The organism is Haloferax denitrificans ATCC 35960 (genome assembly GCF_000337795.1).
GTDB classification, from domain to species: domain Archaea; phylum Halobacteriota; class Halobacteria; order Halobacteriales; family Haloferacaceae; genus Haloferax; species Haloferax denitrificans.
This window is the reverse complement of the sequence record NZ_AOLP01000002.1, coordinates 1-57,671: the sequence shown is the minus strand read 5'-3', so window position 1 is coordinate 57,671 and position 57,671 is coordinate 1. Positions and strand designations below refer to the sequence as shown.

Annotated in this window: 49 protein-coding genes and 3 pseudogenes (1 of these 52 running past the window's edge); 34 read left to right on the top strand and 18 right to left on the bottom strand. The window is 57.0% G+C overall.

The window, feature by feature from the left end; all coding sequences use genetic code 11:
* Window positions 1-66 carry the end of a molybdenum cofactor guanylyltransferase gene (gene mobA, locus C438_RS18805; protein ID WP_004967649.1) on the top strand. Its footprint begins 552 nt before the window's first position, so 66 of the gene's 618 nt are visible here — the last part of the coding sequence; the start codon falls outside the window, past its left edge; it ends in the stop codon at window positions 64-66.
* 665 nt (window positions 67-731) lie between these two features.
* Here mobA and C438_RS02400 read toward each other — a convergent pair.
* Window positions 732-2,735, bottom strand: a complete 2,004-nt coding sequence (locus C438_RS02400) for a beta-galactosidase (RefSeq protein ID WP_083899918.1) — start codon at window positions 2,733-2,735, stop codon at window positions 732-734.
* A 574-nt stretch (window positions 2,736-3,309) separates the two neighbouring features.
* Between C438_RS02400 and C438_RS02395 the strand changes: the two genes are divergently transcribed.
* Entirely contained in the window at window positions 3,310-3,948 is a 639-nt protein-coding gene (locus tag C438_RS02395) for a bifunctional 4-hydroxy-2-oxoglutarate aldolase/2-dehydro-3-deoxy-phosphogluconate aldolase (RefSeq protein ID WP_004967647.1), read from the top strand.
* Window positions 3,945-4,901 carry a bifunctional 2-dehydro-3-deoxygluconokinase/2-dehydro-3-deoxygalactonokinase gene (gene kdgK1 / locus C438_RS02390; protein WP_004967646.1) on the top strand — a complete coding sequence of 319 codons (957 nt, stop codon included), beginning with the start codon at window positions 3,945-3,947 and terminating at the stop codon, window positions 4,899-4,901. Before C438_RS02395 ends, kdgK1 begins: the two co-directional genes overlap by 4 nt.
* A 22-nt stretch (window positions 4,902-4,923) precedes the next feature.
* Here kdgK1 and C438_RS02385 read toward each other — a convergent pair whose 3' ends face one another.
* The 8 genes from C438_RS02385 to C438_RS02350 form a co-directional block, all read right to left on the bottom strand.
* Window positions 4,924-5,715: an SDR family NAD(P)-dependent oxidoreductase gene (locus C438_RS02385; protein ID WP_004967645.1), complete on the bottom strand. Its 792-nt coding sequence runs from the start codon at window positions 5,713-5,715 to the stop codon at window positions 4,924-4,926.
* The gene (dgoD, locus tag C438_RS02380) at window positions 5,709-6,863 is read right to left on the bottom strand and encodes a galactonate dehydratase (protein ID WP_004967644.1); all 1,155 of its coding nucleotides are present in this window, start codon (window positions 6,861-6,863) and stop codon (window positions 5,709-5,711) included. Before dgoD ends, C438_RS02385 begins: the two co-directional genes overlap by 7 nt.
* A gap of 65 nt (window positions 6,864-6,928) precedes the next feature.
* Window positions 6,929-7,834: a carbohydrate ABC transporter permease gene (locus tag C438_RS02375; protein ID WP_004967643.1), complete on the bottom strand. Its 906-nt coding sequence runs from the start codon at window positions 7,832-7,834 to the stop codon at window positions 6,929-6,931.
* 12 nt (window positions 7,835-7,846) lie between these two features.
* Entirely contained in the window at window positions 7,847-8,677 is an 831-nt protein-coding gene (locus C438_RS02370) for a carbohydrate ABC transporter permease (RefSeq protein ID WP_223174074.1), read from the bottom strand.
* A 96-nt stretch (window positions 8,678-8,773) separates the two neighbouring features.
* Window positions 8,774-10,129: an extracellular solute-binding protein gene (locus C438_RS02365; RefSeq protein ID WP_233194410.1), complete on the bottom strand. Its 1,356-nt coding sequence runs from the start codon at window positions 10,127-10,129 to the stop codon at window positions 8,774-8,776.
* A 215-nt stretch (window positions 10,130-10,344) separates the two neighbouring features.
* Entirely contained in the window at window positions 10,345-11,526 is a 1,182-nt protein-coding gene (locus C438_RS02360; RefSeq protein WP_004967640.1) for an ABC transporter ATP-binding protein, read from the bottom strand.
* A gap of 351 nt (window positions 11,527-11,877) precedes the next feature.
* Entirely contained in the window at window positions 11,878-13,215 is a 1,338-nt protein-coding gene (locus C438_RS02355; protein WP_167321089.1) for a sulfatase-like hydrolase/transferase, read from the bottom strand.
* A 96-nt stretch (window positions 13,216-13,311) separates the two neighbouring features.
* Complete coding sequence (locus C438_RS02350) at window positions 13,312-14,097, bottom strand: IclR family transcriptional regulator (RefSeq protein WP_004967638.1); 786 nt, start codon at window positions 14,095-14,097, stop codon at window positions 13,312-13,314.
* Window positions 14,098-14,438: 341 nt separating this feature from the next.
* Here C438_RS02350 and melA point away from each other — a divergent pair, with 341 nt between their 5' ends.
* Entirely contained in the window at window positions 14,439-15,791 is a 1,353-nt protein-coding gene (melA, locus tag C438_RS02345) for an alpha-galactosidase (RefSeq protein ID WP_004967637.1), read from the top strand.
* Between the two features lie 1,132 nt (window positions 15,792-16,923).
* On the opposite strand, the gene C438_RS02340 is transcribed toward melA, so the two are convergent.
* The 4 genes from C438_RS02340 to C438_RS18795 form a co-directional block, all read right to left on the bottom strand.
* The gene (locus C438_RS02340) at window positions 16,924-18,180 is read right to left on the bottom strand and encodes a Cdc6/Cdc18 family protein (RefSeq protein ID WP_004967636.1); all 1,257 of its coding nucleotides are present in this window, start codon (window positions 18,178-18,180) and stop codon (window positions 16,924-16,926) included.
* A 594-nt stretch (window positions 18,181-18,774) separates the two neighbouring features.
* Window positions 18,775-19,098, bottom strand: a complete 324-nt coding sequence (locus C438_RS18800; protein ID WP_083899916.1) for a hypothetical protein — start codon at window positions 19,096-19,098, stop codon at window positions 18,775-18,777.
* A 406-nt stretch (window positions 19,099-19,504) separates the two neighbouring features.
* Window positions 19,505-19,909 (bottom strand): HVO_A0114 family putative DNA-binding protein, encoded by a 405-nt coding sequence (locus C438_RS02330; RefSeq protein WP_004967633.1) that lies wholly within the window; start codon window positions 19,907-19,909, stop codon window positions 19,505-19,507.
* Between the two features lie 34 nt (window positions 19,910-19,943).
* The gene (locus tag C438_RS18795; protein ID WP_082256344.1) at window positions 19,944-20,231 is read right to left on the bottom strand and encodes a toxin-antitoxin system TumE family protein; all 288 of its coding nucleotides are present in this window, start codon (window positions 20,229-20,231) and stop codon (window positions 19,944-19,946) included.
* 285 nt (window positions 20,232-20,516) lie between these two features.
* Here C438_RS18795 and C438_RS02320 point away from each other — a divergent pair, with 285 nt between their 5' ends.
* From C438_RS02320 to C438_RS02280, 9 genes are all read left to right on the top strand, one after another.
* On the top strand, window positions 20,517-20,765 hold the full coding sequence (locus tag C438_RS02320; RefSeq protein WP_004967632.1) for a hypothetical protein: 249 nt from the start codon (window positions 20,517-20,519) through the stop codon (window positions 20,763-20,765).
* A gap of 4 nt (window positions 20,766-20,769) precedes the next feature.
* Window positions 20,770-21,183 carry a hypothetical protein gene (locus tag C438_RS02315; protein WP_004967631.1) on the top strand — a complete coding sequence of 138 codons (414 nt, stop codon included), beginning with the start codon at window positions 20,770-20,772 and terminating at the stop codon, window positions 21,181-21,183.
* 29 nt (window positions 21,184-21,212) lie between these two features.
* Window positions 21,213-22,949 carry a hypothetical protein gene (locus C438_RS02310; RefSeq protein ID WP_004967630.1) on the top strand — a complete coding sequence of 579 codons (1,737 nt, stop codon included), beginning with the start codon at window positions 21,213-21,215 and terminating at the stop codon, window positions 22,947-22,949.
* Window positions 22,946-23,818, top strand: coding sequence for a hypothetical protein (locus tag C438_RS02305; protein ID WP_004967629.1), 873 nt, complete (start codon window positions 22,946-22,948; stop codon window positions 23,816-23,818). Before C438_RS02310 ends, C438_RS02305 begins: the two co-directional genes overlap by 4 nt.
* The gene (locus C438_RS02300) at window positions 23,811-24,872 is read left to right on the top strand and encodes a hypothetical protein (RefSeq protein ID WP_049904853.1); all 1,062 of its coding nucleotides are present in this window, start codon (window positions 23,811-23,813) and stop codon (window positions 24,870-24,872) included. The genes C438_RS02305 and C438_RS02300 overlap by 8 nt, the downstream gene beginning before the upstream one ends.
* A 2-nt stretch (window positions 24,873-24,874) precedes the next feature.
* Window positions 24,875-25,996 (top strand): hypothetical protein, encoded by a 1,122-nt coding sequence (locus C438_RS02295; protein WP_004967627.1) that lies wholly within the window; start codon window positions 24,875-24,877, stop codon window positions 25,994-25,996.
* Window positions 25,989-28,193 carry a VirB4 family type IV secretion system protein gene (locus C438_RS02290; RefSeq protein WP_004967626.1) on the top strand — a complete coding sequence of 735 codons (2,205 nt, stop codon included), beginning with the start codon at window positions 25,989-25,991 and terminating at the stop codon, window positions 28,191-28,193. Before C438_RS02295 ends, C438_RS02290 begins: the two co-directional genes overlap by 8 nt.
* A complete protein-coding gene (locus tag C438_RS02285) occupies window positions 28,186-32,544 on the top strand; it encodes a type IV secretory system conjugative DNA transfer family protein (RefSeq protein WP_004967625.1) in 4,359 nt (1,452 codons plus the stop codon). Before C438_RS02290 ends, C438_RS02285 begins: the two co-directional genes overlap by 8 nt.
* Window positions 32,545-32,861: 317 nt before the next feature.
* Complete coding sequence (locus tag C438_RS02280; RefSeq protein WP_004967624.1) at window positions 32,862-34,052, top strand: phage NrS-1 polymerase family protein; 1,191 nt, start codon at window positions 32,862-32,864, stop codon at window positions 34,050-34,052.
* 175 nt (window positions 34,053-34,227) lie between these two features.
* Here C438_RS02280 and sugE read toward each other — a convergent pair whose 3' ends face one another.
* Complete coding sequence (gene sugE / locus C438_RS02275) at window positions 34,228-34,551, bottom strand: quaternary ammonium compound efflux SMR transporter SugE (protein ID WP_004967623.1); 324 nt, start codon at window positions 34,549-34,551, stop codon at window positions 34,228-34,230.
* 249 nt (window positions 34,552-34,800) lie between these two features.
* On the opposite strand from sugE, the gene C438_RS02270 reads away from it, so the two are divergent.
* The 9 genes from C438_RS02270 to C438_RS02230 all read left to right on the top strand — a co-directional run bounded on the left by C438_RS02270 (window position 34,801) and on the right by C438_RS02230 (window position 38,624).
* Window positions 34,801-35,223: a hypothetical protein gene (locus C438_RS02270; RefSeq protein ID WP_049917695.1), complete on the top strand. Its 423-nt coding sequence runs from the start codon at window positions 34,801-34,803 to the stop codon at window positions 35,221-35,223.
* A 215-nt stretch (window positions 35,224-35,438) separates the two neighbouring features.
* A complete protein-coding gene (locus tag C438_RS02265) occupies window positions 35,439-35,690 on the top strand; it encodes a ribbon-helix-helix protein, CopG family (protein ID WP_049917668.1) in 252 nt (83 codons plus the stop codon).
* Entirely contained in the window at window positions 35,687-36,151 is a 465-nt protein-coding gene (locus tag C438_RS02260) for a hypothetical protein (protein ID WP_004967620.1), read from the top strand. The genes C438_RS02265 and C438_RS02260 overlap by 4 nt, the downstream gene beginning before the upstream one ends.
* Window positions 36,152-36,310: 159 nt before the next feature.
* Entirely contained in the window at window positions 36,311-36,601 is a 291-nt protein-coding gene (locus tag C438_RS02255) for a hypothetical protein (protein WP_004967619.1), read from the top strand.
* A complete protein-coding gene (locus C438_RS02250) occupies window positions 36,601-36,936 on the top strand; it encodes a DUF7558 family protein (protein ID WP_049917667.1) in 336 nt (111 codons plus the stop codon). Before C438_RS02255 ends, C438_RS02250 begins: the two co-directional genes overlap by 1 nt.
* A 93-nt stretch (window positions 36,937-37,029) precedes the next feature.
* Window positions 37,030-37,386: a MarR family transcriptional regulator gene (locus C438_RS02245; RefSeq protein ID WP_004967618.1), complete on the top strand. Its 357-nt coding sequence runs from the start codon at window positions 37,030-37,032 to the stop codon at window positions 37,384-37,386.
* The gene (locus C438_RS02240; RefSeq protein WP_004967617.1) at window positions 37,386-37,727 is read left to right on the top strand and encodes a hypothetical protein; all 342 of its coding nucleotides are present in this window, start codon (window positions 37,386-37,388) and stop codon (window positions 37,725-37,727) included. The genes C438_RS02245 and C438_RS02240 overlap by 1 nt, the downstream gene beginning before the upstream one ends.
* A gap of 81 nt (window positions 37,728-37,808) precedes the next feature.
* A complete protein-coding gene (locus C438_RS02235; protein WP_004061476.1) occupies window positions 37,809-38,111 on the top strand; it encodes a hypothetical protein in 303 nt (100 codons plus the stop codon).
* On the top strand, window positions 38,112-38,624 hold the full coding sequence (locus tag C438_RS02230; RefSeq protein ID WP_004967616.1) for a hypothetical protein: 513 nt from the start codon (window positions 38,112-38,114) through the stop codon (window positions 38,622-38,624). It abuts the gene before it with no gap.
* A gap of 529 nt (window positions 38,625-39,153) precedes the next feature.
* Here C438_RS02230 and C438_RS02225 read toward each other — a convergent pair.
* Both C438_RS02225 and C438_RS02220 read right to left on the bottom strand, forming a co-directional pair.
* Window positions 39,154-40,217: pseudogene (locus C438_RS02225) on the bottom strand (threonine synthase).
* Window positions 40,218-40,911: 694 nt separating this feature from the next.
* The gene (locus tag C438_RS02220; protein ID WP_083899915.1) at window positions 40,912-42,303 is read right to left on the bottom strand and encodes a PAS domain S-box protein; all 1,392 of its coding nucleotides are present in this window, start codon (window positions 42,301-42,303) and stop codon (window positions 40,912-40,914) included.
* A 139-nt stretch (window positions 42,304-42,442) separates the two neighbouring features.
* On the opposite strand from C438_RS02220, the pseudogene C438_RS20145 reads away from it, so the two are divergent.
* The 4 genes and pseudogenes from C438_RS20145 to gdhB form a co-directional block, all read left to right on the top strand.
* Window positions 42,443-42,847 (top strand): annotated as a pseudogene (locus tag C438_RS20145) (hypothetical protein); the annotation flags it as partial.
* Between the two features lie 200 nt (window positions 42,848-43,047).
* A complete protein-coding gene (locus tag C438_RS02210; protein WP_004967612.1) occupies window positions 43,048-45,927 on the top strand; it encodes a bacterio-opsin activator domain-containing protein in 2,880 nt (959 codons plus the stop codon).
* Between the two features lie 117 nt (window positions 45,928-46,044).
* Window positions 46,045-46,188, top strand: a complete 144-nt coding sequence (locus C438_RS19260) for a rubrerythrin-like domain-containing protein (RefSeq protein ID WP_004967611.1) — start codon at window positions 46,045-46,047, stop codon at window positions 46,186-46,188.
* Window positions 46,185-47,492 (top strand): glutamate dehydrogenase GdhB, encoded by a 1,308-nt coding sequence (gene gdhB, locus C438_RS02205; protein ID WP_152421732.1) that lies wholly within the window; start codon window positions 46,185-46,187, stop codon window positions 47,490-47,492. The genes C438_RS19260 and gdhB overlap by 4 nt, the downstream gene beginning before the upstream one ends.
* Before the next feature lie 991 nt (window positions 47,493-48,483).
* On the opposite strand, the gene C438_RS02195 is transcribed toward gdhB, so the two are convergent.
* Complete coding sequence (locus tag C438_RS02195) at window positions 48,484-48,765, bottom strand: hypothetical protein (protein WP_049917665.1); 282 nt, start codon at window positions 48,763-48,765, stop codon at window positions 48,484-48,486.
* Between the two features lie 310 nt (window positions 48,766-49,075).
* Here C438_RS02195 and C438_RS02190 point away from each other — a divergent pair, with 310 nt between their 5' ends.
* The 5 genes and pseudogenes from C438_RS02190 to C438_RS18770 all read left to right on the top strand — a co-directional run bounded on the left by C438_RS02190 (window position 49,076) and on the right by C438_RS18770 (window position 54,055).
* Complete coding sequence (locus tag C438_RS02190) at window positions 49,076-49,540, top strand: nucleoside deaminase (RefSeq protein ID WP_004967607.1); 465 nt, start codon at window positions 49,076-49,078, stop codon at window positions 49,538-49,540.
* Between the two features lie 537 nt (window positions 49,541-50,077).
* Window positions 50,078-51,103, top strand: a complete 1,026-nt coding sequence (locus tag C438_RS02185) for a two-component system sensor histidine kinase NtrB (protein WP_049917664.1) — start codon at window positions 50,078-50,080, stop codon at window positions 51,101-51,103.
* A gap of 1,183 nt (window positions 51,104-52,286) precedes the next feature.
* Complete coding sequence (locus tag C438_RS02180) at window positions 52,287-53,186, top strand: SOSS complex subunit B family protein (protein WP_004967604.1); 900 nt, start codon at window positions 52,287-52,289, stop codon at window positions 53,184-53,186.
* A 201-nt stretch (window positions 53,187-53,387) separates the two neighbouring features.
* Window positions 53,388-53,576 carry a hypothetical protein gene (locus C438_RS18775; protein ID WP_083899926.1) on the top strand — a complete coding sequence of 63 codons (189 nt, stop codon included), beginning with the start codon at window positions 53,388-53,390 and terminating at the stop codon, window positions 53,574-53,576.
* 101 nt (window positions 53,577-53,677) lie between these two features.
* Window positions 53,678-54,055, top strand: a pseudogene (locus tag C438_RS18770) (hypothetical protein).
* Window positions 54,056-54,766: 711 nt separating this feature from the next.
* Here the strand turns inward: C438_RS18770 and C438_RS02175 are convergent.
* Entirely contained in the window at window positions 54,767-55,051 is a 285-nt protein-coding gene (locus C438_RS02175; RefSeq protein WP_004967603.1) for a PadR family transcriptional regulator, read from the bottom strand.
* Between the two features lie 1,152 nt (window positions 55,052-56,203).
* Here C438_RS02175 and C438_RS02170 point away from each other — a divergent pair.
* The 3 genes from C438_RS02170 to C438_RS02160 all read left to right on the top strand — a co-directional run.
* A complete protein-coding gene (locus C438_RS02170) occupies window positions 56,204-56,695 on the top strand; it encodes a hypothetical protein (protein ID WP_004967602.1) in 492 nt (163 codons plus the stop codon).
* Window positions 56,696-56,713: 18 nt separating this feature from the next.
* On the top strand, window positions 56,714-56,980 hold the full coding sequence (locus C438_RS02165; protein WP_004967601.1) for a hypothetical protein: 267 nt from the start codon (window positions 56,714-56,716) through the stop codon (window positions 56,978-56,980).
* Between the two features lie 331 nt (window positions 56,981-57,311).
* Window positions 57,312-57,671, top strand: a 360-nt coding sequence (locus C438_RS02160) for a DUF7567 family protein (RefSeq protein WP_004967600.1), incomplete at its 3' end; no start/stop codon positions are given.

Here is a 57,671-nt window from a genome sequence, read left to right as displayed (position 1 = left end):
GCGTCGATGACGAACGTGAACACACGAGAAAGACTGGATGCGCTCCGCCAGCGGCCTGAGGATTGAATGCGTGCACAACTTCGGAGAAGGGAGCATGCGACGCGGCTGGCACAAGATAGAGCGGCATATAGTTTATCGAATCCTCATCAGGTGGCCACGAGCCCGCCAAACAACCACGGGGTATGGATGACGGGAATTGAACGACGCTGTTCAATCTGACGACCGGTGGTTCGAGGACGGACCGAACCTGTACGTCGGGGGTCGTTTATTATCCAGAAGACGTGCAGCAGCGCGTGGGCGCGACTTACGATGGACGACTCATCCCACGACGACGCGAGTGCCGACTATCAGATCTGTTCCGTGTTACGTCGGCAAACGCAACCGCGGCGCTCGCCGATGTGGTAACGAAAACAACTGAGTTAATCATGTCCGGACGTGGTTCGAGAGGGTGTTTCTCGACCAAAAGGATGGGCCTCGCTCGACCGGTAGCCCGTTCTAAGAACCGAGGTTTTCGGAGTTGGCGTCGATATGATAGAGAATGACGAATTTTAATTAGCTCATTGTCGCACATAGACAACGAGGATTAGCAATTTGTCGGCCCAAACGGAGAGCAAGTAATAAACCATATTCCGCTATATCCAATCTATTGGTCGGGCGGGCAAGTTTCAGAAGGTGAAGTGTTGTATGCTCCCGATTCAACTCAAGAGTACAATCGTGAGCGTCTTCGGCCACTACGAGGCTTCGTTCGAGATGCTGATCAAGTGTGGAGCGGTGGATACGACGGCCACATCAAACGCACCCAGCGTCTGCCCGCCGGATACAACAGCCCCCATTGGCACATCTAGTTCGAACTGACGACTGGTGAAGTTCGTCACCCATGTCAGGCCGTCTCGTTCGTTGAATCGAACTCCGTCCGGAAGTCGGGAAGTGTGCTTGATTCCGCCGCGAGACAGCAGCTCAGCAACGAGTTCGTCAAGCAGTTCTGACCCCGGCCAGACACCACAGTACGTTACTGAGCCGTCGCCACGGTTCCTCCGGGTGACTGCCGGACGTCCAGCTCCCGGACCGGAAGTGTGCGTCGCTACGACGGTCGTCTGTGGATCGGGGTCGAGCCACTCCGCCCAGATTGTGGCAGCGTACTCATCGCCATCAACTTCCACGGCGAGTGGGACATCTTCCGGGTAACTCTCGTGTTGGTCGACGACGAGACCGGTGAGGTCCGCGAGTGGCCCCGGTGCAAGCGTCTCGTGTAGCTGATTGGCCGGCGTCTTCACGCCAGAGCGCGCCCCCACGAGTAACTGACCACCCTGCTCGACGAATTGAGTAAGGTGGTCCGCAAGTTCGGTATCGACGAGGTGAAGCCCCGGTGCGACGACGGCCTCGTAGTCGTCTAGTGGGGCGTCCGGGTGAACGACGTCAACCTGCACGCCACGGGCTCTGAGTACACGGTAGTAACATCGGAGATGCTCCCAATAGTCGAATTCGGGAGCGTGAGGTTGTACACCGATAGCCCACCAATTGTCGTAGTCATGGAGAAGCGCAACAGAAGCGTCAACGTGGTCAACATCAACTGTGGTGAGTTCTTCGGCTGCAGCCTTCGCCTCGTTGTAGCCGCGGTCCGGCGATCCATCTTGCTTCATGAGCCCAGCGTGGTACTGTTCTTGACCCTCTAGACATCGGCGCCAGCGGAAGTACAGAACGGCGTCGGCACCGTGGCCGACTGCATGGTGTGCCCAGAGTCGCATCGCACCGTCACCCGGTTGTGGGCAGGAGGGTGGCCAGTTGACGTCACCGGGTTGTTGCTCCATCACCCAGAACGGAGCATCATTCGTCGCCCGGCAGAGGTCGTGGTTCAGGCCAACTTGATCTGGGTCGCCCGCTCGGAGTTCATCCATCGATGGGTCGGCGGCCCGGCGGTCCTGAACGAAGCCTGTCGGATACGAGTCCCACGAAACCAAATCCAAATCGTTACTGACCTTGTGCATGTCGAGCGTCTCGAAATCCCCCATGAAGTTGTGCGTCACGAACCAGTCACCATGCTCGCGAATGAGATCGGCATGGATACGGTTGTATTCGATGACGCTATCGGTCGCAAAGCGGTAGTAATCCAAGAGGCGAGAGGGGTGGTGGTCTGCCGGTGTCGGCCGCGGGGGGTCGACAGCTTCGAAAGAGGCGTACTGTTGGCTCCAGAACGTCGTCCCCCACTGCTCGTTCAGGTCGCCGACGTCGTCGTACTTCGCTGCGAGCCACTCGGAAAAGGCGGCCGAACAGTCCTCGCAGTAACAGCGAACGGTCCCGTGACAGCCGAACTCGTTGTCGGTCTGCCAGCCGACGACGGCCGGATGGTCTGCGTAGTGGGCTGCCATCTCCGAAACGATGCGGCGCGTCTCCTCTCGGTATCGGGGCGAGTTGAAACAGTAGTGGCGACGCGAGCCGAAGTGCCGAGGCGTCCCGTCGGGGTCGGCCTGCAGAATCTCCGGGTGTTCGTCGACGAGCCACTTCGGCGGCGTTGCCGTTGGTGTACAGAGGACGACGTTCAGGCCGTGATCAGCTAGTATATCGACCGCCTCGTCAAGCCACGAGAAATCGAGGCCCCCAAGTGTCGGCTCGATGACGCCCCACGAAAACTCAGCCAGACGGACGTATTCGATGCCCGCCTCGGCCATTTGCCGTGCGTCAGATTCCCACTGTTCGCGTGGCCAATGTTCTGGAAAGTAGCAAACACCAATTGACATTGTCTATGATAAGAGATATCGCACCACAATAAAAATCCTCGGTCGGCTAGACCTCGCTCGTTGCCGGCCCGAGGTGTGGAGATACGGCCTATCTAATCCCCGCTATTCTGTATTATTCAGCTTCTCTCATGCTTCACCCCTGAAGCACGATCTCGGCAAGTGTCGCTGTACGTGGGCACCCAACGGATCCATCACTACTGTCCGATAGAATTGAATACTAGTGGTTTGAGTGATTGCGCAGACCGCAACACTAGACCGGCCTACGGAGAGAGTTCGGTGGACTGAGCACGTCAGTCAACCGGGAATCTCTACACGCAAGACTGGTCGATAGTCGCAAGTATTGTTGAGAGAGGTAGTGCTGTGTGTAACAGCACAGTATGATTTGTTGCTTCCTCAGGGAAGCACTGCCGCCGGCCAAGCGTTGCAGTTCCGCTGGGAGTCCACTACAACACTCAGAGGATGCGAACGCTTGGTCAGCATCAACCATTTGTACGACTGGATTTCTTTCTTGAGTCCAAGTGGTGCCACCATCACAAGAAGTTATACTGGTCCACCCGGAGTCGTAGATGTACCTATGAGTGAAGTCTCGGTTCACCAGCGTATCATCGATCCTGGAATCATCGCGATCGTGCGTGGCATCGATTCAGCTGTCGCACCCGACATCGTTCGTGCTATCGCAGCCGGTGGCGTCAACGCGATCGAGATTACAGCCAATACACCGGGCGCGGTGGACATGATTCGAGAGGTCTCCAACAGCGTCGAGGATGTTGCCATCGGTGCGGGGACGGTTCTCGACCCGGAGACTGCACGGGCCGTCCAACTCGCCGGTGCTGAGTTCGTCGTCACCCCGACGGTGAACACGGACGTCATCGAGACCTGCAACCGGTACGACACGCCTATTGCGACGGGCGTGATGACGCCAACCGAGGCGCTCACCGCGACTGAGGCCGGCGCAGACTTCTGTAAACTATTCCCTGCGTCAGCTGTCGGCCCCAAACAAATAAGTGCGATAAACGGGCCACTCCCGCAAGTCCCGCTGATACCGACGGGTGGCGTCTCGACCGACAACGCGGCAGCGTTCTTCGAAGCCGGCGCGGTTGCCCTCGGCGTCGGCAGTTCCATCGTCGACGGTGAGGCCATCGCCGCGGGCGACTTTAGTACGCTGACCGACGCAGCCAGCGAGTTCGTCGCAATCGCCGAGGAGTACCGATGACACCCGACCTCGTCACCTTCGGCGAGACGATGCTTCGGCTGAGTCCACCTGCGGGCGAACGGTTGGAAACTGCGACGGAACTCGACTTCCGAACGGCGGGGGCAGAGAGCAACGTTGCCATTGCGGCGGCACGACTCGGCACCGACGCCTGCTGGCTCTCAAAGCTCCCGGACTCGGCGCTTGGCCGCCGCGTGACGAACGAAATCCAAACCCACGGTGTTGACCCCCGAGTTGCGTGGAGTACGTCGTCACGCCAAGGAACATACTATATCGAGCAGGGAGCAGCACCTCGACCGACAACGGTCATCTACGACCGGGCCGACGCAGCCGTCACCACCGCCGAGTCGGACGAACTCGATCGGGACGCGATTCGTAACGCCAACGTGTTCTACACGAGCGGTATCACTCCCGCACTCTCGGAGACGCTCGAAGCGACGACGGCCGAACTACTCGCTGACGCACAGTCGGCGGGAACGACGACCGCGTTCGACCTCAACTACCGGGGAAAGCTCTGGTCGCCGGCTGAAGCGAAGGCAACGTGTGAGTCATTCTTTTCTGACGTCGATATTCTTGTCGCGGCCGAGCGCGACATCCGCCACGTCCTCGACCGCGAAGGCGACGCTCGAGCACTCGCCGGAGGGCTAGTAGACGACTTCGATTTCGAGACAGTAATCGTCACTCGTGGTGATGAGGGTGCGCTTGCCCTCAACGACGGAACGGTGTACGACCAACCGGCGTTCGAGACGGAGACGGTGGACGCGATTGGCACCGGTGATGCGTTCGTCGGCGCATACCTCTCACGACACATTGCCGGCGACACCGTCGGCGACGCGCTCTGCTACGCCGCGGCGACTGCCGCACTCAAACGAACCATCGAAGGCGACCTCGCAGTCGTGACGCCGGCAGAAGTCGAACGGGTGGTAGAAAACAGAGGAGGCGGTATCGCGCGGTAGGTCAGTTGGGGCGCAGTGACCGCTAGTAACGCTCTTTGTATTCGAGGTAGGTGTGATCCTGCATGACTGCAGTCCGACCGCCGTCAACGAGTAGACTGGTCCCAGTCACAAACGACGCCTCATCGCTGGTCAGAAAGGCCACTGTCGCGGCAACGTCCTCGGGGACGCCGATTCGACCGACTGGGTGGATTGCCTCAACACGCTCACGGTCGTCTGCGCTCAACTCCGCTTGCGTGCGTTCGACCTCGACCCATCCCGGATTGACGGTGTTGACGGTGATTCCGAGAGGACCGAGTTCGAGCGCAAGTGCACGCGTCATCCCGTTGATACCCGCCTTGACAGCATTGTAGGGGAACAGCCCAGGCATCGTCAAGAAGGCATGGTTCGAGGACATGTTGACGATAGAACCCCCGGAAGGCATGTGTTCGGCCGCGTGTTTGGCGCACAGCCAGAACGAACGGAAATCAGTCTCGACGACGAACTCCCAGTCGTCCATCGTCGCCTCGGACGCAGTCGTCTCCGTCTGGACGCCGGCGTTGTTAACAAGCACGTCGAGACGTCCGTAGCGGTCCACAGTCTCTTCGACCAGCGCCTCGATGGCCGCGGGGTCTCGCATGTCGGCCTCAATGAACGTCGCTTCGCCACCGACCTCTCGGATAGTATTGACTGTCTCTTGGCCATCGGTGGCCGAACGGCCGTTGACGACGACGGTTGCACCCTCGCGGGCGAGGCGCTTTGCGACGCCCGCACCGATACCTTTCGTCGACCCCGTTACGATGGCGACCCGCCCCTCGTGTCGTTGTGAGTCTACCATTCGGCAACACTCCCATCGTCGTGTCGCCAGACCGGATTGTGCCAATCGACGTCAATTTCGGCGCGCTCACGAACGTAGTCGATGTCGATGTCGACGCCGAGACCTGGACCGTCTGGGAGGTCAACGTAGCCATCATCGTAGTCGAAGACCGAGGGATCTTCGAGGTAGTCTAGTACGTCGTTGCTCTCGTTGTAGTGGATGTCGAGGCTCTGCTCTTGAATGAGCGCGTTTGGTGCGACGGCGTCTACTTGGAGACATGAGGCGAGCGCAAGCGGACCGAGTGGGCAGTGTGGTGCCATCGCCACATCGTACGCCTCAGCCATTGCTGCGATCTTCTTCACTTCGGTGATGCCGCCAGCGTGTGAGAGGTCTGGCTGGATGACATCGACCGACTGGTCTTCGAAGACATGTTTGTAGTCCCACCGTGAATACATTCGTTCGCCGGTTGCGATGGGTGTCGATGTCTGCGCCGCAATATCCGGGAGTGCGTCGTTGTGCTCAGGGAGAACTGGTTCCTCGATGAAGAATGGCTCGTGCGGTTCGAGCGCCTTCGCCAGTCGCTTGGCCATCGGCTTCGTGACTCGCCCGTGGAAGTCGACGCCAATGTCGACCTCGGGACCGACCGCCTCTCGGACGGTTCGGAGACGGTCGACAGCGTCCGCGACAGCGCTTGGGTTGTCCACTCGTCGAATCTCCGGCGTCGCGTTCATCTTGAGCGCCGTGAACCCAGCGTCAACCTTCTCTGCGGCAGCTTCGCCGACGGCAGCGGGGCGGTCGCCACCGACCCATTGGTAGACACGAACGCGGTCCCGAACCGGGCCACCAAGGAGCTCGTAAACTGGTGCATCGAACTGTTTACCCTTGATGTCCCATAACGCCTGGTCGATACCGGCGATTGCGGACATCAAGATTGGACCACCGCGATAGAAGCCACCGCGGTACATCGTTTGCCAGTGGTCTTCGATTCGACTCGGATCTTCGCCGAGGAGGTACGTTTCCATGAGCTCCTCAACGGCGGCCCGAACGGAGTGTGACCGGCCTTCGACGACTGGTTCTCCCCAGCCGACGATGCCATCGCTCGTCTCAATACGGAGGAATAACCACCGTGGCGGTACCTCGAACAGCTCGTAGTTAGTGATTCGTGTCATGGTGTGTATCTTAGAATATCAGTATGTCTGTGCCTCGTTCCTCGAAAGGGGTGGTGAAAACGGGATTACATCCCTTTCATCCCACCGCTGGCAAGCCCCTCGACGATGTAGCTCTGGACGAAGGCGAACAGGACGACTACAGGGACGATAGTAATCGTCGCTGCCGTCAACAGTAGTTCCCACGCGACCGTGTTCTGCGACTGGAACAGTTGGAGACCGAACGGAAGCGTTCGCGTCGCGGCTGTCTGCGACAGGATCGAGACGAGTAGGTAGTCGTTCCACGAGAGAATAAACGTGTAGAACCCCGCAACAGCGATGCCGGGCAACGACAGCGGGACGATGATACGCCAGAGAATGTCCAAGCGCGAACAGCCGTCCATCTTCGCTGCCTCGTCGAGCGATGTCGGGATATCATCGAAGTACCCTTTCAACAGCCACGTGCCTAGCGGAATCCCACCGACAGAATGCGCGATAACGATGCCGAGATACGAGTCGATGAGATTCAGCGAGAACATCAACAGGAAAAACGGGATGAGGATGAGCACGAGCGGGAGCATCTGCGTCGCGAGGAACGACAGCAGAATCGACTGCCGGCCGGGGAACTCAAATCTACTCAGTGAGTATGCCGCTAGTGTCCCGACAACGAGCGTGAGGGTAGTCGTCGAAACCGCGATGACGACTGAGTTGACGAAGTACCCCTGGAACGCCCCCGTCTGCAGAACAGTGAGGTAGTTCTCGACGGTGAGGTCACCGAGCGACGGGATGAGTTGTGGCGAGTAGAGGAACTCCTGGGATGTGAACGTCACGAGCAGCATGTACCCCACCGGAAGCAGGAGGAAGGCGAAGTACAGGCTGAGGACAGCGTACACTCCGACGAGACGACGCGGCGACATGTCGTCGGATAGCCACGCGTCGAAGCGCTGAATCAGCGAACGGTCCGAAGACGAGTGTGTGGATGAGTCAGTTGCCATTGGTCTGTTCGGTTAGTCGCGAGCCTCCAGTCTCACGTACACGACGGTGAAGGCCATCATGATGATGAGCATCACGAGTGCCATGCTCGCCCCGTATCCGAGGGCGTACTGTTCGAACGCCTGCTTGTAGATGTACGTCGACATCACCTCTGTGTTCCCGAGCGGCCCGCCGCCGGTCGAGAGATAGACGATGTCGAAGTTGTTGAACGTGAAGATGACGTGCAGCACGATCATAATCATCGACACGTACGATATCTGTGGGAGGGTGATGTATCGGAAGGCCTGCAACGGTCCTGCACCGTCAAGTCGGGCAGCCTCGTACTGGGTCTCCGGAATCGACTTCATCGCGGCCATGAGTGCAATGGCGTAGAACGGAACGTTACGCCACACGTGCATCACGACGATAAGCGGGAATGCGACACCGGGACGGCCGAACCAGTACGTCGTCTCCAACCCCAACTTCGCGAGGACGATGTTGGCCGGGCCGAAATCGGGTTGGACGAGAAATCGGAAGATGATAACCATCACGATGCCGGGAAGCACCCAGGTAATCATCGATGCGCTACGGAAGAAGCCAGCTCCAGGCACTTTCTCTTTGAGTGCCAGCGCTAATCCCAACCCGAGGAGGTACTGTAGCGAGACGGCGACGGCCGTCAGCAGAACCGTGTGCCAGAGCGCCGACTTGAACGTCGCGTCCGACAGCATCTGACCGAAGTTGCTGAGTCCGACGAACGTCATCTGCTCGGGGTTCAAAAGTGACACTTCGAAGAACGCCAGTTGGATTCCTCGAAGCGTCGGGTAGACGATGATGGCGCCGAGCATAATCACAGCCGGGAGTACCATCGCATAGCCCAACCAGGTGTCCGAGACGAACCGCTTGAACTCCGCTACGTACGGCGAGAGTGGACTAGACGAGATGTCTTGTGTGGCCATGGTGTTCTACAGTTCGCTTTCGAGTGCGGTCAGTTCCTCGTGGAGTTTCGTACCGGCCTTGTACGGGTCAGTCTTGCCGTAGGAAACCTCCTGCATAAGGCGGTAGAACGGCTCTCGGACGGGGCCCCATCCAACTTTCGCGAGTGCGCGACCAGTCTTGAACACGTCGACGAACGGTTCCCAGTTCTCGTTGTCGATGGTTGATTCCACCTCGTCGTGGACGGGTGTCATCGCGTTTCCGGGAGAGTCCTCACCCATCGCGTTCATCGTGTCTGGACTGGCGAACGTGGCGATTGCATCCCACGCGGCGTCCTTCTGGTCGCTGTGTGAGTTCATCATTATCGGTTTGACTTCGAGGAACGTCCCCTTCGAACCACCGTCACCGTAGGGGAGGTGGCCGACGCCGGTGTTCTCGTTGAGGAGCGTGGCCGTCGCATCGGTATCGTTGATGTTGGTCCCAGTCGTCCAGCCACGGAGCCACGTCCCACACTCGATAAAGGCGAACTGCCCGTTGAGGTACCCGGGGTCGTTGACCTGCCACCCGGTCCCAAGTTGGTCCGGGTTACCGAGTGGTTCGTCGGCCGCCCACACTTGGTAGTACCAGTTGTCGAAAATTTGGCCGAGCGTGTCGGCGTCGATATTCAACGCCCACGCGTCCCCCTCGGGAACGTAGAGCTGGTCCGTATGTTGATAGACGTGCGACATCCACTCTTGGAACGCTCGGACGCTGCCGTCTTTCGTACAGTTGTGGTAGGCCTGGATGCCGTCGACTTCCTTGTTGATGAGCCGACCGATTTCCTGAAACTCCTGAGCGGTCTCCGGCGGCTCCTGGCCCAACTCTTCGAGAACGTCCATCCGGTAGATGAGTGCACGGCCGTTGCCCGTGTACGGAAGCCCGTAGAGCTTCCCTTGGTACCGCATCGCGTCGAGCGCAGAGTCGACGAAGCCGTCGAAGTAATCGAGTTCTTCGACACGATCGTCAAGTGGTTCGAGATGTCCCGCCTTGATATACTCCGTCAGGTGAGCAAGGACACCCTCGATGACATCGGGATCGCCGGTCCGAGCACCCGTGAGAAACTTTTGTCGGAGATCCTCGTATGAGAACCGCCCGATAGTCAACGGTGCGTCGCCCCGAGCGTTGTAGTTCTCTTTGAACGTGTCCTTCCAGATGGGAGGTGAGTCGTCGTTGGGGAAGGTGTACTCCCAGAAGAGCACCTCATCCCCGCTTGCATCACCGCTACTGTTACTCTGGTCGGTAGCGGTGTCCCCATCGCCTCCGCCGAGTTGCCTGTCGCCTCCACTATTACCGCCACCCGTACACCCCGCGAGTGCGACGCCTGCGCCAACACCGAGGCCCTTCACGAGTGAACGCCTGCTCAAACTAGATGAGTTACTCTCTGTCATGGGATGAACCCTACAGCACACATTAGACCACCATTATTTATAATTTACTAATGGGCACATATTCCACAGACATCGGCAACGGCGGTGTTAACTACACTATCGGGAAGAGAAAGTTCGCTCCAAGCGACGACGCTTCGCTAGCAGAGTGATCTACTAGTGACTGTCCCGCAGCATCACTCGGCTCCGACCTCAACGCTGCCGACGTTGTCGAGACCAACGAGTGCGTCGATATCACTAGACTCGGGTGGCTCGCGGTTCCGAAGTGTCTCGCCCGTCTTCCCGTCGAAGAGATGAATCCGGTCCTGCGGGAACTGAACGGTTAGCTGCCTCCCCGGTTCGATGACGATGTCTCCTTCGAGCGTTGCAGTATACTGCTTGCCACCGATTTGAAGGTAGACGTAGGTGACATCGCCCAGTGGTTCAGTTACCTCCACTTCCGGCGACAACGCGTTGTGTGTGCCTGCTGGAACCGCTTTGATATCTTCAGGACGGATACCTAGGGTGAACTGTTGTCCCGAGCTTTCGATATCTGCGTAGACGTCATCGTCCAATTCGTAGCTAAAGGCGTCGTGAACGAGCGTTGGCGTCTCGCCGCTCGTGTCGAGTTCGACATCGAAGAAATTCATCGACGGTGAGCCAATGAAGCCGGCGACGAACTGATTCTCCGGCTGGTGGTAGCATTCCAGCGGAGTCCCAATCTGCTGCAGTTCACCGTCGTTGAGCACGGCGATTCGGTCAGACATGGTCATTGCTTCAGTCTGGTCGTGCGTGACGTAGATAGTCGTCACGTCGAACTTCTGCTGAATTTTCTGGAGTTCCGTCCGCATCGTCGTCCGGAGTTTCGCGTCGAGGTTCGATAGCGGCTCGTCCATCAGAAACACTTCGGGTTCACGGACGATAGCACGACCAAGCGCAACGCGCTGTTGCTGCCCCCCGGAAAGGTCACCCGGCTTCTTACCGAGCAGATCATCGATACCCATCATCTCGGCCGCCTCGTGAACCCGTTTTCGAATCTCGTCCTTCGGGAGGTCAGTCGTCATCTTTAGCCCGAAAGACATGTTTTCTTCTGCAGTCATGTGCGGGTACAACGCGTAGTTCTGGAACACCATCGCCATATTCCGCGCCTTAGGCTTGTTGTCAGTAACTGCCTCGCCGTCAAGTACTAACTCACCAGATGTTGGTGTCTCGAGACCTGCGATACATCGTAGTGTCGTGGATTTCCCACAACCAGAGGGACCGACGAGAACGATGAACTCGCCGTCTTCGATCTCCACGTCGAAGTCGTCGACAGCAACGATATCTCCGCTATTGTCGTGGAACACCTTCTTGAGGTGCTGAACGTCTAGCTTACCCATACCACGTCCAAGATTGTTATTCGTGTTAAATCTTGCTCTCGTAGGAATTTCTCCGGTAAGCCCTCTCGGCAAGACAGAGGGCAAGCTCAGAGCAGTCGGGTGACTTCAGAGATTGACCCCTAAGCTGTAGCAGGCGGACTCAACGGCAGAACTCGCCCCCACAATATTCTATGTTACATGAAACAGCCGCGGTTGGCAACAGTCAACTCATCGGGATGTGCCACCTGTGCCTATCTCTGGCCGATATCGATGGCATTGAGATTTTTATATATCATGAAACTAAATCAAAGACCGTTTCGAAGACAAGCCAATTGGAGGTATCGAGGCGAAAGAACACCCAACAGAAGGGGGTCAGTAGTCCTGATATCCGGGGTTGGAGACCGGATCGATAGTCGGGTCTTCACCTTCGACATCACGGATATACTCAAGCAATCGGTCTCTGAGCCGTTCGAAGACGGCTCTGTACTCAGGCCGACCGACGAGGTTGACCTGTTCGGCGGGGTCACGCGCGAGGTTGTATAGGTATCTCTCGACGTAGTGGTCGCTCGACTTCTCTGCTTTGCCCCCGCGCCATCCGGTCAACGTCGGTGCGGAAACTCCCAGTTTCCAGCGGTCCGTTCGGATTGCTCGGCCGATTTCCGAGCCACTGAGCTGGATGAACGCCTCACCCATTCTGGGGTGGTCGTCGTCGAGTAAGCTGTGGCCGTGCATCGACTCGGGAACGTCATTGCCAGCGGCGTCGAGAATCGTCGGTGCCCAGTCAACAAGGCTGACGGTCCGTTCAACGACGCGTCCAGCGTCGATTCCCGGTCCATGGAGGACAGCTGGGACATGGACTGATGCATCATGGCAGGTGCGCTTATACTCACCGGGGCGACTACGGAAATGGCACCCATGGTCGGATGTGAATGCAACTATCGTCTCGTCACGAACACCTGTGCGTACAAGCGTATCAGTAAGTCGGCCAATACACTCGTCTATACGTTCGACTGCGCCGTAATAGTCCGGCAGTTCGTTGAACCAGTTTCCTGGCCGGTCACGGAGATCCGGCGGAACGTACGGGTTGTTTCTATAGCGTTCTGCGTATCCCTCAGGGGCGACGAACGTCTGCTGGTCGTTCTGGTCGTGTGGCTCCAAGAAGCCGACCATCAAGAAGAACGGTTCCGAAAGCGTCTCGATTGCGTCGATAGCGAAGTCAGCGAAGGCGTCCGCACGGTACTTATCGAACGTCACGGGCTCGCCGTTCTCGTCGAACAGCATCCCTTCCGTAGGCTGAGTCATGAACTCGGGAACATCAGCACCGATCCAGAAGTCCTCGTAGCCACCACGGTGGGACGTTGGCACCGGTTCGTCAAATGTCCCCGCCAGATGCCATGACCCGACGAAACCCGTCTCGTACCCGTTCTCAGCGAAGTAGTGTGCGAGCGTTCGTTCCCCGTCAGCAAGTGGAAGTGAGTGACGCCAAACGCCCGTCTCAGTTGCATATCGACCAGTGTGAATAACCGATTGCGACGAACCACAGACCGGCTGTGGAGTAACTGCATTGTCGAATCGAAGACCCTCGGCGGCGAGTTGATCGATGTTCGGTGTGAGATCCATCGGAGAACCGTGCGCACCAACTGTGTCCCACCGGTGTTGATCGGTCACGATCATGAGGACGTTCGGTCGATCAATCGAATCATCAGCCATACGTCTGCTTTCGTTAGTTGGTATTATATATGTGTGGGCATGGCCAGAATTGTGTTCGGATAGAGATTACAAGCATATGAATGTAATTTTGTCAGACTATCTGAACCGTAGTTTACTCTCGATAGAACTCACCGTACTCCCGAGTAAGTTCTTGAACTCGGACATGTCTGTCGTATCCGCATTAGGGTCGACCGGCTTTTTGATACCTACCGCACAAATAGCTTCGTCGTCATCGTCCGTAACCGGAGCGGCGACCGCATGCCACTCTTCGAACTGCTCACGACGCGAATGGGCGGCCCGTCTGTCCCGCACAGACTGCAGCTCTGACTGGAGTTCCTCTGGGTCCGAAATTGTGAACGGCGTCAGCGACGGAAGCGTCCGGTTTTCCAACCACGACTCGACAGTTTCTGTCGGTTGGTAGGCGAGAATGACTTTTCCCCCAGCGGTAGCGTGGAGGTGTGCTCGCTCACCCTCTTGATGTGGTGGAGTCGTCGCACCCGAGGGGACAATCTGGGTGAGGTAGACACCAAACCCGTGTTCTGGAACCATGAGCGTCGTCACACCTCCAGTCGTCTCGGCTAAGCTTTCGAGTGAATCGTAGGTCTGGTTATAGAGATTTCGCTGGGAGCGGGCAGCAATACCTAGTTCAAGAAACCCCAGGCCGAGACGGTACTCAGATCCATCTTTGTCGACATACTGGATCGACTGAAGCGTGTTGAGATGTTTGTAAACGGTCCCCGAGGCGAGCCCTAACTCTTCGACGAGTTGCTGGACTGTAGCACCGTCGCGGCGTTTTAGAGCCTCAATGATACGGAAACTCGTAACGGTCGTCGTCGCTAGATATCCATCGTCTTGGGCCACGTCAAAGCGGTTGGTTGTCATAGTTCAACTCACGGTATCATCACACATAGATGTTTTCATGATACGTGAAATGGCGTCACGAAAGATGTTACGGGCATTTCACCGCCATCAATCCACAAAGCCCGAAGAGAGCACCATTCTACACCATTTATACTTATTAACTATTTTACGGTTCATGAAATTGATGTTCCCACAACCCGTTGTATCGAGGTAGGGGCCGCACGCTAAGACCCATCGGGACACACTCAGACAGTACGTGTGCTACCTTACACCACACGCGTCCCTAAGACTCGATAAGTTGTAGTAGAACTGAGGGCGGCACGGCGAAATACTTATAACAAACCCAGAGACACGTAGTAGCAATGCCAAAGATTGCCCTGATCGGAGCTGGGAGTATGGTATTTGCAAAGAAACTCATCGGCGACATCCTCTCGTTCGACGAGTTGTCTGACAGCCATATCGCGTTGATGGACATCGACAAACATCGACTCACACAGACGCAACGTGTCGCTGAGGCGATGGTTGAAAACGAAGGACTCGAAACGACTGTCTCGGCGACACTTGACAGACGTGAAGCCCTTGAAGACGCGGACTACGTCCTCAACATGATCAACGTTGGTGGGACTGATCCCTTCGAAAACGAGATCCGGATCCCGGAAAAATACGGAGTGAAGCAAGCAATCGGTGACACGACTGGACCGGGTGGAATCTTCCGTGGCCTTCGGACGATTCCGACAATCCTCGACCTCGCGGACGACATGGAAGAGCTGTGTCCCGATGCTCTTCTACTCAACTATACGAACCCAATGGCCATCCTCTGTAAGGCTGTCTTTGACGCGACTAACATCGAGGTCGTTGGTCTCTGTCACTCCGTCCCGCACACCGCCGAGGCAATAGCAGAATACACGGAAACGCCACAGGACGAACTCGAGTACTGGGTCGCCGGCATCAACCACATGGCTTGGTTCCTCACCTGCGAACACGACGGAGAGAGTCTTTATCCGGCACTCGAAGAGGCCTACGACGACGAAGAGACGTACCGCAAGGACACGGTCCGTTTCGAGATGATGAAGCACTTCGGCGCGTTCCCCACGGAATCGAGCCATCATATGAGTGAGTACCTCCCGTACATCCGAACAGACGATGCACTTATCGAGGAGATGGCCGGGACGAACTTCGCCGAACGGATGCCAACCGCGACGTACCTAGAGGGATGGCTTGCGCGGTCCGAAGAGCGCGACGATCCCGAACTGGACGTCGACCTCAACGAGGTTAGTGTCGAACGTTCCGAGGAATACGCGTCCCGGCTCATCCATTCGTTGGAAACGGGAACTCAACGCCGGTTCAACCTCAACGTGTCCAACGAATCGAACGCCATTGAAAACCTTCCTGCAGACGCTTGTGTGGAAGTTCCGGTCTTCGTCGACGGTACCGGCCTTCACCCAGCCTCGGTTGGAGAGTTGCCGACACAACTTGCCGCTCTGGACCGCCAGCACTCTGCAATCTACGAACTGGCGGTGGAAGGTGCCTTAGAGGGTAACCGCGAGAAAGTCCACCAAGCAGTAAAGCTCGATCCTCTGTCAAGCGCCGCTTGTTCACTAGACGAACTACACGAGATGACCGAAGAACTCATCGAGGCAAACGCAGATTACATCCCGGCCCTGGAGTGGCCGAGTAAACAAAACCCGGAGAGAGCAGTCCCCGCAGATGACTAATCGAAACACAGCGTAACAGCGTGAGTCAGAGGCAGTACACCACTGGGTACAGTATTCCGATCGGTGGTGCGTGTCATCTCCACGCATCGGTTCTGGCTCGGAACCCAGTCCGTTGAAGTGGACCCCGGTCGACAATGTGAATCTCAGTTCGTCGATCGGTCGGTCTGCCTGACTGGCTTCGACAGGTCAACCGCTGCAGGGTGGCCTGCCGAGGCCGATGGAACAACGGATGTGGTGACCCTTTTTGTGAAGGAGGCTACACGTTCGAATATGTTCTACCCTCTCATGAGTCGTGGGAGGATGGTTGGATATCCCCACAGATAGAACTGTATTATATATACAAGATTATGGACATCAGGATCCATTCGAGACATTATCCAGTAGAACTATCTAGGAATCTCAACTAATAGAATAGCCATAGTTAGAAATTATATTGGCTATTGACAATCATGCAGCAACTAGAATGTCTAAATAGCCACTATATTTACATAAAACTCAATTACTGAATTGGGTAAAACTCCAAGAGTTTGTTGCCAAATATTCAACATAATTGTATAATTTATGAAATACACGACACATATCATTCTACGGAAGCTCAACTCACATTAGAATCACACACACAGTCAAGATAACGACACTAAGATTCGAATCGCCGACAATGGAATGGGAATCCTAGACGACGAAAAAGGTCTTGCGTCGGGTATAGATCGAAAACGTACAGTTCCGGTATGTGCCCTCAACGTAACCTCGTCGATACCTTGATTACCACTTGCTACTGCTTGGTCATGAGTTAACCAACATTGATAGGTCACATTACTACTGTTGGTTAATACGGCTACAGAAAACAATCAGCGAGCAAAAATTCCAACAAGTCACGATTTTCCAATCACCCTATCAATTGATCTAAAATATTCAAATCAAATCAGTCATCAGATAATTCGTCAGACACACCACTATTGCCAGTAAAAGCGGCAGACATAGAGAGGATCAAATATACTGGCAATAGTGGTTTAATCAATATCTCACAGATATCAGATACAATAGTAAACTCGACATCGACAGGTGAAACTGGCAACAGTGGACAGGTTATTGGCAATACTGGCAGCGAGGGTCACCCCGCAAGAAAAGGGGGCTAGTCTAACGTCCCGTTCTTTTTCGCAAGTTCACGGATGCCTTCTAAATTCCCAAACTCACTTTCTAGTGCATCCAACGCCGACGACAGCGACACGTCCAAATCGTACTCGTTGTAGTTTCCTCGGCCGCCACTCGAGTCAACCAACTGCAACACACCATGGAGGTTCAGATCCGACAGGTGGTCATGTACGCGCCGACGCTTCAACGGTTCTTGCCCATTTTTCCTCGCAACCTTCTGGTACCGGCGATAGATCGCCTTTGTCCGTTCGGGCGTTTCTCCTCGAGCCGCCAGTTGGCACACCGTCAACAACACATGCTGCCCATGTTGTGTCAACGAGTGCATTCCTTCAACGACCTGCTGGCGCTGAATCTGGAACTCCCCCTCGCGGACGTGTTCCTCTGTTACAAACGCGTCTCCACCGGCCCGCGCTTCTGACTCCGCAATATCGACTGCCTTCCGCAACAGTCGAAGTGCCTGCCGAGCCGATCCAGAGTCTCGTGCTGAAAACGCGGCACACAACGGAATCACATCATCTTCCAACACATCATCATACAACGCAATCTCTGCTCGCTCGCGGAGGATGTTTTGGAGTTCGCCAGCATCGTATGGCGGGAACAAAATCTCCTCCTCGCAAAGTGTGTCTTTAACTTTCGGGGACAGATTATCGCGGAATTTGAAGTCGTTACTGATGCCGATGACGCCCAACTTCACGTCCAGATCCAATTGTGAACGTGCCCGCGGGAGCTCGTACAGAATATCATCGTCCGATCCGATGTTATCAATCTCGTCGAGGACAACCAACACGGTCCCCCCAATATCTTCTAAGTCAGCGTAGAGCTCACGAAACACGCGCTTTTGTTGATAGCCAGTCTCACTGATCGGCATCCGTGAAGACGACACATTTGTTAGTGGGTGATTCGGCTCTCGAATCTCGTTCACGAGGTTCACCGCGACTTGGTACGACGTGTTGCAGCCAGTACAGTTCAATTCGATAATATTCACGTCGACGTCGTCGTACTGGTCAGCTGATTCCTGAAGTTCTTTGAGTAGATCGTGTGTAGCCGCAGTCTTCCCGACACCCGTGACCCCGTACAGAAACACGTTGTTCGGCTGCCATCCTTGAATTACCGGCCGGAGGGCTGCCGCGTATTCGTCGAGTTCAGCGTCTCGTTCCTCAAGAGTCTCAGGCTGGTAATCGTCTCGCAACACGTCGTTGTCTCGAATGATGAATGACTCCCGAGTGAACCGGCCCATGGATTGGACGATGTTGCTATGTGTGATAAAACCACGGGTGCCAGTATGACCAATAACCACACCCCCGTTGCCAGTACCGCCAATATCACGGTAGCTTATAAAAGACACTCTCTCCACTATTGCCAGTATTCTCTCGTAGGTGAGGACCGAAGTCCAAAATGAGGTAATTAACAGAGCTACCGAACTATATCTACAGTTGTACTTTACTGATTATTTCCTAGTAAGGGTTTGGTTTTACTACTATTGACATAAACCTATCGCTTAATCAGTACTGTAACGAGTAGTCTTCTACTCGTTCGAGTGGCTTTACTGGCAAATGTGGTGTGTGTGTGATATTTAAAACAAGTGAATACTGGCAGTACTGGCAACGGGGGTCTCCCGAGAACAAACCTTTAACGAATCTGCCCCTCTGGTCTCGGGAGTTCCCACGCTTATGCCAGGTTTACTGGCAATAGTGGACTGGTTACTGGCAGTACTGGCAACACCGGTATCTCAACCAACCATCATGACGGGCTGGTATGTACAATACGAGAGCGGTACTATCTGCTTAGACCAGTCTAAAACGTGAGCAGATTACAGCCATGGAAGTCCTTCCTACTCATCGGGGTTGACTGGGCCTTTATATTTGGATTTGATTTTGTCACCTTCTCGCCACTGCCAGTAGTAGTAGCGATTATCGTTGATCTCCTTGATCGTAATCGTCGCCTTCGTGGGGACATCGTCTGGAAGGTCGTCCGACCGTTCTTCGAGTTCCCCTTCCGGTGGCTCTTCCTTGAGACGAGCCTCGCGCTCCTTGTGTTCGGCCAACTCTTCGGCATAGCGGGCAACGTTTCGAAGACAGTTCGGTGATGATTTATTGAGGGTGGTGACGACTTCTGTGGGGAGATTCGTCGGCGGTGTCGGTGGTTCGTCAGACATCGGCTGCTGCCTCGTGTTAACCAACAAGAGACGCTAATCAATAATTTTGTTGGTTAAATTGATGATGTCGACTTCCTGCTTCGCGCTAGGTTACAACGTGCTGCGACGCATCGTCCAACATTCGGGCGCAAGCATAGACCTCCTCGTGGACAAGTAGCGCCAGTTCGTCACTCTGGGCGACAACTTCGTCGCATGAATAGTACTCTGCGAACACGCCAGTTGAGCCATCGCTATCCTCAAACTCGATGATTGAGGTATGCCTCAATCTCTTCGCCACAGTCAAGACATCGACCAAGTATCGTCGAATCACTCGTCATAGGGGATTGTGGAGACGCATGTGATACTGTTCTGTTGTAGATAGAGATGAAGCCACTTCACGAAGGAAGTAGAAAGTTGAGTACGTTCTTCACCCTTGTGCAGCGACCTCGGTATCGTCAGTCCCAACGCCAAGGTCGTACTCTACGTGGATATCGCTGTACCAGACGACCGGCCGCTTTGATCGGCCATCCTGCTCAAATTCGACAAGTCCGAGTTCTGCGAGGTCGTTGATAGCGTTCGAGACGTTCTTGATGTCACGATCAACGAGTCGTGCGAGCTCGCGGAGACTCTTCGGTTCTTCGCGGGCAGTAGTCCGGATAAGTTCGAGATTTTTTTCGCTCAGAACACGTGCAAGTGCAGCCTCGTCTGGAAGTGAGACGCCAGTGTGGTCATCAGTCAGTTCACCAGCGTCGGCTTTCGCTGCGGCTTCGAGTGCACGGTCGAAGAACTCGTCGTTCGATTCGACGCGGACGGTGAGTGTGTTTTCGGTCATGGTTTGTTGGTTGGTGTAGATGGCCCCTACTGGTTTATCGGTGTGTTTCAACTTCGTCTTGGAAGCGTCGAAGTAGTGTTTCTACCCCTGGGAATGGGATTTCTTCGACGGTATCTCCCTCGTGTCGTTCGTGTACACCGTGATGGTTGTCGTAACGAACGATAGGATCGTCGCCTCCCTTCCGACCGTAGTGAAGCCCGTATTTGACACCTTCTGGGAATTTCTCCGATTTGGGAACGCTGAGGATACGGATATGAATAATTTTGTTATCAAACTCGCGGGTGTCTTGATACAGAACTTCGACTTCATCGGAGGGTGGCATCTACGAGTGTTGGTATGTATGCCAACATAATAAATATGTTGGTGGCGGAACCAACAGTATCCTTCGAAGTTTGGCATTGAAGAGTGAGTTCTCAGTTTCGGCGGGACAATATCTCAACCAGTATGGATTGACAGCAATAGTCTGGTACCTATCTGCCTTAGGTACTCTAGCACCTAGTTTGGCATGCTACCACACTTCATATCGGCCAGTAAATATATAATATTCCATCAATCTGGTTGACATGTACGCACCGCAAGACAATCGGTGTGGAACGATACCGAACACATGATCTCCCGCTCAGTCACCGTCGAAGACATCGATGAGTTGTTCCTCAGGTGGAACGACCATCTCAACGCATCGGCCCTCTATCGGCAAGCCCTCCGCGACGAGATGCAACTTCGCGACGTTGAGCCGCACGAACTCCGCGCACAACTCTCCGAGGCGCGTGAGTTGGGCTACTCGCTCGATGAGATTGCAACCATGACGAGTCGCTACGCCGACCTCCAAGCGCTCGTGTACGACCACACCGAGTGACCTCATGTCTGACTCACACTCCCCTACTGACGCTCGCTCCACCGACCAGCGACGGCCCTCCCGATCCATCCTCCGACACGTCGCAATCGGAAGCGTCCTGTTCACGATCGCTGCTGTCCAGCCAGTTGCCGCACAAGACAGCGTGGTCTGCAGCGCTGAGAAATTGCCGGGGATGGTCGAGGGCTTCTTCCAGATTACGACGACACTCGGCTTCATTGGGTTAGCAGTCATCTGGCAGGCCGACTCCCTCGCTGAGATCTTCACCGCCAGCCCCGAACAGAAAAAGCGACTCAAAGTCCACAAGCGCGCAGCACTCAAATCCGCCCTCATCTTGGCGGTGCTCGGCCCGCTGTACACCGTCGTAGCGTCGATTATGGGGCTCCCACTCGGGGACTGCGTGAACCTCACTCCCTGGTAAGCGCCCCACCAATCCACCTTTGCCCTCCCATGAAGCATCGAGTACCCTCCGTACTGGTAGCCGCGTTGCTCGTGTCGAGTTCCATTATCGGCCTCGCCACGGCACAGCCCCCGAGACCAGGGACTGAGACAAACGGCCTCACGGAAAACGAGTCGGCAACGCTCTGGTCTCGCGATAGCGACCGCTACGTCAGCCAACAGGCCTACCAGCAGCAGTACGGCGACGACCGAACGGCACTCCACCAACTCGCCAACGGGACTGACATTACGTTCACGCGCCCGCCGGCGACGGCCGCAACGTGGACGCGCAACGACTTCGCTGATCTCGACGCCGGCGGGCCCGACACGTCGACTTACCCGCCTCATGCGTCACTCGAAGATGGGACGTTCATCGACGATGCGCACGCGACGATTTTCGCAGTCACCCCATCGACGCGTGGCCATCTCGATGCAGGTGAGACACCCCTCTATATCGCTCCTAACGGGACAGTTCGTGGCCTCGTCGATTATCGTGTTCGCGTTCCAACCGGGAACGAAACGGGCAATCAGACCGTCGACTGGGCACTCGTCTCTCACGAGATTGAGAACACCCGTCTGAAAATCGATGGCATCACCGTTGCCTCGACTGCTGGCACTCACACGCCAGAATTACAGTATCACACCACTCACTCGTGGAGCGCGAATCTCACGCTCGAAGCGACCATCTCTGTCCGCCTCAAGAAGACCGTCGAGACGACGGTTGGTGGCGAATCCGAGGCAACAGTCAACTACCGGACGGAGACACGAACCGTCTCAGATACACTCGATGCCGAGATTTACGACCTCGCGGCGTACCCCTACTACGCGCAGTACCCAAACGGGGATACTGGCGTCGCGATTTTCCAGTCCCGGCCGTGGCAGGGCTATACGCTCACCGACGATGAGACCTCCAGAGTCCGTGGTGTGTGGCGGTTCTACACCGCTCGCAACACGAACTGGGACACACTCGTTACGTCGACCGGGACGTCGACAACTACGGAACAGTCGGATGCGATTCCCGTGAGGGTTCACGCGTATCCCTCGCAGATCGGGCCGCGAGCAGAGCCCGTTCGTGATGGACCGGATATCATCGACACGTGGGGGGCTGACCGGGCGTCACCCCGTGAGACGATCGGCGAGAACGTGACTGTCGAAGTCGTCAACCAGTCGTACACGCCCACGTACGGGCTGGCCGTCCGTGCAGAGTCCGTCGACCGGGAGGCGCTTCGGGTAGGCGGGATCGTTCGCGGCGTGAATGCCACGATTGTCGACCCCCAAGTCGGGTCGGCGCGACAGCTTCGCGAGAGTAACCTCTCTGTTGAGCTCGTTTCGCAGACGACGTCGAACGCGACGCTTCGAGTTGAGTTGCGCGATAACCAGACGGGTGCGCCAATCGCGTCGAATGGGAGTGACCGACAGTACCCGATTGGCGGGCCGTCACACAGCGGCTACATCACGGTGGGTGACCAGCGCGTTGAGACCAACGAGAGTGGCGTCGCAGTCGTCACACTGGACGAGCCGGGGATCTACACGGTCCGTTACCACCCCGGCACGTGGCTTGGCCACGACCCAGCATATGTGGGCGACACGGCCTCCGTTCGCTGGCACCCACTCGGGACTCTCGACGGCTGGGTTGCGTTTGTGTTCGAAGTCGGCTGGCAGGCGATTCCGTTCGTCGTGACGTTCTACGCCGGTCGCCGGCTCCTCCGCATGTTTGGACCGACAGATAGCTACTACCGAAACCAATGATTCCAACCGATTCACCGATTGACAGACGTACCGTCCTCCGAACACTCGGCGGGGCCGCACTCGCGAGCGTCGCTGGCTGCCTTGATGGTAGCCGTAACTCGGACACGACGACGCCCAACCAGACGTCGGCAACGACCGAGCGTGCAGGCCCGCTTTCACGCATCGCTGTTGAGGAGCAAGCCATCGTTGTGGAAGTTGATGCTGACGCGACCGTTGAACAGGTGAACCTCATTCAGCCGAATGGGGAACTGTTCGGGAAGCGTGGGCTTGCCGCCGGCGCACGACAGGTTTCGTTCGAAATCGGGACTGCCTACGAGCCTGGTGAGTACCGTATCGTCGCGTTAGATGGTGAGGAGACTGTTGCTGAGGGTTCTCTTTCGATTCAACCGGACCTCAGAATCGTCGAGATGGGGATTGGGAGAAATCAGCCAGAGGAGATGTGGAACTCTTCGGGTGACGAAGTTACTGATGAGGCGTTTGTGACTGTTGAGAACCGTGGAACGGGGCCAAACGCAGTCACGAAATTACTCTTCATCGGAGACGTTCCGTATCCCTCCGATGAAGAGGGGACGAACTACGCCAACCATGACGATGTTAGTGGGATCTATGACCCCGAGTCTGACTCTGAAGTAGCTGAAGTTATTATTCCAGCCGGGAAGCAACTCACGATTTACAGCTTCCGGTCTCCGTTCGCTTTTGTTCCCGGTTCAGATATCTCGTGTCAAGACGGGGAGCAGAGTGGTGAGTTCAACCTCATCCTCAAAACACGTGTAGCTGCTTCTGAGGTGTCTAAGACCTACAACGTTCAGTATACAGACTCGACTAGTACTGAGGGTTGCAGTATCTCCATCGGAGAGCACGATGGTTGATCTAATTGACGTTGTACTTGAGGGATTCAAAGAGGCGCTTAGCTGGTTGACTGGCCTGTTCATGCGGGGTCTGAGAACTGGATATCAGTCTCTCACGGAGGGTATGTTTGGAACTCCGACTCCACGTACTGATGGGCCGATTGTGTTTGGAACAGCGTCTAATGGGCCGTGGCCTGCGATACAAGACGCTTTAGTTGGCGGTGAGATTATGCTGATCTCGCTGTTGTTGTTGGTAATGTGTGTTCAGGGGCGTCATGCGCTCCGAATTTTCAATATCGGGAGTGCGTACGAGGCAAGACGCACTAAGAAAACTGCGTGGGTTGGTGCGCTCCTCATCGTATCTTGGTACTGGGTTAGTATTCTGTCCCTCTACCTCGTTGACGGTTTCACGATCGCCTTAATGCCGAGTCTGAGTTCACTTGGAGACACGATGTTCGAACTTCTAGAGGTGTCGCTAACTAACCCAGTTCTCGCCTTTTTATTCGGCGTTGCTGGCGGACTGTCAATGTGGTCTCTCGAGGCGTTCTATTACATCCGTGAAGTTCTCATCTATGTTTACGTGTATGGGATGCCGATTGCGTTCGCCCTCGGTTACGGTAACCTCCCGGTCATCTCTGATATCGCAGTTGGGTTCAGCAAACGGTTTGTTCCTCTTGCAGTTCTTCCTCTCCCTGCAGCAGTCGTATTCAAAGGGTACGACCTACTGTTCTCACAGAATGCTCTTGCTCCAAGTAGTCCATTCTTGAGGTATCTTGTAGCAACGTCACTTCCGCTAATCGCGCTCTATCTCACTTGGAAGACGTTCACGTACGCGACACCCCTCACCGCGAAGGTGATTGGTGGTGCAACGCGAGGCGCAGCCCTCGTCGGCGGCGTCGCAGCCGGTGCGTATGTCGGTGGTGCTGGCGTCGCGACAACCGCCGCCCGGTGGGGGCCGAAAGCCGCCGCCGGTCAAGCCCTCGCCCAGCGAGCAGCCGCACAGCGTGACTCGACTGATGACAGCGACGGACTGCCATCGTACCGGCGGACCGAAAACGAACCTCGAACCCGCTAACTATGTCGACAGACCAAGACACAGCCGCTCGGCGCATCATGGACCAGTTCGGCGAAGCGAGTCGCATCCCCTACCTCAACATCGAAGAAGGTGACGTCGGCATCCTCATCGCTCTCCCCATCTGTGGGTTGCTCCTCGCCGGCCTCACGGGCATTGAATCACTCGCCGTCCCGCTTATCGCAAGCGGCCTCGGGATGGGCGCAGCCATCGTCTACGTCACCCCCGACCATCTGAACGCGTGGACCTGGACGAAAGACGTCTATCGCTACGCCAAACGGCCCCGCATCACGTTGAGCGCGCCAGCCCAGCCAGACAGCCAGACGAACGAGACCGTGCGCAACGAGGGCGGACTCGCGAACTACACGCCATTCACGCCGGACGAGCGAACCCAAGACCTGACGAATATCGAGCGAGCGTGGCCCGGCGCCGGCGCGATTCAGCGGACTGACGGCGCGATGGAGGCGTTCATCGAAATCGACCCGGGGAACATGGACTTCGCGATGGCCGACGACTGGGCCCAACTCCAGGATGCCGGCGCCGAGTTCGCCAACAAAGAACTCGACTCGAAGCTCAAATTCCACGCAACAACCCGGTCATTCCCGGTCGAACAGATCACCGAGACAATCGAGGAGCGACTCACCGACGAGGACGTCACACAGAACCCGATCTTCCGGGAACTCCTCGAGGAGTATCGGGAGACGCGGCCCAAAGAAATGCGTGACCGCGGCATTCAGCAAGTTCGGTACTACATCGGCGTGGAAGTCTCGCCACTCGAAGTCTACGACCGATACCGTGACGAGGGAACGCCGGCTGAAAAGCTGACGCAGTTCCCCGTGATTGGCATTCTGTTCAACCCGTTCGTCACACGACGAGAGGACCTCTCCGACGTCGAACGCCGCGCCCAGATGTTCGAAAAGCTCGATGACCGGATCACAGACGTCCGTTCCGAGTTCATCCAGCAGGCCTCCGGCTGGTCTGCCCACCGACTCAGCACGGTCGAGTTGTTCGTTCTGAACATGGACTTCTGGAACGGCGAGGAACACGATTTCGAGGCCGAAGCAGACGTGATTCGCGAACAGCCAATTTTCAGTCGCTCACGCCGGGAGGAGGCGTTCAATGCGTAATCTCCCGTTGCAGGCGAGTCGTGATATTCTCACGCAGCTCACCCAGTGGGCTCAACAGCCGACATCCCCCGAAGGTGCAGCGCTCTATCTGGGGATCATCATGCTCCTCGGCGTCGGTGGGACAGTCCTCTGGCAGCGGTACCGCACCGACGACGAGCCGGAAGTCGACTTTTCGGATGTCCTCGACGAGGAAACCCTCGAAGCGGGTGACGCGGAAGGTCAACTCCTCGACGACATCTCGGAGTCACACAAGACGGCGACAGCACCGGCGGCAATCGAATGGGAGACACGAACTGCCCGTGTCGGTGAGCAATGGACGACGACGCTGTACATCGCTGATTACGCCGACTACCCGAATGACGGCTACCTGAGTGACCTCTTCGAGTTGACCGACGTCGAGTTCGACCTCACGGCGCACATCACGCCGAAGAACCAACAGCGAGCGCGAAACGAACTGCAGGATATCGCTGACGACCTGCAGGTCGACGCCGATTTAGAACAGAGCGTCCGGAGTGAGTACCTCCAAGAGCGAGCCAACGAGGCAGCGGCGACGTACAAGGCCGTCGAGAGCGGTGCGAGTGTGTTCGACCAAGGGCTATTCGTCACCGTCCGCGCCGACGACACGGACGACCTCCGAGATGCCGTCAGAGCAGTCAAAAGCGCGCTCCGTGACGAACCGGCGAACCTCACGCCGAAGACGGCTATCTGCCGGCAGGACCTCGCGCTCCAGTCCGCCGCCCCAATCGGCGACAACGTCTTTGGTCGGGAGTCGATTGCCCTCGGCGGTGCTGTTGGTTCCCTCTTAGCGTCGCCACACAACGCGACGATTCTCGAAGAAGGGGGCGTCGAGTTCGGGATTCACAAGGACAATCAGAGTCCGGTCGTCATCGACCCGTTTGCCCGCGATAACGGCTATGCGATGTTTACTGTCGGCGACACGGGCTCTGGCAAATCGTTCGGTGCGAAAGAGAACTTCATCCGGTCGATCGAACAGAGCAAGGACCGCATCGGGATCATTCTCGAACCGCTCAACAACTGGGCGGGCGTCTCCGAAGCGCTCGATGCCAAGCGCATTACCGTCGGTGGGACGCTCGGACTAAACCCGCTCGAAATCCGCCAGACGCCCGAACACGTCCAGCGGGCGATGGGTGAGGACGCGAGTCCGTTCAACGAGAAACTCGACGACGCGATGAGCTTCCTGACGAATTTCTTCGCTCTCCGTGGCATCTCACTCGGCGACCGGCGAACGACGCTCGAACTCGGTCTCAGACAGGCCTACGAGCGTCATGGCATTACTGATGATATCACGACACACGGCAACCCGAGCCCGACGATTCGAGACATGTTGGACGTCTTTGAAGAAATGGTCGACGACCCCGAGTCGTTCGTCGTCCGGTCGGATGCGGAAGCCGAGAAACTTAGCGACGATGCGACGTGGTTGATCGACCAACTGCGGCCCTTCGAGGACGCAGGCCGCTACGCGAACCTCGGGAAAGAATCGGAGTTCGACATCCGTGACGAGAAAGTCATCTATCTCGACCTCGCCCAGCAAGAAGGCAGCGTCGACAGCAGTACGGCGCTGACGATGCAACTCCTCATCTCGCTCGTCTACGAGCGAGCGAAAGAGACGGACAAAGAGGTCGTGTTCGTGATCGATGAAGCGCGGTACATCATGCAGGACGCCGCGAGTCTGGCGTTCCTCGAAACGGTGTTCCGACACCATCGCCACCACGACCTCTCGATTCGACTCGTCACCCAGACCGTCGACGAGTTCTTCGAGCACGCTGAAAGTGAGGCTATCCTCGACCAGTGTGCCGTCAAGCAGTTCCATCGGCTGGATGGGATGGACGCTGAGTGGGCCGACGAGTTCGGCCTGAATCACGCCCAGATGCGGTACGTACAGGATGCGGTTCCCGGGAACGAAGACGCCGGCTTCTCTGAGGCACTCGTTGGCGTCGACGGCGAATGGCGTGGTATCAGAGTCGAAGCGATGCCAAAAGAGAAGGAAGTCATCGACTTCGATCCGACCGAGCAGCGCCGGGCGTCGCTCCCCGGAGCTGGTGGGACGGCAGTCTCTGAGGATATTGAGACCTTTCGGACGGAGTTAGCGCAGCAAGCAAACGGAGAGTCACAAGACATGCAGACTGATTCAACAGCAACTGACACCGACCAACTTGGAGGTACCGACGATGCCTGAGCGTGCGTATCTTCGCGTGACGCCCACCTCAGAGGAACTCACAGCCCGCGGCATCCCGCAGACGATCGAGAGTCTCCACAAACTGACTCCTGACAGCTCGGGGTTGTGGTCGAAACTCAACCCGTTTACATCCGCGACCCCACCGTGCTTCGAGTTCCTCGCACTCAGTACGGGGCAAGACGCGCCGGTTGAGTTCTACTATGGAGCCGACGACTATCTCGGCACACTCGAAGAGAGACTTCGGTCGATCTATCCGAAGACGTTCGACATCGAGCGTGTCGAGGTGGACGTCGCGTCGAAGTTGATTCATCCGGTCGCATTGTCTCACGAGGAATTTGTCGAGCGGTACCAGCAGGGTGACCTGCAGTACGAGTTCACCGACGACGAACAGTATTCGGCTGCAGATGGCGACGCCGACGCGGATGCGACGCCCGACGGCGGCGAAAGCGCTGTACACGAGTCTGAGGGTTCACCGACGGACGTTGCCGACGAGGTTGGCGGCAGAACGGCGGACGGACTGGTGTCGATTGGAGAGACAGTTGTCGAACTCGAAACGACTGATTCGCTAGCAGACGAGGTTCCACCCACGTCGGTCGAGAAGCCGACAGTAGCCGCAGACGGGACGATTCTCGCCCGCCCCGCGGTCGACACCGTTTCACCACAGGGCGTGCGGTGGTGTGGGTCGGCAGTTCGGAAGCAGGATTGGATGTCGTCGTTGACACCGCTGACTGCGACGCCCGACGAGAGCACGCTGCCAGCGGTCGACGAGCCGGGAGCTGTGCTTGCGTCGCTGATCGACCACCTGAATGATGCACGCGAACCGCTCGCGTTCCAAGTCGTGTTTCAGCGCCGGGAGAGTTGGCAAGCGGATGCGGAACTCCGCAAAGAGGACTTGAATGATGGACGGGACACGCTCTCGCAGAAAATCCTTGGCGACCTACTTGACCCCGAACTAGAGTATGAGCGGCGGACTCGTGACGAGTTGAGTGACATCGTCGTCAAGCGACTTGACGCGATTGATGCGGTCAATCCCAAGCGCTCGTACACGACGAATATCCGGGCGATTGGTGTACCAACGAGTGAGGCTGGTCGCGACGCCCTTGATGACCGCCTGTCGTCACTCGCGCCGGTCTTTGACCCACTCGACGGCCCGTTCTACGAGATCGAAGCGACGCGACTTCGAGACCGTGGCTTCCGACAATCGAAGAAAGAACAAAACGCGCGAGCAGCGCTCAAGCGACTCCTTTCGCGAGAGGTAACGACTGGACGTGGTAAGACCCGGCCGGAGTTGGTTCTCTGTGGGGCCGAGCTTGCGAACTTCGTGGTTGTCCCTTCGTCGGAACGATTGACAATGGAGGGTTCTCGTGGGACGCGTGCTGAGCAACAGAGCCGGAACCCGCTTGCCCGTCCGAATCCGGATCTCATGAGCGAGTTCCGTGAGGGCATGGCAATCGGCTACGCGCTTGATGAGACTGGTGAAGCGGAGAAGCAACCGACTCGAATACCTCCCGGACTGTTACCGACACACTATGGCCGGTTTGGGACGACTGGGGCCGGTAAGTCCAAGGCACAGATCAATGAACTCCTCTCACTCTACGAGACGACGACTGGGCCGTCGATTCTCATCGAACCGAAGGGCGACGGTATGGCGGAGAACTACATGCGTGCGCATGCTGCGCGTTTCGGCTTGGACGACCTCAGAGAGAATGTTATCTACTTCTCTCTCCCAGACGTCCTCCCCGGCTTCTCGTTTTTCAATCTCGAGCCGTCGCTTGAAAACGGACTCCGGCGGGAAGACGCTGTCCAGCGAAAGGCCGACCACTACGAGGAAATTCTGAAACTCGTTATGGGGGTTGACCGCTACGAGCGGGCGACAGTCGCACCTGGGTTGATTAAGTCGCTGATCAAAGTGTTGTTCGATGAGACGCATGGTCGCGAAAACGGCCAGTATCGCGAGTCAGCGGACTACTTCGCTCATCGGCAGTTAGAGTATGCGCTTGATCAACTTTGGCAGGCAGGGCCACCCCAGCCAGATCTGAGTGCTGCCCCGCAATCGAGTGACGAGGCTGTCTCGCGGTCACTCCGACGACAGTTACAGGCAGACAAGACGACCTTCTCGAATGTGTTGGGTGGTGTCGGCAATCGTCTTTCAGTTATTTCGGATGACACACACCTGCGTCGAATCTTCAACAACACCGAGCCACGGTTTGATTTCCGCGATGTCATCGACGACGATACGGTGATTCTCTTTGATCTGGGTGATCTCCGTGAGGATGCTGCTCGCGTCATGACCGGTGTGATTCTGACCAACCTCGAGGACGCTCTGAAAGAAGAGAACCAGGATGTCGGTAAGCGGCCGGACGATTACGTGGTTAATCTCCTGATTGATGAGGCAGCGTCGGTTGCTGTTTCGGATGTCATGAATACACTACTCGAGCAAGGGCGGAGTTTCCGGCTGTCAGTCGGGCTCTCGATGCAGTTCCCCGAGCAAATGAAAGCGGAAGGGGGGCGGCGCGCCTATCTCAACGTCCTCAACAATATCGGGAGTCCGATTGTGGGGAAGATCAACGTTGACCGTGAGCTCGCTAGGGCGATGGCTCACGAGGAAATGGACCCAACAGCGTTCGCGAACCGAATCCGGTCACTTCCGCGTGGTGAGTGGATTGCGAATCTTCCAAGTCCGATCTTCGGTGAGACTGGGCCGTATCCGTTCAGTCTCGCTCCGCTGCCGATTCCGGATGGGCATCCTGAGAGCGACCGTCCTCTTACCGAAAGTGAAGAGTCTCGGTTTAGTGAGACGCTCAGTCGGATGCAGGGCCGCGTTGACGAGACGTACGGCGTGACCACGACTGAGGCACCGGCGACAGAACTCCCCGACGAACTCAGTACCACGCTTGACATTACTGATGGGGAACTCGACACGGCTCTTGCGAAAGTCGTTCGAGCGGTGCAACTTCGGCTGTCCGAACGTGAGGCAAACGGCTGGGTTTCAGTCGAAACCGTTGATGATGAACTCCGCCGTCTGTGTGACGAATCAGGTGGTGATGCACCGACGTACGACGAACTATCGACGATTCGCCAGCGCTCTCGCTTCCTTGAAACGACGGTTCACCTCGACCAAGACGAACTCGTGATTCGTCTTACTGAAGCGGGCGAAGCGATTGCTACCCCCGACACTGGGGCAGTCCAATCTGCTGGTAGTTCGAAGCATGACGCTGCTCTTGCACAGATCGAAGCAGAACTGACGACCCATGGCTGTACAGTATCGATACTCAGCCAAGACGGGAGCGAGAAACCGGATGGGCGTGCGACGCACCCTGCGTTTGACGCTCCGTTTGCCATCGAGGTCGAGACGACAACGCCAGGGAAGCCTGCGAAAGTCCTCACGAACCTCCGCAAAGCACAGGAGGCGGGGGAAATCCCGATGTTTGTCGTTCGGGCTGGTGAGCCGGAACCCTACTGGGCAGAACGTGTCGAACAGGTGCTGTCGCCACCGCTTCGTGAACTCCAGTCAGGAGACACGCGGTTCTATACGACTGATACAACGATCTCGTTCAATGGTGGTGCGAGCGAGGAGGGTGGTCTGACGGCACTTCGACCCGTGTCGCCTGAGAGCGCACAGACGATCTGGTCACGAGTCGATGGGGATCTTGTTTTGGAAGACGGTGCTGGGGGTGAACTGCTTCGAGTTGAGTCATTAGACGAACTCTCGAAGAGCCGACTGCCTGCGGTTTACAGCTATGATTCGGTGGCCGATGAGTACGTCGTCTACGCGGAGGGCGAGCAGTATGTCTACGACTCGAAAGAGGCGTTTACTGCTGACTGGACTAAGCTCAAGCGGCCATTCGTCCCCGAAGATGAACTGCTGTATCCAGGATTCAGTAGTGAGCAGTATCTTATCGTCATTCTTCGGAACGACGGTGACGCAGTAATTTATCGGGACGGCACAGTACGGCCCTTGAGTGACCTCTCGGAGCTGGATCTCGTCGCACAGCCAACCCGATCCAATACCGCAGTGGCCGAAAGAGCCGCAACCCCCACATCAGACGAGTCGGACGAGTCTCTGGTCGACGTATCGGAGCTTGCAGACGACCCTGATGCTGTTGTGGGCCGCTTCGCAGAGGAGTTCCTCCGTGAGACAGCCCACGGATCTGTCTCCTCTGAACGGGTTTACAACTGCTATCAGTCGTGGGTGACTGAACAGGGGCTTTCACCGGATTCAAAGCGGTGGTTCACACGCCGGCTGAGACAGCACGTCGAGTTCGATAGCACGGTCAAGAAAGACGGGAATGCCACAACTCGTCATTACGATGGGCTCGCCCTCACTCAGGAGGAATTGTCTAATGACTGATACTGGTCTGTCAGCGTTTGTCCCCGGTCAGACGAACAACGGCCGATTCAGCCAGAAACCGGTTAAAGGAGTGTTCAGACGGATGGTTACGACAGGTTACGATAGTCCCATCCAGAGTTACGACAGCCGTTACGATAGAATTCGGATAATAGCGGGATTGAACGGTGTATTTTGGACAGATTCGGATTGTCGGTTACGACAGAATCCGACTAGTATAGACAGGGGGGACCCCGTCGGAACTGGGTATTGTCAAAGTGACCAGACAATGCAGACGTATTTGGACTCTGAGATGACTGCGAATCAGCGAGGAACAACGAATGTGTGATGAAATTGACCTCGATATAGACCAGCTGCCACCCGAACTTCGCGAGCGTGAGCAGTGGGTTTGCTGGCGGAGTGAGATGCGAGATGACAAAGCGACGAAGGTCCCCGTCAACCCTGCGACTGGCGGCTTCGGTTCGGCAACCGATTCCGTGACATGGGCTGATCTCAATACTGCGGTTGCGGCCGTCGAGTCAGACGACGCTGATGGGATTGGGTTTGTGTTCACCGATGACGACCCGTTTGTCGGTGTGGATTTAGACGACTGTCGAGACCCTGAGACGGGTACGATTGACGACGACGCACAGGCGATAATCACACAGCTAGATTCCTACACGGAGGTGTCGCCATCGGGAACGGGTTTCCACATCCTCGTTACAGGAGAACTCCCTGCAGGGCGGAATCGCCGTGGAGGAGTCGAGTGCTACGATACAGCGCGCTTCTTTACAGTAACCGGTGCTCACGTTGCGGGGACGCCGACAGAGATCGCACACCGGCAGGATGCACTTGTTGACGTCCATCGTGAATACGTCCAGCCCGACACCGAGCCGACAACGGAGCCACCGAGCTCAACACCATCCGCAGAACGCGATGACGCGAGTGAGCCTGCCCTCAACGACGAGGTTGTGCTGACAAAAGCGAGGAAAGCAGCGAACGGTGAGAAGTTCGATCGACTGTGGCGAGGGCAGACAAGTGGGTATGAGAGCCACTCGGAGGCAGATATGGCACTTTGCTGTCTGCTCGCGTTCTGGACGGGCGGGGACCACCCACAGATGGACCGCCTCTTTCGGGAATCGGGGCTGTATCGCGAGAAATGGGACGAAGTCCACTATGCAGACGGGTCGACATATGGTGAGAAGACACTTGAGCGAGCAGTCCAGCAGACGTCGGAGTTCTACGACCCAGACACGCAGCCTCGTGAGGACCACGAAACTACGACGGAACAGAGTGTGGGAACGCAATCAACGCAGGACAAGGCGTATCTCGCCGAGAAGAACCGGGTGTTGACTGAGCGAGTTGAAACGCTCGAGGCAACCCTCGCGGAAAAACAGGCGTACATCGAGGAGTTGGAAGCGACTGTTGACCGGCTTGAGCAGCGTGTCGAAGTAGCACCGCGTGACCAGGATGAAGATCCTGACACGGAATCTGCGTCAATGTGGGAGCGAACACGATCATGGTTGAAGTGAGACCGTGTCACCGCAACATGGGTTGATAGTGAGATACTTCTGCTGACGACGCAGCCCTGTTGAAACTCTCTCCTTCAGACGAGCAGTCCTGCGAAACAGCCGGCCAGTCAATGTGCGTGTGTACCGATAATTGTGTCTGGGCAGGGTTCAGACGATGCAAATGACAACTAGTGGTTTAGTGTCCACCCGAGACAGCGTGTAGACCGACGATACCGACGACGATCACGCCGATGAAGAGTATTCGGGCGAGAGCGGCTGGTTCATCAAAGAGAATAATTCCAAGCGTGGCTGTCCCAACGGCCCCGATACCTGTCCAGACAGCATATGCTGTCCCGATAGGGAGATCTTTGACGGCTTGTGCCAGGAGTACCATACTGATGATGAGAGCGACAACAGTACCGACTGTTGGCACTGGCTTTGAGAGTCCGTCCGAATATTCGAGTCCAATTGCCCAGCCAATCTCAAACAGGCCTGCGAGTATGAGGATATACCACGACATGACGTCTCTGCTTCGCTGTCCAATCTGTCTATAGCTTCTGCTATCCATTGAATGAGACCGATTCAACTACCTTGGCACGGGCGCTGGGCTGTGTACTCGCGGATCAGCATTCCTGATCGTCTTCTTAGTCTGGAAGATATTCCTCACAGGAGGGGTGTCTGAATGAACTCCGTTAGTACGTGAACAATTGCTGTGGCTGTTTTTATCCTCCATTGAGGGGTGGAGGAGTCAGCAGTCCCCATGCAATCCATGTCTTCCGACTACGAGCAACAGCGATCACGACTCTCTGGCGAGCACACTGAACAACCGAACGAAGAACCGTGGGCAGATCTCGAACTGTCGCTCCCCCACGGCAGAAGTCCAACTGGCATCGTCTCAGTTGTCGAGCGTGTACTCGTCGAACTCACCCACGAAGATGTCGGAGCCGAGTTCGTCTCGACGAACCTAACGGGGGTGAAGCGGACGCAGTTCATCGCCGTTGACGACGTCGGGCAGCGGTTCCAGAAGCGGTATTTCGACGACCGTCTCGGCTGGCACGAAACAATAGTCAGCCGTGGAGCAGTTCGTAACGAACTGGTCAGTCGACTCTCGCGGTTATCCCTTGACCGAATTGACGAGCCGCCGAATGGTGAGCCAGATACGTTCCGCGTGATGTCTCTTCATCAGTTCTGAGCCCACTATATTGTTAACCAACACAGAACCGCAGACTTCCGCGATGTTGGTTAACGGCGTGGCAGCGAGCGCCAACGGAACCTCCATCTCGCGAAGAGTGGTGGTTCGGATGATGTCGATGTGAGCATGAACGAAACGGTTGTCCAAGGTCGTTTCTGAGAACTCCTAGAGGGGGTCCACAGATGTTTAAGTCACCACAGAGCAATTATTTACCCATGGCCACGGATCTCACTGAACGGGTGCAAGAAATCGCCGAAGCGCGGGGTATCCCCGAATCAGAGATCCTCGAACAGGCGTTGGAACGCGGCGTCGAAGATCTCTGGGTTGACCTCGTCCTCTCGCGATACATCGACGACGAAATCGACCGCGAGACCGCAATCAACCTCGTCGGTCGAGATCGTGTCAAGCGAGCAGAGCAGGAGGTACAGGCCGTCGAAGACGATGTTCGGTGGGGACTGAATGCGTGATCCTCGCGGTTGTTGATGCGGGCCCCATTATTCATCTCGACGAGATTGACGCGCTTGCATTGCTCTCGGTCGTCGACGAGCTGCTGATTCCACAGACTGTCTACCAAGAACTCGAGGCGGGGATGGTCCCACCTGCGCTCGAAACCATTGAGTACGAACTGGTCGAGAGTGATACAACCGGCCTTGGCGTCGAGTTGGACCCCGGTGAGACAGCTGCACTCACCGTCGCATCTGAACGCGCTGCCGTCCTCCTGACTGACGACCTTGCAGCACGAGACGCTGCGAACGATCGCGATGTGGAAGTCCATGGCTCGATTGGGATTCTCGTGCTTGCGTCTACACGGGGAGAACTCGAGAAATCAGCGGCGGCTGAGCTGATGCGAGCGCTCCAGACTGAAACGAGTCTCTTCGTTACTGACGCTGTGGTTGAGCACGGTATCTCACTCCTCGATGAGAGCTAATTTGTCGGTTCTCGACTTTCCGAAGGTTGTTCTGTTCCTCGACGGCGTTGCCGTTGTCGGCTATCGCAACCTGCAACTGGACTGACTCTCCGACTGGGCTGTTTCTCGTGCACGCCGTGAGGCGTGCAGCGCGCAACAGCGTGTGCTGCGTGACTCACCATGCCTGGTCCCGATTCGCACGACGACACGAGTTGCGACTACGAACAGTTCGAGAAGGAACAGCTCGCCCAAGGCCGCGACACCGCGAGCGTCGCGACTACGGATGTCGACGACACGACGGCCCGGAGCCTAGTTGACGACCTCATCGACGCGGACATCGTCACTCCGGTTCCCGAGGATCACGTTCTGGTTCACGAGCCGAGCGGCACCACGTTCGACTCGACGACACAACTGGCCATCTTCCACCGTGGCTGGACGGCAGGCCGCGACGCCGACGGGGAGGGCGAGTGATGCAGCAGACTCTCACTGGTTGTTCCTTCTGCGACGCTCCGCCCGGTACTGAGACCGGCGAGGCTCATACCTGGGGACAGGACGATCGGGTTACCCACCCGATCTGTGTCGACTGCGCGATTCAGACGGAGCCGAATCCTGACGAGCGCGATCACGTCGCCTGTGACGGCTGTGGGCTGGTCGTCGACACGCTCGCCGCGCTGACGCGGTTCCGAATCGAGCTCGGGCATCTGGAAGGCCCGTTGCAACTGTGCGCCCGCTGCAGTCCGGGCGGGCTCACGACGTACTGGACGCGAGATCTTGAGGAGCATCTCGTCGCGACGCCGTCGGAGTGATCCCCTCCGGCATTTCTGGGCACGGAAATGTCCCTCTCATCCAAGTAACAAACATACCAAACACCTATGTTCCAACATCTCCAACATTAGTCCATGTCGAGCGGTACTATCGATATCGACGAGTTCGAAAACGCTGACGCCGACGAATTCGATGAGCGGAACGACACCGAGCGAATCGTGCTGTTCCTCGACGAGCACGACGACCGTGCGTGGAAGGCCGCAACGATCGCCGAGCGACTGGGCTTGGACACGGACGCTGTTAGTGCGATTCTCTCTCGACTGAAGGAACGCGGGCTCGTCCGGCACAAGCGCCCGTACTGGGCGATCACGGACAACAAGGAACGACTTCAGTCAGCGTACCGGCTTCACCGACACCACGAGAGTGCAGCCGAACAATACGGCGAAGAGCGTCTCGAGGATCTCCGGACCGACCAGATGGAAGAGGTATAGTGACTGCGTTCGAGGATCTGGAACGCGGCGACATCGTCTGGGGGGCCGATCCGCTCTCGGAGAAAGGTCGGCCGCTGCTCATTATAGGGACTCCTCATTTCCCGAACCATGGCGTGCAGCTCATCACTGTCCTGATCTCCACGAAGACGTACCACGAGGAGTCACTCACGCTCCGGGACGACGACTACGCGGGCGACCCACTCGGGGAACGAAGTCACGTGCTCCCGTGGTCGCTTGCGACACTCAACAATGCTGCCGACGTCGAGTACTATCTGACCTCGCTCGTTGACGGCCGCACAGAAGATGTAGTGGGCCAGTTGATTGGCTACATTACTGACTGATACCTGCCTTGTCCGGCTCGAGTGAGCCTCACATCGTACACACGAAAACGGCTAAGTGCGTTGGCTCACAATGTACATATCATGAGCACCGAGAAGAAGCGCGTGCAGTTTCGGGCCCCCAATCGGCTCATCGACCGGGCTGACGCACTGGCCGCAGTCCTCGGCGAAGACCGAACAGACGTCCTCGTGACCGCGCTTCGGGAGTACCTCCAAGACGCCGCTCACGACGACACGCTCGTCCAGGAAATTGCCGACGCCTATTACGACGATGAGATTACCTTCGAGCAACTCAAAGCACTCGTCGGCGCCGAAGAGGCGGCCAACCTCCGCGTGTTGAAACAGCAGTTGGACGAGGACTTTATCGACGAGGTCGCCGACGTATAGATGGCGCGGCTTATCGTAGATGCCTCCGCCCTCGTCAGTCTCGGAATCGTTACTGGCGACGACCCTGATCCACTCGCACTTTGTCTTTCTCGGTACGAGGTCGTCGTCCCAACGGCGGTCATCGATGAACTCCGCGAGATTGCCTCCTACGATGACGTCCATGGGCACGCTGCGTCCGCCGTCCTCGACCAAGCGAAGTCGTTCACAACACAGTCGGTCGACCTCGATGCCGAGTTTCCGCTCGATGACGGTGAAAACGCGGCGGTCTCCCTCGCGAACGAGCTCGATGCTGGGCTCTTCCTCTGTGACGAGTTCAACCAACTGGGTTTGATTCACGCCTCACTCGCTGATACCCGACTCGTCACGACGCCGACACTGCTCTCGGTTCTCGTTCGAACTGAACACCTCTCAGCTGCCGAGGCACGGTTGCTCCTCAATAAAATCAGCGACGCCCGTAGCTGGGGGGCGAACAGTTACGTGCAGCGAGCTCGCTCGTTGCTCGAAGAGCCCTAATTCTAGATAATTCGATTTTAACTGAAATGGCTCTGTTGAAATTCTCAGCCGCTGATAGGTTACTGAGGCCGTGCTGAATACAGAGCGCGAGTCAGTCAGAGGAGGGGCACCGATATTGACCGAGATGAATCGGCCACTATAATAACAGTACCATACTTTGATACATCTTGCCTACCCACGTCTCATAGTGATAATAAAACGAAAAGAGGACCAGATGTGGCACTTCGCAGAAAACACTCGCTGCGGATGGGCAGACCACTACGCGACACACAATCTGTTCACTTCAGAAAAACAGGTCGATTCCATATCAGAGCTTCCCTCAGACTTTTGCGGGGAATGTGAGAAACGAAGGGGTATCGATTCTAATCGCTAAGTAGTGCCATTTGACGGTTGAATCATCAATCAAAGCATGAATCGATTGCCAGTTCCCCGCTGATTACACCCTCTGACTGTGTCACACGGGTTCTATCCGGTTCCAAGGATTTCAACAGAGCCACTGAAATATATCTCTCGACCCGAACCGCGAGCGCTACGGGGCGAGCAGCGACTCGAGCCGATCCTGAAGAGCGTCTCTGTGGACCGTCTCAGTCGCGACCTCCGCCTCGCTGGTTCCCATCTCCTTGAATCCCGTCCCGGTCGGCACGAGAACAACGGACTCATCAGCGGCGATATCGCCGCGATCCGCGAGGCGTGACACGCCGGCTAGCGTCGTCGCGGACGCCGGCTCGACGCAGAACCCGCCGTCGACGGCAAACCGGCGCTGAGCGGTCCGTATCTCGTCGTCGGTAACGGAGACGACGGCGCCGTCAGTATCGCGAACCGCGGCGAGCGCACGAGCGCCGCTCGGCGGGTCCGGGTTCCCAATCGAGTGAGCGATGGTGTCGCCGGTCTCGTCGGGTGACAGCGGCGTCGGCTCCGTCTCCCCGGCCTCGAACGCCCGCGTTAGCGGGTCGGCTGTCGCGGTCTGGATGAGATACAGGCGCGGCGGCTCCGCGATCAGTCCCGCGCGCTTGAGGTCCCGGATTCCTAGCCAGATCCCCGAAGCGAATCCACCGGAGCTCGCCGGTAGCGCGATCACGTCGGGCGCCGCCGGGGCGAGCGACTCGTAGATCTCGAACAGTGCCGTTTTGTACCCGCTGATGCGGGTGGGCACGTCGCTCACGAGCACGTCGATCGGGAGGCGCTCGGACAGCTCAAGCGCGTCCCCGTACAGCTTCCCGTAGTCGCCGGCGACCTGTACGATGGCCGGCTCGTACTGAGCGATGAGTTCCAGCCGCACTGACGAGGTCCGCTCCGGAACGAACACGACGCACTCTCGATCGAGGCTCGCCGCGTGGGCAGCGGTGCTGATCGCCATGTTGCCGTACGAGACGTGCCGACGACGTCGCCACCGGTCGCGGCCGTGTGAGGGACGGCCACCGCGCTCCCGCGGTCCTTGTACGCGCCGGTTGGATTCTCGCCCTCATCTTTGACGAACACCCGAGCGCCCGCTGTGTCGTCGAGTCCGGGGCTCCTGACGAGGGGCGTGCCGCCTGCAGCCCGTGCGACGCCCTCGGGCCGGTCGATCGGCAACAGCGCCTCGTAGCGCCACATCCCGTCCCGATCTCGACAGTCCCCCCACGAGAATGGCGTCGGGTCCGTGTCGACCCAGAGCGGTTCCCCGCAGGCGCACCTGACTCGGGTGCCATCGTCGTAGCGCTCCCCACAACGGTAACAACTCCACGAGAGAGACATAGCGACGCTGCGGGGGCCGGAGACATATGCGTTCGCTTGCGGTTTCGAACGCCCAGGTCTGAACAGATGCAGTCGCGGTGAACTCGATTCTGTGAACAGAAGGCCTCCTGATGACTCGTCGTTTTCTTCGAGGAGAGCGACACACGAGGCGACGAGATGAACAGCACCATCAAACAGTGGAGCGACGGTCGTGTCGCCGGGGTTGGATTGACGTCTTCGTCTTCTTCCAGGCAGTACTGAAAATCTTGCGAGAAACCAACGTTGAAACTGGCGTGGCCTCCAACCGGATACGTGTTCAGCAGGTGTGCCTGCCGTGCGAGCGAGATGACACGGTTGGTGTGGTTGACGTCGACGACAAGGACAGTCCTCGTCGCGACGGAGTCGGGCCACCGCGTCACCCGCATCCTAGTTGCGACGACGTCGCTGTCGTCGGCTATTGCGACCCGCGAGCAGACTGATGCTGGGCACTCTTCATCACAGTGCTGTTCAGTCTCTTACAGCTGCTTGCTGACAATGAAATCCACGTAGACCATCGATCGTGGAGTTATTCGGGTCATCCCTTCTGGAGATTAATGGTCACGACACTCCCCCGTGGGTCGTTGTCTGTGGCTGTGATGGTCCCCTCAGAAAGTCGAACAACCCAATACACGAGGACGAGGCCGAGGCCAGAACCGTGCTGCAGTTCATCGATCTCCTTGTCCAACTGGAGGTAGCTCTGCTCAATCTCTGGAATGCCGGGTCCGTTATCCGTGATACGGATGACACAGTTTTCTGGCGTGGCGTCTTCGACTTCTACCATCACCTCGGGAACCTCGGTGTCGTTATGGATGATTGCGTTCTCGACGAGTTCTCGAACCGCTATATCGAGTTCTGCTATTGCATCGGCGTGGAACGACTCCATTGTGGGGACTGTGATGTTCGCGGCGGGATAGTCCTCGCGTGCATCGTTGATCACCTTGGCCACGATGTCGTCGACAGCCACCGTGACGTGGGTCTGCTTTCGGTCCGTCTCGAGAAGCTGGATGATCCGTCGTTCGTGATCCGCTTGCTGAACCAGCGTATCCGTGTGCTCTTGGATCTTACGGGCACTCTCGGCCACATCGTCTACGCGGTCTGCCTGGATGTCCTCTGCCAGTCCCCTGATGATGGCCATTTTGTTTCGGATATTGTGCCGCAACCAGTTATCCAGCACTTTCAGCTGGCGCTCCCGTTCGATACGGCTTGTCTCGTCGATGGCGATCGCCTGCCCGATATCTGTTCCGAGGTATTCCCCAATTGCCGTAGAGACGCGGATATACCGGACGCTCCCATCATCGCGACGGAGTCTCATTCGCGTCGGTCCCACGGATTCTTTCTCCTCGATAACGGAGAGTATCTCCTCTTGAGCCCGTTCTCGGTCGTCAGGATGGATCATCTCGAGAATTGACCGTCCGAGGAATTCCTCTCGGTCACTCAAGCCGAACATCTCTACAACTGCATCGTTACACCAGACCGAACGCCCGTCACGGTCAAAAATGTTGATTGGTGCGGGAGACATCTCGATCAGATGTTTATATCGTTGATGTCCTTCCACCTCCTCGTCCATCAGCCCACTCAGTTCCGAGACGATGGCCTCAGGTGTAGTCTCATCGAAAACAGCACTCACGGTGGAGGGTCCCCTTCCCTGTACTGACTCGTTCGTAGGGGATAGCAAGAGAACAGGGAGGTAGGGCTTAGAGACCCGGATCGAACGGAGTAGCGTTGATCCGTCCATCTCGGGAAGGCCGTGCCGACTAATTACTCCATCAACCGCAGATTCTTTGACAAGCGCGATACACTCCGCTGCCGATGTCACCGTAAGGGTCCCGAAACCGGCCGACGTAAGTGCGTCCGAGAGATGTGTCTCAAGTCTCCCGTCTGGGTCGACAAGAAGTACTTGCGGTTCCTCTCCCGGAGAAGATTTCATACCATATCCATCGATTCAATGACTATTAATGTGACTCAAACTCTCTATGGCCATCTCAAAGCGATTTGAAATCTCGGGATAGTAAAGCTCTCCACAGACACAACTGATCTGTTACTGGAACACGTTCAGTCAGCTAGAACTGCGTTCCAATCAGGTAGCTATACTGAACGCGCGTCGCACCCAAACCTCACCCAAGGCGTTTCCGGACGATGCACTGGCGTCGATTCGGGAAGCCGTCGAGGCCGTCCCGGCCAGCGTCTTCGACGGCTCAACGAAACACACGGAGGTCGTCGGATTCGATGCCGCAATCGCCGACGGCCACAACCCGAACTGCAAGCCTGGTCGCATCTGGGTTTCAACTACAGCGTCGACCTCTACGACGGCGACGCCCGCATCGCCATCGAGGTCGAGAAGAGCGAGCAGAAGAACGTCAGCGATGACCTCCTCAAGTTCCAAAGGGGTACCGTACGAAGAAGGACGGCCAAAAATCGAGTTCGGCTGTTTGGTGGTACCGGTGAACTATCTCCGGCGGCATAACCTCTACTAGCACCGCCTGACTCGACAACCTCATCGGTTGGTACCTTGGTCATATCTAGCGGTTAAATAACAAATGGCTTTATCGAATAGGGGGTTAGATAATTAATTAGCAATGTATCTACATTCCAATCTGGGCCAGTACCGACGCTGGAGGCAGATTCGAATCGGCACCAAGTGGAATCGTAGTTGTCCCCCTGTGTTCGAATAATGGCCGCTTCTCCACCCATTCTGGATTCGTCGACTGTGTTGCTCGTCGGGATGAACGACTGGCTCACGCAATTTGCCACGACGCTCAAGAGACGGACCGATGCCAATGTACAACACGTTCGAACCAAGACAGAAGCCATTGGAATCGTCCGGAAGCAGCCTACGGATTGTCTCATTAGCGAGTACGCACTCGACGAGACGACTGGGCTTGACCTCCTCCGAGAAATTCGCGAGGAAACCAGTGCACTTCCCGTCCTCCTTGGGACTACTACCGGGAGCGAAGCCATCGCTAGTGAAGCCATTGAAGCGGGAGTCACCGATTACATCGTTCTCTCGGACCCGGCAGCACAGATGACTGATGAACTCACCGAACGAACCGGACGTGCGATTCGGGCTGCACAGCAATCGGCCACGAACCGGGAGAGGGCTAGGCAATTCGATGCGATGTTCAACGATTCGCGAACTGCGACGTGGGTGCTAGACCCAGAGGGCGTACTTGCCCGGGTGAATGAAACAGCACGAGAGATGGTCGATGACGATATCGACACAATCATCGGCGAACCGTTTTGGACGCTTCCGTGGTGGTCACAGGCCGGTGCGACGAATACGGATGTCCACCAACTCGTGGAGAAAGCACTCAACGGGTCGTTCGGCAAGGCGGTTGTTCCACAACCACCAGAGGCCGATGAACAGCGGGTTATCGACCTCTCTGTCCGCCCGGTTGAGAATGAGCGCGGTGATATCGTTTCAATCGTTGTTGAAGGTGTCGACATCACCGAGCGCGTCGACCTCGAACGGAATCTCCGGCAATCAGAGGAACTCCATCGCGTTACGCTCAACAACATGACCGACACCGTCCTCATCACGGACGAGGACGGTGAGTACACCTACGTCTGTCCCAACGCCCATTTTATATTTGGATACACAGTCGAAGAAATAAGGGGGCTAGGAACGATCAATGACCTCCTCGGAGAGGATCTCTTCGACCGAGAAAAACTCACGGAAGACGGGGTGCTCAAGAACATCGAAACCACGGCGACAGACAAAGCTGGACGTGAGCATACGCTCCTCGTCAACGTTCGCGAGGTTTCGATCCAGGATGGCACCCTTCTTTTCAGCTGTCGGGAAATTACGAAACGCAAGCAGCGTGAGGAAGCTCTCGCCACGCTCCACGAGACGGCCCGCGACTTCCTCTACGCAGAAACCCATCAGGAAATCGCCCAGCACGTCGTCGATGACACACCTGGTGTACTCAATCTGGATGCGAGTGCGGTCTATCTCTTTGATGGTGAGGCCAACACCCTTCGGCCCGCAGCCCACTCAACAACACTCACCGAGCTGAACGGCCCACTCCCAACTGTACACGCCGACGGTGAAACGCTCCCGAGCTACAGTTTCGTCGAAGACGAGGCGCTGTTCTTCGATGACGTTCACGATGCAGACCGGCTCGAAAACCGGGCTACTGACCTCCGAAGTGTGGCCTATATCCCGCTCGGCAGCCACGGCGTATTCGTTGCAGGTTCGGACCAGATCGGTGCGTTTGACGACGTAACGCGAGAGTTAACCGATCTGCTCGCGGCCACTGCCGAGGCAGCGCTTAATCGCGTCACACGGGAATCACAACTTCGGGAACAGGACCGAACACTCCAGACGCAAAACAAGCAGCTTTCCGCTCTGAATCGCATCAACGAGATGATTCGGGAGATCGACCAAGCCCTCGTGCAAGCGGAGACTCGCGAGGAAATCGACCACACGGTCTGTGAGCTGTTGACTGCCGACGACCGGTTCCGATTCGCCTGGATCGGGACGAACGATCCGACGACCAACATTATCGACCCCCGAGCTTGGGCAGGCGACGAGCAAGGGTACTTGGATAGTCAGTCCTTTGCCGTTCGAGCCGCAGGAACAGAGCCAGCCGGTCAGACCGCCGCTACCGGCGATGTGACGATGGTGACGAACGTCGCTGCTGGGCTTCGTGACGAAGCGTGGCGGAAAGACGCTATCTCTCGGGACTACCTTTCGGTATTGAGTATCCCACTCGTGTACAATGACCTCATGCACGGTGTGTTAACGGTGTACGCACCGACCCAGAATGCGTTCGACGAGACGGCGAAGGCGGTTCTGGGGGAACTCGGCGAGACCATCGCGTCCGCGTTGAGTGCGATCGAACGGAAGAATGCATTGCTCTCGACGTCGATGACCCGCGTCGAATTCACCATCGAGGATCCGAAGTTTGTTCTCTCACGGCTTGCACAGGACGCGGAGTGTACTCTCTCATATCAGGGTGGTGTCCAGCAATCCACAGAAGGTAGCTACGTATTCGTGACCGTCGAAGACCGGGTAGTAAACGATGTAGCGGACGCCGCCTCGCAGTTGGTCGGGATCGACGAAGTGCAACAGATCAGCGCGGATGGTGAGGAGGGCGTTCTGCGGCTTCGACTCACACAGCCGTTTCTCGCTCTGGAGCTGGCTGATCACGGTGCCGTCTTCCGCGAAGCGACTGCTAATCCGACCACGACGACACTCATCATCGATATCCCAGAGAGCATCGATGTTCGAACGATCACACAGCTCGTCCGTGAGACGTTTGCTGGCGTGGAACTGCGCGCCAAGCAGACACTCGATCAGACTGCAGAACACAATCTCTATTCGGAGTTCCTGGATTTGGTGACAGAGCGGCAACTGGAAGTGCTCCAAACAGCATACTACAGTGGCTTCTTCGAATCGCCGCGCGAGAACACGGGCGAAGAGGTAGCGGAGACACTCGGCATCTCCCCACCCGCGTTCTACCAACATGCCCGGACCGTCCAACGGAAACTGTTTACTACACTATTTGAAGGGAACAATCTCCCAGTCGCCGCGCCTGCTGATATGGTTTAATAACAAACCTATTGGTCACTCTAATGTTTGATAGTCAACAGCCAAGTATTCCCTTATACACTTATTATACCCTCATAGAGTGCGCCACTCCACCCCGGCAGCACTCGTGAACTTACAATGAGAGATGTCAACTCTGAACCAGACGAGAAAACACCCTACGAGTGCTTCGAGTGTGGCAGTATCATCATTGCCGAAGATCGCCCTGCCCAGTGCCCCGACTGTGGCGGGCCGGTGAGAAACCGCCGAATACCGCTCGAATGACTATGGCATCCGAATCCACTACGAACTCCGATAAGATGGAGAACTCGACAGTAGAACCTGTTGAGCCGGAATCAGCGCTTGAAACGGCCCGCCGCCAGCTTCACCACGCCGCCGACCACCTTGATTTCGACCAGCATATCATCGAGCGTCTCAAGCACCCAAAGAAGGTCCACGAGGTTACTCTCCCGATCGAACGTGAAGACGGTACCGTTGATGTCTTCACCGGGTACCGCGCCCAACACGACAGCGTCAGAGGCCCATACAAGGGTGGCCTGCGATATCACCCCGACGTAACCAGAGACGAGTGTGTCGGCCTAGGCATGTGGATGACCTGGAAATGTGCGGTCATGGACCTCCCGTTCGGAGGCGCCAAAGGTGGCGTCGCTGTCAACCCGAAGGAATTGAGCACGAAAGAGAAGGAACGGCTCACCCGACGGTTCGCACAGGAAATTAGGGATGTTATCGGGCCGAATCGGGATATTCCTGCCCCAGATATGGGTACTGACCCACAAACGATGGCGTGGTTGATGGATGCCTACTCAATGCAGGAGGGCGAAACAACACCGGGAGTCGTCACTGGGAAGCCGCCGGTGGTCGGTGGAAGTGAAGGCCGCGAGGAAGCACCCGGTCGGAGTGTGGCGATCATTACGAGACAGGCCTGCGAATACTACGACAATGACCTTGAGGGTACGACGATTGCCGTCCAAGGATATGGGAGTGTCGGTGCGAACGCTGCCCGCTTGCTCGACAAATGGGGAGCCACCGTCGTCGCGATCAGCGACGTGAATGGTGCGATGTACGACTTGGACGGAATTGATACTGCCGTCGTACCTTCTCACGACGAGGAACCCGAAGCAGTCACGGAATACGCGGATACCGTGATCTCGAACGACGAGTTGCTTACCCTCAATGTCGACGTACTCATCCCTGCAGCCCTCGGAAATGTGATTACCAGCGAGAACGCCAATGAAATTGCTGCTGACCTCGTTGTCGAGGGAGCGAATGGCCCTACCACCTCAACAGCCAGTACGATTCTGGCTGATCGGGACGTCGCTGTGATTCCTGATATTCTCGCCAACGCTGGTGGTGTCACTGTCTCGTACTTCGAGTGGCTCCAGGACATCAATCGCCGGTCGTGGTCGCTTGAACGCGTGAACAATGAGCTCGAAACAGAGATGCAGGCCGCCTGGGATGCAGTTCGAGCAGAATTCGAGGAGCAAGACGTCACCTGGCGTGATGCAGCCTACATCGTGGCACTGTCTCGAATTGCGGAGGCCCACGAGGCGCGGGGACTTTGGCCGTAGGGAGATGGACTACCAACCATTCAGACGGGTCCGAAAGCCAACCACCCCGTTTGAGAGAGGTTTTCTTCGCCTGTATCAACTGGTTACTTCTGGAGCCATTCTTTGTACTATCTGCTTTCTCGGATACGTCGTTGTCGGCTTCAGTTTATCGTTCGTTGGGGTCTATGAACCAGCGTATTCCGTGATGGGTTTCACTGACCCGTTTTTCACGGGCCTGATATTCCTGACAGGTCTCTTCATCTGTGCGATATCGGGGATGCTCGCACTGCTTACCTTTCTCCTTAGTCCCAACGATTCAAAGGCTAATTTCGTCGTTATGGTGAGTTTGATCTCGTTTGGGTTTGGGGCCGCTACCATGCGAATTACATTTGGAGCCGTCCAAACGTGGTTCTCTGAAGCCGCAAGTATATTGCTGTAAAACAAAACTATTTGTATAATACAAAAACTACAAGCAATATATTAAGTAAAGAGGAGAATTAATGATACTCAGACGCAGGGTCAGCTACCGATGACAGCGCGTTCTGTGAAAGAGATTGATCCATCTACGCCCGAATTCGTTCGAGCCAGATCGTCCGATCCTCGATACACACAAGTCCAGCATCGACTGCCTCTCTGGCATGTCTCAGCCAACGATGGCTGTTCTTCGTTCTTACGACAACTGCATCATTGAGGGGGTTGAGTATTTTCAGTCACTCGATGTATCTCAATCCCAGACTCGATGTATCTCAATCCCAGACTCGATGTATCTCAATCCCAGACTCGATGTTGCCAATCACCCCGACTAATCGAGTTCCAAAGCATGCGGACTACTGTGTCTTCACGAGCGAGACGGGTGTCGACCTAATTACGACTGCGGGGTGGGAACAGCGGGGAACCACTGTTTGTGCGGTCGGGAATCAGACTGCGACCGCTGTCGAACTCCCCCTGAGTGTATACGGTAGTGACGTACTGTACTGGTTCAAGAACTAGAAACAGCGGGCGCAGTTGTCAGTTACACAGCTTGCCGAGGCAACCGTTCGTCGAATTCGCGAAGCTCGACAGTGAATCTCGTTCTGTCCCGCTTGGGTTCTTCCAGCAACGTTATCCAAGGGAATGCCACGAGCAAGGCGAGAAGGAAACACGCGAATGGAGCCGGCCAGTCCAGTGTTACAAGTGCCCCACTGAGCAGCGGATAGCCAACTGCATCAACTGCGAGAATCGTCGCGTTCGTTCCGATCAACATGTGTCGTTGGTTACCGGTAAAGAGGTCGCCAAGGAGTGTGACCGTGAGCATCACAATCGCACTACTCGCCGCGCCGACGAGTCCCGAAGAGTTCGTCTCCATTCCATTTATCCTACTCTCGCTTGATGGCCGCTCGCCGGTCTTTTTCGATGGGTGCGCCGACCGTGTTCTCAACTCAACCCACGACCGTAATGGTTCTGAACACCCTCGTCCCCGAGTACCTTGTGAAGAACAAACCCCGTGAGTGCAGGCCGTTCACCAATGCGGCAGTGACAGGGCCAGTGCTGAACATTGTGAGGCCAGACAAAACCCCCGAGTGCCGTTCCAAACAAGTATCCCATCCACGAACTACTACGCAGTTGTGACTGCTCCCACGTTCGACGAATACGATCACGACGCACATCTGCGCGAGACTTTCGAACTGGCGCGTGAGGCTGCCGCCCGTGGCGACGAACTGTTCGGCTCCGTGCTCGTCCGCGACGATACAGTTATTATGAGCGATTCGAATCGCGAGATCACGGACGACGACATCCGGCGCCATCCCGAACTCCACCTCGCTTACCGTGCATGCCGGGAGTTCGATCCCGATGAACGTGCTTCTATGGTAATGTATACAAGCACCGAACCCTGTCCGATGTGTGCTGGCGGGATGACGACAGCTGGGTTCGGACAAATCGTCTACAGTGTCGGAAGTGATGAAATCGCCGCGTTCACCGGAAATGAGCCCGTAGTCTGGTCCACAGAGATCCTTGCTGGAGTCAGTGACGTTGTCGGGCCGCTGTTGAACGAGGAAGGTCGCCAGATCCACCGGGAGTACGACTGGTGACCCCCGGTCTTCGTTTGATGAGTCCTGTTCTGTTTCACAATACAAAATTCCTATCTATATCTCAAGGATAGGTAAACCGCCAAGTTGAATACGGTGATAACTGACTAGAATAGTGCTGAGTGCCTCTAAGCCACCAGCATTGGCGTGTCTCAGGATGCCCGGCCTGATACACGCCGAAGGTACCCCTTCACCTTTCACTCTGAAGTAGAACCGTCATTGTGTCCTGACTGACATCATGAGTTTGTCCGCAGATTTCTCGACCAGCCCTAATTGGAGCCGGCGGCGCGATTGAGGTTCTTGTGTACCATTCCACCCCCCTCCCCCCCTCCAGAAACCAGAGCCTGAGGGTGGTTGTTGGTGTTGTCCGCCAACCCGTGGTTACTCGTCGATCGTCCAGATTGACGGCGGAACGTTCTTCATGGAGTCTGATTTGAGGTTAGCAGTAAGTGATTGGATAGGCAGTTTGACGGGTAATAGCCGATCTCGCCGCAATACCCTGAAGAACGTTTAACTACCGAAGAGTAAAAGTGATATTATATGAACGGTTCTCGTCCCCCTCCAACCTCTGCCGATGATTTTTACCAAACACTAGTGGAAAATGCGGCAGAGGGGATGTTGACAATCGATGCGGACAGCAATATCGTGTATGCTAATCCGGCCGTTGAAGACATTCTCGGATATGCTCCCGCTGAATTGATTGGCAGTTCGAAAATGAAAATCATCCCAGAGCGCTTAGAAGCAGTCCACGGGGCTGCATTAGCCTCGTATGTGGCGACAGGAGAGCGCAATATCGACTGGGATGGGATCGAGCTCCCGGCGTTGCACAAGGACGGACACGAAGTTCCGACGCTTATCAGCCTTCGTGAACACGAACACAATGGCGAACAGTACTTTACTGGCATTATTCGGGACATCACCGAGCAGCGAAAGCGGGAGTCCCAGCTTCAAGACCAGAAGGATCGGCTGAATGAGTTCGCCGACATCTTAACACATGATATTCGGAATCCACTCTCTATCGCCTACGGGTATACTGAGATCGCCCATGAACAGTCCGAGACCCCTGAGCTGGAGCGAGTTTTAGCGTCACTTAGTCGGATCGATAATCTCGTTAGCGACATTCTTGCCCTCTCAAAAAAGGGTGAAGTCGTTGGTGAGACCGAGTCGGTTGACATCCGTGAATGTCTCCGTGCATCGTGGAGTAGTATTGAGACACAGCAAGCGACGCTCCAAGTTGAAGATGACCTTGGAGTAATAACCGCGGATAAGAGTCGTTTTCAGGAACTACTAGAGAACTTGTTTCGCAATGCCGTTGAACATGCTGGTGCTGGGGCGACTGTGACTGTTGGAAGCCTCCCTGACGATACGGGACTCTATATCGAAGATGATGGCCCCGGAATCGCTGAGCCGATTCGGTCAGAGATATTTACCCATGGATATTCGACAACTGCTGACGGAACTGGCTATGGGCTCTCGATCGTCTCTCAAATTGTCGAGGGCCATGGTTGGGATATTGCCGTTACAACGGGTTCTGAAGGCGGCGCACGATTTGAGATCACGTGGTGAGAGTTGGACGACGTTTGCTGAGTTAGTTTTTGGAGAGCATCTCTAACGGCCTCGTACTGCTGCGATGTTCGAAGCAAGCGTGTGATACTCTGTTGTTTGTGTTTCTTTTGGGATGGAGACGAGGGTCACGTCCTCAACGATCTGGATAGCAAGCTAGCGAGTAGAAACTAGCAATCTCTCGTGTTTGGGAGGTGAGCTGTGTAGGTACGTTTGGGGGGCGACTGCTCGGGTTGTGCGCGCTCCGGCGGGCAGCCCGTTCCTGCCGGGCCCGGGCGTTTCGCGCTGCCGTTGCGTCTGCGACGGACGGGGCACGGTCGCGGGGCCGGGTCGGGCCGCGTGCAGCCACCCGATACCGATCAGCCCCGAGGGCGGGCCTGCGAGCGCTCGGCCCGCGACCGGGCCGTGACCGAGACCGGGCTGGCTGCATCTTCACCAGCCGTTGGGTCGGCGCTCCCTCGCTGCGGTCGCGCCGCCGGCCGGCTGGCTCAGACGTGGCCGCTTGCGCGGTCCGGGCGGGCTGCTCGCCGTTCGGGCGATTGCCCTCACCCCTCGTTCGCCCGGGCTGCGGTGGCTACTGGGGGCTCGCCGTGCTCACCCCCAATATGCCACGGTCCGGGGCTCACTCAGGGCTGGCTGTGCGGCCTGCCGGGCGTGCGCTCAAACTCGGCCGCGACGAGCTGTGGGTCCGCGGGCGTCCAGCCCGCACCGGGCTGCCGCACGAGGCGTTTCCGTTGCGTCTGCGACGGACGGGACAGGCTCGTGCGGGTCCGGGCGCGGTGCTGGTCCGGCGGGTCCTCGCTCTCTGCGGCCTCGCTGTGGCCGTATGCGACGCCGTTCACCACCGTATACCCCCCGGCCGTGCCGTCTCGGCGCCGCGGCCGCTTCCGTTGCGTCTGCCGACGGACGGGCGTCGGCGAGGCGCCGACCCGCGGTGACCGGCTGGGTATATGGCGGTGACCGCGCGCTCACCTCGAGGTTCACCCCCCGCACTCGTTTGTTGGGGTGCCGTCGGTGCCGCGCCGCGCCGGACAGGGTCCGGCGTGAAGGCGCGGCGCGGGCACCTCGGTGACGGCGTCATCGGTCGACGTCGGAGCCGTGGCTCAAGCAGGTTGGTTCGTGAGAATCCCGCGAATAGGATCGCGGGTGTCGGCGCGTGAGCGCCTTCAGGAACGTGTCAGTTCCAATGTCTAGTAACAACTCCAGTCGAAAGGTAGTTTCGGTGGCTGAACAGGCGTTCGAACACGCGGACGAGACGGCGGTCGACGAAGACGGGTTTGAGGTCGTCGACGAGACGCCGCAGTTCCAGGCGACGGTGCAACAGGAGATTCAGGCAAAGGTGGATGCGAACCACCCAGATGGGATCGCAGACACGAGCGACGAACGGATTGACGGCGTGACGTTGGCCCAAGAAGAGCGCATTCGAGCGCGGGAAGCTGAACTCGAACGGATTAGTGCCCGTGCGGAACTGGGGTCGCAAGAGGGTCGTGAGGCGCGGTCGCGGGTGATTGCGGCCGAGCGGAGCGCTGCGCGACGGCGGCAGTTCCAGAAGCGCGCAGCGAGTGTGAACCCGATGGCTGACCCCGACCGGGCGGATCCCCGGACGGAGTTGACCCAAGCACAGTTGGGCGCAGTGAATTCTCAGGCAAAACGGTTGGCAGAGAAGCTGGATGGCTGGTCGCGAGCGGCGATCAGTCGGCGGCTGAGCGAGGCAGTGTTGGGTGGCAAGGACATGATGTCAGCAACTGTGAGCGTGTTCGAGGAACTTGAGGGTGCACCGGGGACGATGGTGCCGATCGGGAAACTGGAGGGTGTGTCGCGACGCGAAGTGTGCGTTGAAGGGACGTTGACGACGGTGTGGGAGTCGGAGTCGCCGGCGATTCAGCAAGCGGGGCTCCTCGAAGACGAAACTGGGCAGGTGAAGCTGACGAGTTGGAAGGCCTCGGACGTGCCGTGGATTCGCGAGGGCGAACGTGTGCGGATTCACGGAGCGGCGCGGAACTGGTACGACGGGCGCGTCTCGGTGGCACTGACGGGGTGGACGACCGTGATGTTCCCCGAACGCGACGCCTGGTGGGACGCCTAACGGCGCGAGGCAGCCCTCTTTTTTGTTGGTGGCCGGGCCGACCCAGACCCCACCGCCCCACCCTCCGCTCCGTGCTCGCTCCTTCGGAGCTGCGCGCGCAGCCACGACCTCATTACGTAGGTCAAGGATTCGCGGAGGGCAGTGTCGAAAGACCGACCAGAGAGAGTTTTTCTGCGCTAGAAGTCGGCGGAGGCGTACATGATGGACCCACGAGACACACCAGGATACCGACTGCATCGCGCACTCAGCAACCTCAACAGCATCGACATCGACCAACTGGACTCACCCGACCGAGAGCGAATCGTTGACGCCACCACGCTTCTGGAACAGGTGGGACTACTCACTCGGCCAGATGCTTCGGAGAAAGCAAACACCAAGGCCGAATCCTGAGGAAAGGATCGGTCGAACAGCGTTGGTTCAGCTCCTCTTCCAGTCGGTTTTATTCCCCCCGAAAGGGTGCGGGGGTAGGAAAGTGCCCTCGAGGACTAACAATGGCAACACTCCAAGCAGCCACGACGTCGACCGGCGCGACCGTAACCGATGCACAGGCAGTCCGCTAACTCTGCGAAGCACATTGCTTCGGGACCCTGAATTGGGAAGTAGACGAAGAAGGTGAGCTCATCATCTGGGGCTACGACGCCTTCGAGATCTACGAAACTCGTGAGATGGGCTTCCAGACTACGAAGGTGGTTTCGTCACTCACGAGTTCCCCCGAAAGCTGGCCAACTATCTAGAGTCCGGTGAAGAACTCGAGATCCAGTCTGCGGGGTACACAAAGTGTTGGTTCGGTTCTGGCGAAGTGATACGTCGTTCGCGACGGCGAGGTCCTCTACGCAGACCTCAGCACTCTCAAAGCGATAGAGGGGTAGCTGAAAATGTTTCTCAGTGGCCATCGGCAGTTCCACAGTTCTTAACAAAAGGTGGGCTACCAACGAATGTCCAGCAAATGCCCCGGCGACGACCTGTCAAAACATCTAATCGACATCTCAAGGATAGACGTAACCGCCAAGTTGAAGACGGTCGTAGATCACTACAATCGTGCTGAGTGCCTCTAAACCACCAGCATTGGCGTGTTCCAGGATGCCCGGCCTGATACACGTCAGAGGGTACCCCTCCCTCTTTCATTCTGGAGTAGGACCGTCATTGATTTTTGACTGAAGTCATAGCTCTGTCCGTAGATTCCTAAACTACCCCGAATTGGCGTTGGCGGCGTGGTCGAGATTCTCGTATCGGTGTTTCGATGGGTGTATCTTGCGTTTGGGTTACTGGTCGTCAGCGCTGTCCTTGCTGCTTGAGACGATGGACTGGTTCGAACGTGGCTGTTCGTATTCTCCTTTGCCGCTGGGTTCGGGATTCACCTCGCTGGGGTTGGGATTACTGGGGCTTCGCTAGGGCTAGTCTTTCGCATCGCATGGGCAGGACTGGTTGGTTTGAGTGCTGCGCTTATACCCGGCACTCTCGGTGGCTCACTTAGACTAGGAATCAAACGCCTCAGGACGGGTCGTGAATTTCGGATCCAAATAGGTGCCTGCCTCACTTGTACTGGGTGTCGAAGAAAACGGTCACTCGTCTCGTAGTAGTCAGGTGGTAAGTTCGCTGGTGTACTGCTGTTCCCAGTCGTCACGGGCTTCGATTTCCCGGCGACCTCTGGCTGTGATCGCGTAAACGTTCGTTCGACGGTCCTTTTCGCCTTTGTCGAGCAGTCCCTTCTCAACGAGCGTATCGAGATTGGGGTACAGCCGACCATGGTGGATCTCGGTTTCGTAGTAGTCTTCGAGTTGGTCTTTGATTGCGAGTCCGTGTGGCTCGTCCAAACCGGCGGTGACGTACAGCAGGTCGCGTTGGAACCCGGTCAAGTCGTGCATTTTGCTGTCCGTAGCTAGTTTAAGAATACATATACGTTTGTTGGCCATCGGCCGGGTTTCAGAGTGGCCTCACTGGACGAACGTTTATATCCGAACGTACAGCCACGACGCGGTATGCCACCCTACCGTGACCGGACCGCTGAATTTCGACCGTATGGCGAAGCGATGCAGATTCCGGACGCGCAGTTGGAACCCGACCACACCGAGCACGGTGACGCAATTCCAGAGCATGACTACCCCGTTGGTGACGATATAGACACGGACATCTGTCAGACCTGTGAGCGGGCCATTCCTCGGAACCAGAGCCAGTGTCGGTTCTGCCTCGAACAGGATGTCTCGGTCCTAGATCGCACCTCAGAGCCCCGCGAGCAATCACTCCACGGCATCGTCTGTTTGCTCGTCACCTCACAGTCCTTGCGTGGGGCGGTCGGAAAAGGGACTGCCGCAGCACGCTTACTGCAGCGTTCTCACTCGTCACCCATTGACGAGTGCACGCCCATCGCGGCACTTGAACAGTCGCTCGCAGAGCCACTCCGGAGGCGATGGGGTCACCTTCCGGACGTTGTCCCAGTAACTGGGTCACGTGCGGATGGATTCGTGGAGAAAGCGAGGACAGTCCCGCTGTGGTCCAATTCTCCTTCGACGGAGGGTTCTGCCTCCCGGTGGTACGACGCTGCTGGGACGCAGATTACTGAGGACTCCCGTCGTGAGCAGTTGCTCTCGGACTCAGAGACGTGGGTTGTCCCAGCGATTGCACTTCGGCGAGCGTCTGCTGATACCTCGTCGTCACAGTCGTCGTCAGCCTCACCAACACGGCAACTGCTCCGCTGTCAGTCGTGTGGCGAGCAGACACCGCATCGGTTCGACTCACGCGACGACAGCCCACCCGCAGCGTGGGCTGGTGAGCCTGTCTGGCAGTGTTCCGTGTGTCGAACGCCGCAGTACGGACCTGACCCGGGTGCTTGACGTTGACACGAGTGGCAGGTCATTCCAATGGTACCTGATTGTGAGGGGTTCACCAACCACCTCGGGTGCAACTGTACTCGTGATTTCTGGCGTGTCGTAGTGGGTTGTGTTTGTGTGCGCCGGCGATAGGCGCCGGCGCAGGGGGTCGGACAGACATCGACTCCTGAGTCGGCGAGGTGACGACGAATGCACCAGGTAATCTACGCTCTCGTGACTGCATCGGCAACAGACGACGCCCTCTCGCGGGCCGCTGACGTATTTGACCAACTGGTGGGTGCTGCCCCGCACGCCGAGGCGGTGTTTGACTACTATGTGACGTTCGACGACGACTCAACAACGGTCGCCGGCAGCGCCCGGTGGGGTGACCTCCCGGCTGCAGAGCCCGTTGGCTCGGAGGACGGCCAGGAACTCCTCGAGAGCGGGTGGCAGGCGACGACACGCGAGTTCGAGCGGAATCTCGAGCGTGTTCGAGAGGGCGTTGACGACCTCGACGCTGCGGCGATCATGCGCGATGAGGACCTCGTCAGGCATGCGTGCCACAATCTCGGGGCTTACCGCGGACCGGCGGTGTACCTCTACGACGAGTTTGCTGACGGGGTTCGGCATCGCGAGCGGCTTGAGCAACTCGTCGGGTCGAACGACCATCTGTGGATCGTTCCCGCTGATGTCCATTACTGACTTTGGAGGCTGTGTCCAATGGTACTCCTGAGTGAGTCGTTTCCTGATCGTGGTATTGCTGTTCGAATCGTCGTCGACGACGCGGCAGACGGCTATCGCTTTCGTGTCGAATACACGCCGCTGTCCGGCGGCGTGGTAACCGACGAGTGGGCTGTGTTCGGTGGTTCCGTTGGCTATGATGCGTCGGTGTTTGCGACTGACACTGCTGCACGTGCGTTTGTCGAGCGCGTTCGAACGAACTCACACGATGACGTCCTCGCGGAGTTAGCAGTAGACACAGAGTAAATCTTCCTGTGGTGTGTCGCACCCGGACTCATATTGGGATACTACTCTGCAATCACCAAAGGAAGACAGACGAAATGTACTCTCATCCTCTCACTTTCACGATTGTATTCGTGAATTCACAACCTTACAGTCGACGGATTACCGAACTCCTACGACAGGGTACCTCATTCAGCTCTATTGCGCGTTCAGCAGATCTCCACTACGGCGTTGTTTTTGCGCCGCCCAAAGGGGCGGAGGCGCAGTAACAGATGTTGATTCCAACGTCAGTAGCCGAGTTGTCTCGTTTTCCACACCATTCACTCACGATACCTACGACGGTGGTGAATGATTGATGAGTCTCGAGCGCGTGTTCCGTCACGACGAGGCGCTGTTCGAATTTCTGTGGTGTCCGGTGTGTGGCACGGAAGCGTTCACGCACATTCCCTTCGAGGGGGTGTTCTGCACAGAGTGCAATACCAGCGTGACGTGCCGTGAGTCGCCTGAGTCGCGGGGGTACGATGAGGCGGTCATCATCACATTCGACGCGACGACGACGTGGAATCTCCACGTCGACGAGAAACTTCGCCGGCCGCTTCCCGACGACGAAGCGCAAGTTAAGATTCTTGGTGCGCCTGGTGACTACCACGTCGACTGGTGGGCACCAACCACGACTGAAGACTGGACGCCAGTTGAGCGCAACGAGTTCGCTGAC

Coding starts and splice junctions, on each gene's coding strand:
- C438_RS02400 (WP_083899918.1), bottom strand. CDS start 2,735: ATGTCAATTGGTGTTTGCTACTTTCCAGAACATTGGCCACGCGAACAG.
- C438_RS02395 (WP_004967647.1), top strand. CDS start 3,310: ATGAGTGAAGTCTCGGTTCACCAGCGTATCATCGATCCTGGAATCATC.
- kdgK1 (WP_004967646.1), top strand. CDS start 3,945: ATGACACCCGACCTCGTCACCTTCGGCGAGACGATGCTTCGGCTGAGT.
- C438_RS02385 (WP_004967645.1), bottom strand. CDS start 5,715: ATGGTAGACTCACAACGACACGAGGGGCGGGTCGCCATCGTAACGGGG.
- dgoD (WP_004967644.1), bottom strand. CDS start 6,863: ATGACACGAATCACTAACTACGAGCTGTTCGAGGTACCGCCACGGTGG.
- C438_RS02375 (WP_004967643.1), bottom strand. CDS start 7,834: ATGGCAACTGACTCATCCACACACTCGTCTTCGGACCGTTCGCTGATT.
- C438_RS02370 (WP_223174074.1), bottom strand. CDS start 8,677: ATGGTACTCCCGGCTGTGATTATGCTCGGCGCCATCATCGTCTACCCG.
- C438_RS02360 (WP_004967640.1), bottom strand. CDS start 11,526: ATGGGTAAGCTAGACGTTCAGCACCTCAAGAAGGTGTTCCACGACAAT.
- C438_RS02355 (WP_167321089.1), bottom strand. CDS start 13,215: ATGGCTGATGATTCGATTGATCGACCGAACGTCCTCATGATCGTGACC.
- C438_RS02350 (WP_004967638.1), bottom strand. CDS start 14,097: ATGACAACCAACCGCTTTGACGTGGCCCAAGACGATGGATATCTAGCG.
- melA (WP_004967637.1), top strand. CDS start 14,439: ATGCCAAAGATTGCCCTGATCGGAGCTGGGAGTATGGTATTTGCAAAG.
- C438_RS02340 (WP_004967636.1), bottom strand. CDS start 18,180: ATGGGCCGGTTCACTCGGGAGTCATTCATCATTCGAGACAACGACGTG.
- C438_RS18800 (WP_083899916.1), bottom strand. CDS start 19,098: ATGTCTGACGAACCACCGACACCGCCGACGAATCTCCCCACAGAAGTC.
- C438_RS02330 (WP_004967633.1), bottom strand. CDS start 19,909: ATGACCGAAAACACACTCACCGTCCGCGTCGAATCGAACGACGAGTTC.
- C438_RS18795 (WP_082256344.1), bottom strand. CDS start 20,231: ATGCCACCCTCCGATGAAGTCGAAGTTCTGTATCAAGACACCCGCGAG.
- C438_RS02320 (WP_004967632.1), top strand. CDS start 20,517: ATGATCTCCCGCTCAGTCACCGTCGAAGACATCGATGAGTTGTTCCTC.
- C438_RS02315 (WP_004967631.1), top strand. CDS start 20,770: ATGTCTGACTCACACTCCCCTACTGACGCTCGCTCCACCGACCAGCGA.
- C438_RS02310 (WP_004967630.1), top strand. CDS start 21,213: ATGAAGCATCGAGTACCCTCCGTACTGGTAGCCGCGTTGCTCGTGTCG.
- C438_RS02305 (WP_004967629.1), top strand. CDS start 22,946: ATGATTCCAACCGATTCACCGATTGACAGACGTACCGTCCTCCGAACA.
- C438_RS02300 (WP_049904853.1), top strand. CDS start 23,811: ATGGTTGATCTAATTGACGTTGTACTTGAGGGATTCAAAGAGGCGCTT.
- C438_RS02295 (WP_004967627.1), top strand. CDS start 24,875: ATGTCGACAGACCAAGACACAGCCGCTCGGCGCATCATGGACCAGTTC.
- C438_RS02290 (WP_004967626.1), top strand. CDS start 25,989: ATGCGTAATCTCCCGTTGCAGGCGAGTCGTGATATTCTCACGCAGCTC.
- C438_RS02285 (WP_004967625.1), top strand. CDS start 28,186: ATGCCTGAGCGTGCGTATCTTCGCGTGACGCCCACCTCAGAGGAACTC.
- C438_RS02280 (WP_004967624.1), top strand. CDS start 32,862: ATGTGTGATGAAATTGACCTCGATATAGACCAGCTGCCACCCGAACTT.
- sugE (WP_004967623.1), bottom strand. CDS start 34,551: ATGTCGTGGTATATCCTCATACTCGCAGGCCTGTTTGAGATTGGCTGG.
- C438_RS02270 (WP_049917695.1), top strand. CDS start 34,801: ATGTCTTCCGACTACGAGCAACAGCGATCACGACTCTCTGGCGAGCAC.
- C438_RS02265 (WP_049917668.1), top strand. CDS start 35,439: ATGGCCACGGATCTCACTGAACGGGTGCAAGAAATCGCCGAAGCGCGG.
- C438_RS02255 (WP_004967619.1), top strand. CDS start 36,311: ATGCCTGGTCCCGATTCGCACGACGACACGAGTTGCGACTACGAACAG.
- C438_RS02250 (WP_049917667.1), top strand. CDS start 36,601: ATGCAGCAGACTCTCACTGGTTGTTCCTTCTGCGACGCTCCGCCCGGT.
- C438_RS02245 (WP_004967618.1), top strand. CDS start 37,030: ATGTCGAGCGGTACTATCGATATCGACGAGTTCGAAAACGCTGACGCC.
- C438_RS02235 (WP_004061476.1), top strand. CDS start 37,809: ATGAGCACCGAGAAGAAGCGCGTGCAGTTTCGGGCCCCCAATCGGCTC.
- C438_RS02230 (WP_004967616.1), top strand. CDS start 38,112: ATGGCGCGGCTTATCGTAGATGCCTCCGCCCTCGTCAGTCTCGGAATC.
- C438_RS02220 (WP_083899915.1), bottom strand. CDS start 42,303: ATGAAATCTTCTCCGGGAGAGGAACCGCAAGTACTTCTTGTCGACCCA.
- C438_RS02210 (WP_004967612.1), top strand. CDS start 43,048: ATGGCCGCTTCTCCACCCATTCTGGATTCGTCGACTGTGTTGCTCGTC.
- C438_RS19260 (WP_004967611.1), top strand. CDS start 46,045: ATGAGAGATGTCAACTCTGAACCAGACGAGAAAACACCCTACGAGTGC.
- gdhB (WP_152421732.1), top strand. CDS start 46,185: ATGACTATGGCATCCGAATCCACTACGAACTCCGATAAGATGGAGAAC.
- C438_RS02195 (WP_049917665.1), bottom strand. CDS start 48,765: ATGCTCACGGTCACACTCCTTGGCGACCTCTTTACCGGTAACCAACGA.
- C438_RS02185 (WP_049917664.1), top strand. CDS start 50,078: ATGAACGGTTCTCGTCCCCCTCCAACCTCTGCCGATGATTTTTACCAA.
- C438_RS02180 (WP_004967604.1), top strand. CDS start 52,287: ATGTCTAGTAACAACTCCAGTCGAAAGGTAGTTTCGGTGGCTGAACAG.
- C438_RS18775 (WP_083899926.1), top strand. CDS start 53,388: ATGGACCCACGAGACACACCAGGATACCGACTGCATCGCGCACTCAGC.
- C438_RS02175 (WP_004967603.1), bottom strand. CDS start 55,051: ATGCACGACTTGACCGGGTTCCAACGCGACCTGCTGTACGTCACCGCC.
- C438_RS02170 (WP_004967602.1), top strand. CDS start 56,204: ATGCACCAGGTAATCTACGCTCTCGTGACTGCATCGGCAACAGACGAC.
- C438_RS02165 (WP_004967601.1), top strand. CDS start 56,714: ATGGTACTCCTGAGTGAGTCGTTTCCTGATCGTGGTATTGCTGTTCGA.